This window comes from Lentzea sp. NPDC036949, assembly GCF_055608075.1.
This window is the reverse complement of sequence record NZ_JBVJRA010000017.1, coordinates 56123-110678: the sequence shown is the minus strand read 5'-3', so window position 1 is coordinate 110678 and position 54556 is coordinate 56123. Positions and strand designations below refer to the sequence as shown.

The window sequence follows — 54556 nt, the reverse complement described above, 5'->3', positions numbered from 1 at the left end:
ACCCGTTCGACCACGACCGCGCCGCGCACCCGCAGCACGACGTTGTGCCCCGTGAGCGGGACGTGCTCGGCCACCGGCCCGGTGACCGGTCCCGGAGCGATGACCGCGCTCATGTGGGTGCGGGTGCTGACCTCGACCACGCCGGCGAACGCGGGGTCCTCGACCACCACCGGCACGACCCGGACGGGGTGGGTCAGCACGTACACGCGACCTCCCGTCACCGCACCGCCCCGGGGTAGCGGGCGGCGGTGCGGAACGGCCAGTGCCCGAGCCCGACGCGCAGGGACCCGCTGCGCCGCCCGCACACCCAGTCCAGGTGCAGCACCCACTCGACGTCGCCCTGCTCGGTGACGACCTTGAGGTCGAACGCCTCCGACTCGTGCAGGCCGACCTCGTAGGGGAAGTCGGTGTCCCCCAGCGCACGCAGCCGTGGAGGCGTGGCGTCGAGCAGCACCTCGAACCGGCGGCGGGGCACCGCGGCGGCGTGCCGGTTCAGCGGCCCTGACCGGTCGGTCCTGGTGAGCACCTCGACCCGCAGCTCGGCGAGCACCACCGGGGTCCTGGACACGCCGGTGATGATCAGCTGCACGGAGTGGCCGCTGGCCGGCACGTCCACGACCCGGTCGCCGTCGGTGAGGGAGACGTAGTCGAGGTTGCGCAGCCGCACGTCGACCACGAGCGGGTCGGCGCCGGGATCGTCCTCGGGCACCTCGGGTGGCACGTGCACGGTGACCGGGCCGTTGATCGTGCCCACCTGGAGGGCGACGCCGTTGACGGTTCCGATCTCGTTGCGCACCGGCGGATCGCTCATGGCGACGACGTTATCGGGATGCCGGCGGGCCCAGTGGTGGATTCCACCTGACCGCGGGACTGGAAAGGCCGGTGTGGCGGCCCGGGAGCCCACCGGGCCGCCACACCGCTGTGGACGCGAGAGGGCGAGGCCGGCCCCACCGGCGCGGTACGAGCGCACGCCGCGGGCGTCTGGTCCGCCACCTGGCCGCGCGGCGCGTCGGAGTCGCTCGTCTCCGCTTGCCCTGTACCGGTGGGGCCGGCCTCGGATCTAGGGCCTCGCGCGTCCTCCGCCCGAGCGCACCATCTCCGGCCTCGACCGCGAGTGCCTCCGCCGCTGCAAAGGCGGGGACGTCGACGACGAGACCGACGGGGGAACCGACGATGCGCGGGCGGCGACTGGTTCGGGAACGGGGATCTGGGTGGTGGGCAGCGGCTGCGGGGTCTCCTCGGCCGGCTGGGTCCACACCGGACGGCTGAGGTCCACGGTGTTCTGCCGGAACAGCTCCGGCGTCTCGGTGATGATCTTGCCGGGTTGTTCGAGGCCGACGATGCCGACGAGCTTGCCGTCGGCGATGAAACCGGTCAGGCCGTTGACGTCGGTGGTGTCGGTGCCCAGCACGGGCAGGCCCGCGCCCTGCACGCGCATGCCGTACTGCTCGGTCCAGAACCGCGGGACCGGCGTGTAGGGCTTGGCGGAGTTGCGGCCCACCAACAGGTTCTCGGCTGCCGCGCGGCCGCCCTCGACCGCGTTCAGCCAGTGCTCGACGCGGCGGACGACGCCGTTGAAGCGCAGGTTCGGCCACCGGGCCACGTCACCGCAGGCCACGATGTTCTCTGCGCCGACGACGTGGTTGGTCGCGTCGCAGAGCACGCCGTCCTCGATGACGAGGCCGGAGCCGCGCAGCCAGTCGACAGCGGGCGAGGCGCCGACGGCGAGCACGACGCAGGAGGCGAAGAACACCTGGCCGTCGCTCAGGTGGATGCCGATGCCGCCGGGCTGGCGCACCCAGTGCTTGATGCCGACGCCGGTGGCCAGCCGCACGCCGTGCTCGACGTGCGCCTCGGTGATCTTCTTGCCGATGTCGTCGCCGACGACACCGCCCAGCAACGCGGGCGACCGGACGATGAGGGCCACGTCGCGGCCCATGTGCCGCACGGAGCAGGCGAGCTCGCAGCCGATGAAGCCACCGCCGATGACGGCGACGAGCCCCTGCGACTGGCGGATGTTCCTGCGGATCGCGACCGCGTCGTCCAGCGTGCGCAGCACGTGCACCCGCGGGTCGTGGCGCGGCGCCCCGCCCATGGCCCTGGCGTCCACGCCGGTGGCGATGATCATGCCGTCGTACTTGATCTCCTCACCGCCGGGCACCCAGACGGACTGCGTCTTCGGGTCCAGGTGCAGCGCGGGGGAGTTGAGGCGCCACTCGGCGTCGAGGTCGCCCGAGTACGACAGCAGCGAGTCGTCGGGGTGCCACTCCCCCGTGATGATCTGCTTGGACAGGCATGGGCGGTGGTACGGGAGGTGGCGTTCGGCCGACAGGATCGTGATCCTGCCGTCGAAGCCCATCTCGCGCAGCCGTTCCGCGGAGCGGACTCCACCGAGTCCGCCGCCGACGACCACAATCCGCTCGCTCACTTCACTCGCTCCCTGATCTCGATCGCGCGCATGGGGCACGCGCGGGCGGCCGACCGCGCCTGGGCGAAGTGCTCCTCCGGCGGGCGGCGGTTGTAGGTCAGGCGGTTGTCCTCGATCAGCTGGAAGACATCGGGGGCCTCCGCCTGGCAGGTGCCGTAGCGGTGGCACTTCTCGTTGTTGACGCTGACGTCCATCGCGTCGCCCTCGCCGATGCCGGGCTCCTTGCCCCGCTCGGGCTCCAGCATGCCGATGCGCATCAGCACCTCCGGGGGCAGGAACCGCGCCAGGGCGAGGGTCGCGGTGGGGACGAGGATCGTGAGGCCGGCGAGCCACAGCACGGACAGGTTGCCGTTCGCGATGGCGCCGAACCAGGAGTGCACAACGGTGATCGCCACGGCGATGTACGCCGTCTGGTGGAACCGCAGCCACTTGCGGTAGAAGACCTTGTGCCGCATGGACGCCAGGATGGCGATAGCGGCCATGACCTCCAGTCCGAGGATGCCGAGGGCGTGCCGGAAGAGGCCGCCGTCGACGAAGGGCAGGATGAGCTTGACGTAGCTGAACGCCCCGTTCTGCAGCAACGTGAACGCAAAGGCGTGCACCGCACCGAACGCGATCGCGAGCGACGCGAGCACCATGTGCCCGTTCTTCAGTCCTTCCCGGCCGGTGAGCTTCTCGGCCCACCCGGTCGCGATGAGCACGCCCCAGGACAAGGTCGCGCACATGAAGACGTAAGCCAGCCTGGCGGAGAGTTGGGCCATCTTCTTCAGGCCCGAGTCGAACTCGGACGCCTGGGCCACCAGGAGCGGAATCTGGCTGGACAACAACACTTCCTCCGAACGAACTCCGAACGGGTGAAACTCTCGCGGGAACCCGCCCGGTCCTGCGGTGCAGGAGTGGGCACAGCAGGGCCGGGCGGGTGGGAACAGGTCCGCGTTGGAGTGCCTCTTACCTGGGGACACCACCTCCGTTTCCCGTTCTCAGACGGGGTCTTGCAGGCTCACCGCACCGGCCGTCGCGGGCGGAGGACTCGGAGCAGGAGGATCGTCAGGACCACTCCCGCGGCGGTGACCGTGAGGATCACCCACATGTTCGGCCCCTCACCGGAGGCCAGGGTCGCGTTGATGATGCCGCCGGCGGGCACGGGCTCGGCGAACGCGGCGTCACCCGCGAGGCCGGTGCTCTCCAGCAACGTCATGTGCTTCATCACCACGTCGATGCCGACCTGCGCGAACGGCCGGATGAGGTCGTTGCGGGTCTGGATGCGCACCTTCGCGACGAACGCGAACACCGATCCGTGCGCCGCGCGCAGCCGGTCGGCGAACGCCTGGTCGAACGCGGCGCCCTCCAGGCCGTTCAGCTCGTCCATCCAGGACTGCTGCGCCGCGCTGGGCAGGTCGGGGATCGGGACGTTCAGCTGGGCCGAGAGCTTCTTCACCGCCTCGTCCAGCTTCATGTGGTCGAGCATCAGCTGCTTCCCGACCACCTTCACGCGCGGGTTCTGCGCCTTGGTCTGGGCGAGCTCGCCCATCGGCATCTCCCACAGACCGGCCTGGCGCACCTTCACCAGGAGGTCCCGGTCGTTCGCGGTCAACGGGCCGCCTTCGGCCTGCACCGTTCCCCCGGTGTCCGCGGGCTGGGCGGACGCGGTGACCGCACCGCCGGAGAACAGGAACAACATCGCCAAGACGGTGGCGAGGGCTCTGGTCATCGTCTTGAAGTCCTCGTTGTCCAGGAAGTTGGTTCTGGGAGTTGGTTCTGGGAGTTGGTTCGGGGAGTCGGTTCCGGGGATCGGCACGAGGTCAATAACCGGGTGCGGCCGCGGACGACGAGGGCGGTGGCGCCGTCGGCGTGGCACCGGTCGTACCGGTTTTCGCGTTGTTCTGGGCCTTGCCGCCGGTGATCTTGGCGCCGTTGGGGGCGGTGGCGAACCACACGCCGCCCTTGGCCTGGCCCTTGAGGTCACCGGCCGTCTCGTCCTCGGCGAACGTGTACTGCGGCCACCCGGCGATTGTGAGCTGCTTCGTGCCGTCGGACCTGGTCACGGTCCCGATGAGACCGGGGTCCACGCCGGCGGCCATCGGGTCGTTGTCGGCCTTCACCGGCTTCCACGCCTTCGCGCACTCACCCTCGCAGTTGGACTTCGCGGGTTTGGGCGTGTCCTTGTCGTACCGGTAGAGCGGCAGGCCGTCGCCGTCGGTGACGTGCCAGCCGACCTGCGCGGACTCCGCCACCGCGAGCAGCGTGACCTTGCTCAGGTCCGCCGGTGCGGCCTTGAGACCGCCATCGGGCGTGGTGGCGGGCGTTTGCGAGCTGCCGCACGCGGTGAGGCTGAGAGCCAGTGCCGCCAGGGCGGTGACGGCCTGTCCACGTCGCATCGGCAGGGTCCTTTCTCGGCTTGGGTACCGAGGAGTACGGACACGATCCGGCAACGGTTCACGAACTTCGTGAGGAATATTTGCCTCTCGACTTGAGACGGTTGATGGGGCAAGGATGTCCCCCGTGGCGCGGCATAGACGTCAACGTGAGTTAGACGAACAATCACCAAGACCGGGATCTCTCGAAGAAGAGTTGATCCGTCGGCTGTACGAGGAATTCGGCAGCGCCCTGCTGGGACACTGCATGCGGTTGACCGGCCATGATCGTCAATGGGCCGAGGACATCGTGCAGGAGACACTGGTCAGGGCTTGGCGCAACGCCGAGAAGCTCGAACGTGACCCCGTGCTCCTGCGGTCGTGGTTGTTCACGGTGGCAAGGCGGTTGGTCATCGACGACAGGCGAAAGCGGAGCGTCCGTCCGCAGGAGTTCGAACTGACCCCTTCGGACGAGTCGCCCTCGGGCGGTGAGGAGGACCGCACCCTCGCGGCGATCGTCGTCGCCGAGGCGATGAACGGTCTCTCCGAGGAGCACCGGGAGGCTATTCTCGAAACGTACCTGCGGGACCGCACCGTCGGTGAGGCCGCGGCGGCACTGGGCGTGCCACCGGGGACGGTCAAGTCGAGGGTGTACTACGCGCTGCGTGCGTTGCGGCGTGCGTTGCACGATCGGGGAGAGACGCGGTGACAACGGCACCAGACCACCTCGACGTCGCCGCCTACGTGCTCGGCATCCTCGATGCCGATGAGGTGGAGGCGTTCGAGAACCACCTGACCGAATGTCGGCGGTGTGCTCTTGACCTGCGCGACTTCGCGGTGGTGCCGGACCTCATCGACGAGGCCGACGCGGGCGGGATGCTGAGGGGGACGGCTCCGGAACGCCCGGACGGCAAGTCGGTGCGGGTCATGCTCGACGCGGTGGCGGCCCGGCGCAAGCGCAGGCGGTGGTTCATCGCGCAGGGCGTGGCCGCCGCGGCAGCCGGTGTCATCGCGGTGACCGCCGTGGTCACCACGCTGGTCGTCGGTGGCGACGACGGGTCGAACCAGGCGGGGGGCGGGCAGAACCCCAGCACGTCGACCTCGCAGACGCGGGTGGCCAACAACCAGGCCGACTCGTCGATGCAGGTGCAGCAGCAGGACCCGAACAGCGGTGTGTTCACGAAGATCACCGCGTCCGACGAGCCGTGGGGCACGTCGATGGACATCGAGGTCAGCGGGATGTCCGGCCCGTCCAAGGGCTCGCTCGTCGCGGTCGGCCGCGCGGGCCGCGTCGCCCAGGTCACGTCCTGGTTCGCACCGGAACCCGTGGCCGGCGACAAGAAGACGATCCGGTTGCAGGCGAACGTGGCCATGCGGTGGCACGAGATCGCCACCTTCCGCATCCACGACGAGAACGGCAAGGTGTTGCTCGAGGTCGTCGCTTCCTGACCCGAGCGGCGAAAAGCGCCCGGACCACCTGCCCCCGCTCGATCCGTGAGATCCTGTGGGGGCGGTTGTCGTTCTCGGGGAGGCTGTGCACGTGGCGATTGGCCCGTCAGCGGTCGAGCGTTGGCTCGATCTGTCCACATCGGAGCTGCGCGCTCAGGTGACGAAGCTCGTCTCGGCCCGGTTGCCGGGTGATCACGCGGTGTGGCAGGCGGTCCGGCGGCATCCCGCGCTGGTCGCGCGCATCCGCGGTGTCCTCTCCGGACTCGCGGCGTCCGCGGCCGGCAGCAAGGACGAGGCGATGCAGAAGGTCTGGATCTCCAAGGCGCGGCAGGCGCTCGACGTGTCCGCGCCACCACCGGTGAAGGCGGCGCGCAAGCCGGTGGTCAAGGAGGTTCCCGCGGAGGAGGCACCGGAGCAGGTGTTCGACTTCGCGCAGCCGGAACCGCAGCGGCAGCCGCCGAAGTCCATCCCGACGATGCTGTTCCAGGAGCCGAGTTAGCGATGGTCGTCTTCGGAGCGTTCATCTCCCTGTCCGGCCTGCTGATCCTGCTGCTGCGCGACGCGCCGCTCGGTGGCCTGAGCCCGACGCCGGTCGGCTGGGTGATGACGGCACTGGGCCTGGTGTTCCTGGCGCTGGGCGTCGTGCGCTACCGCCGCAGGCGTGCGCAGGGCCTGCCGGGGCCGGTCGGCAACCCGATCACCCGCGCCAAGGCCCTCCCGCGGTTGTGGAAGGCCTGGCGCAGCGGCGCGTACCGGGGGCTGCCCCGCAACCAGCTCGCCCTGTGGGCGGTGGCGCTGGTGTACCTGGTCTCGCCGATCGACCTGGTGCCGGAGCTGCTGCCGGTGATCGGCGTGACCGACGACGCGGGGGTGCTGGTGTGGCTGCTCAGCAGCCTGTCGGTGGCGTCAGGGACGTTCGTGCGCTGGGAGAAGGACCATCGCGACCCTGGTCGCGGGATCGAGGCCCCGTGAGGCCTCCTCGCGCATGAGCTCCGCGAGCCCCGGTGACGGCTCGGTGACCGTCCGGAACCCGAGCCGCTCGTAGTAGGGCGCGTTCCACGGCACGTCGCGGAACGTCGTGAGCGTCACAGCGCGGTCGGCCGGCGTGACGTGCTCGATCAACGCCGCGCCGATGCCCTGCCGTGCGCACGACGGGTGGACGCTCACCTGGTGGATGTGGGTGGCGTCGTCCACGGGGCCGACCGCGATGAACGCCACGGGCACCCCGCTGCCGCCCACCGCGACCCAGACCTCGTGCTCTGCCAGGGCTTCCAGCGACATCGGGGCGTCGGCGGCGATCTCGGGCATGCCGACGTCGGTGAACGGTTCGCCGGAGGCGACTTCGATCTCCTGGAGGTACGGCAGTTCGGCTGGTTGGGCGAGGCGGATCAACACGCCCGCCATCCTGGTAGGCCGGACACCGACCGCGCAGCCGAATCGCGTTAAAGTCCGACGTGATGCGAACCAAGACCGTGCGCGTCCTCTTGGTCGAGGACGACGATGGTGACGCGGTCCTCGTCGAGGCGCTCCTCGAAGAGGCGAACGCGCCATTCCAGCTGACGCGTGCCCGCACGCTGGCCGAAGCGGAGACCCTGCTGGCCGACGCGGAGTGCGTGCTGCTCGACCTCGGCCTGCCCGACTCCCACGGCCTGAACGGCCTGCACCGGCTGCTGGGCATACCCCGCGCGCCCGCGATCATCGTGCTCACCGGCCTGGACGACGAGGGCGAGGGCATCGACGCGGTCGCGGCCGGTGCCGAGGACTACCTGGTCAAGGGTCAGGTCGACGGCGAGCTGCTGCTGCGCGGCGTGCGGTACGCGGTCGAACGGCGCCGGGCCGACGACGCCCAGCAGAAGCTGCGCGAGGCCACCCTGGTCGCCCAGGAACGCGCCCGCCTGGAACGCGGCCTGCTCCCTCCCCCGCTGCTCAAGGGCTCCGACCTGGACCTGGAGGTCCGCTACCAGCCCGGTGGCCAGCGGATGCTGCTCGGCGGTGACTTCTACGACGCGGTCGGCCTGCCCGACGGCACGGTGCACGCGATCATCGGCGACGTCTGCGGCCACGGCCCCGACGAGGCCGCGCTGGGCGTCTGCCTGCGGATCGCGTGGCGTGCGCTGGTGCTCGCGGGCGAATCGCCGGAGAAGGTGCTGCGGACGCTCGACCAGGTGCTGGTCGCGGAGCGGCACGGTGAGGGCATCTTCACCACGGCCTGCACCGTCACCGTGGCACCGGACCGGCGCTCGGCCCGCTACTTCCTCGCCGGTCACCCCGAACCGCTGCTGGTGGCCGGTCAGCAGATCGTGGACCTGCCCCAGTCGAAGATCGGCGTGCCGCTGGGCGTGCTGCCCGACTACGCGTGGACCGGCGTGGACGTGCCGCTGCCGCCCGGCTGGTCGCTCATGTGCTTCACCGACGGCCTGATCGAGGGCCGGGTGCCCGACGACACCGACCGGCTCGGTGTCGAGCGCCTGTGCGAGATCATGCAGGACGAGCTGCGCCGCGGCACCGCGTCGTGGCTCGATCCGGTGATCGCGGAGGTTACCCGGCTCAACGGCGGGGAACTAGACGACGACATGGCCGTCCTGCTGCTGAAAGACCCCAGGTGAAGCTCACGTGAAACTGTCCGACCGGATGCCGGCCAGCCGGATGCTGGTCGTCATCGTCACGGTGCTGCTCGTGATGACGGCGGTGGCGATCTCCTCGACCGTGGTGGCGCTCGACTCGCTTTCTACGGCCCGCCAGCGCGCGGTCGACGCGGTCGAGCCGGCCGCGCGGGAGGCGAAGGACCTCAACCGGGCGTTCCTCGACCAGGAGACCGGCCTGCGCGGGTTCGTCCTCACCGGTGAGGACGACTTCCTGCGGCCCTACCTCGACGGGCAGAACGCCGAGCGGGAGGCCGCGCAGCGGGTGCGCGACCACGTCGGTGACCCCGGCGGCCGGCTCGACCGCATCGGCCGGCTGGCGGGCCAGTGGCGTGCCGAGTACGCGGAGCTGACGATCACCGCGGTCCAGCTGTCCGGTCCCGGCAGCCCGAGCGACATCGAGCGCGGCAAGGTGCTGTTCGACCAGATCCGCGCCGAGCTGGCCGGGCTGCAGACCGACATCGGCGAGCTGGGCCGGCAGGCCAGGCAGGACCTGAGCGCCGCGGCGAACGTGGTGTTGTGGCTGGTCATCGGCATGGGCGTGCTGCTGGTCGCGGTGATCGGCGGCCTGTCGGCGCTGCTGCACCGCATGCTGATCGGTCCGCTCGCGAGCCTCGCCGAACAGGTCAGGGAGGTTGCGAACGGCGACTTCCAGCGCCGCATCGACGTGCATGGCCCGCGCGAGACGGTGATGCTCGGCGACGACGTCAACGCGATGCGCCACCGCATCGTGCAGGAGCTGGCGACGCTGGAGGCGGCGAAGACGGAGCTGCAGCGCTCGAACGCCGAGCTGGAGCAGTTCGCCTACGTGGCCTCGCACGACCTGCAGGAACCGCTGCGCAAGGTGGCGTCGTTCTGCCAGCTGCTGCAACGCCGTTACGGCGGGCAGCTCGACGAGCGCGCCGACCAGTACATCGACTTCGCCGTCGACGGCGCCAAGCGGATGCAGGGCCTGATCAACGACCTGCTGGCGTTCTCCCGCGTGGGCCGCATCACCCGCGAACGCACGATGGTGGACCTCAACCAGGTGGTGCGCCAGCTGGAGGACAGCTTCTCCGAGCGGATCGAGGAGACCGGCGCGACCCTCGTGGTCGCCGACCTGCCCCCGGTGCGCGGCGAGGCGACGCTGCTCAGCGCGGTGTTCCAGAACCTGATCAGCAACGCGCTGAAGTTCAGGGGCGAGGACCCGCCGGTCGTCACCATCGCGGCGGAACGCGACGGCGACATGTGGAGGTTCTCGGTGCACGACAACGGCATCGGGATCGAGCCGGAGTACGCTGACCGGATCTTCGTCATCTTCCAGCGCCTGCACCCGAAGGACGCCTACCCCGGCACGGGCATCGGACTGGCGATGTGCCGGAAGATCGTCGAGTACCACGGCGGCACCATCTGGCTGAACACCGGTGTGGACTCCGGTACGCGCTTCGAGTTCACGCTGCCCGCCACCGACGCACTGCCTGAGGAAACCGCATGAACGAGGCACCGCTGACCGTGATCGACGTCCTGCTCGTGGAGGACGACCCCGGCGACGCGCTGATGACGCAGGAGGCGTTCGAGCACCACAAGATCCGCAACCAGCTGCACGTGGTGAAGGACGGTGTGGAGGCGCTGGAGTTCCTGCGCCGCGAGGGCCAGTACGCGAACGCGCCGCGGCCGGGCCTGATCCTGCTGGACCTGAACCTGCCCCGCAAGGACGGCCGCGAGGTGCTGGCCGAGGTCAAGGCGGACGCCGAGCTGCGGTCGATCCCGGTGGTCGTGCTGACGACGTCGGAGGCGGAGGAGGACATCCTGCGCAGCTACAGCCTGTACGCGAACGCCTACGTGACCAAGCCGGTGGACTTCGACCGGTTCATCGACGTGGTGCGCCAGATCGACGATTTTTTCGTCACCGTGGTGAAGCTGCCGCGCTGATCACGGGCGGTTTCCCGGACAGCGCGGGCAGCCCCGCCGTTCTGGCGGGACTGGTCCACGGGGCTGCCTGCTCCGCCGAGCCCACCAGAGCTGGGCGGTAGCGGGTCCGTCGCCGGCGGTCAGTCGACGCTCAGCACGATCAACGGGTCGTCGTCCGCCTGCACGACCCACTGCTGCTCCTCGCGCGGTTCCGGGATCACGGAAGCCCACAAGCCGTCGCCGCCGGGCCTGATGCTTTCCTTGGGCAGAGTCATGTCCTTCGGCTACCCGGTTCCCCGGAACGTATGCCGGACAACGTGACCGCAATCGCATCCATCACCCGCGCGGTCGCCTCGTCCAGCACCTCGGCGGTCAGTTCGCGGTCGTAGAGGTCGCTCAGGTCGACCGGCGCACCCGCGACCACCTCGACCCGCTTGCGCGGCAGCAACCGCGGCAGCACGGTGCCCCTGGGCAGCAGGTCCTGGGTGCCCCACTCGGCGACCGGGACGACCGGGGCGCGGCTCTCCAGGGCCATCCGCGCGACGCCGGACTTGCCCTTCATCGGCCAGTTGCCGGGGTCGTCGGTGAACCTGCCCTCGGGGAACACCATCACGCACTCCCCCGCCTTCAGCGCCTCCACGGCCGGGCGCAGCGCCCTGGCGGCCTTGACGGTGCCCCGTTCGACCGGGATGTGGCCGCCTGAGCGCATGACCCGGCCGAAGAGCGGCGTGCGCCAGAGCGAGGCCTTCGCGAGGATGCGCGGGACGCGGTCCGACATCAGCGCGAAGACGACGGCGGCGACCGTGTCCGAGTTCGACAGGTGGTTGAACGCGAGGATCACGCCACCGGTGCCGGGCACGTGCTGACGGCCCCGCACGCGCAGGCGGACGAACAGCACGACGATCGGCCACAGGACGTCGATGGCCAGGGAGAACCAGAAACCTCTGCCTCGTCGTGGCATCTTCCACGTCCAGGCGGCGAGCTCGAGCGGGGTCACGCCCGCCATTCCAGCACGCGAGCCCGGGACGGATCAGGGATTGACGGAAAGATCGACGATCGTGACCGCGGGGCGGGTGCACCGGTCGAGTGCGGCCTGCGCCTGGCTCAGCTCGGCTTCTCCCGCTCTCCCGACGACGTCGTCGAGAACGGGTTCGAGCCTGCGCTCGGTCAGTCGTTTGACGACGCTTTCGGTCATGCCCGTGATGCCGGCGTCGTTGGCCACCGCGGTCACCTCCAGGCCGGGGCGCTCGCCGGCCGGTGCCGAACGACGCCGGGGGACGAAGAGGAACCTCCTCGCCAGGCCCAGGTGCGCGGCGGCGCACAGGCCTGCCGCACGGTGGACAGCCCGTACCGCGAGCACGCCGGACAGCACCTGAGCCCGCCGGCTGCCGCCGCTGTCGTGGTCGGAGGAGAGGTGGCGCAGGCAGGCCCGCCGCACGACCTGTTCCAGGGAGGGGGACCGGAGGGCGTCCTCGACGCCTCGCACATCCCCTTCCAGCAGCTGTGGATACCTTCGGCGCACTTGGTCCACGTACTCGGGCGAGCGCTGACCGAGCATCATGTCGCGCTTGAGCCACTCCGCCTCGTGCGGACCGCTGGGGGCCTCCGCCCCGGGGTCCCAGGGAACGCCGTACTGGCGGATCTCACCCATGAAGACCTCGACCGACATGGAACCGCCGCCGGTCGGCCTCCTGACGGTGAACGAGCGCATTTCTTCGCGCATCCTGTCGATCAGCTCCGCGGCGAGGAGAGCCCGCCGGACGAACTCCGGGGACTCCACCTCCACCTCACCGGAGATCAGCGGCGACAGCAACTCGTTGGCGGCGGCACCGAGGGCGACGCTCTTCTTGAACAGCCTCCAAAGATTCGATTCGTCGCTCGTGCCCGTCCAGGTCCTCGTTCTTCCGTCGCCGTACGCGGATGCGATTCGGACGTCCGGCATGCCGTCGGCGCTCACGACGACCGTGGGCGCGTTCCACGTGACGACGGACGCGAAAGCCTGGCGTGGCGGATGCCCGGCTCCGGACGCTTCCGCCAGGTCGGCGTAGTAGCGCCGGAACGCGCACGCGGACCGCCCGACGCGGAGGTGCCCGAACGCCTGCTCGACCTCCTGCCCGGTCTCCACGGCGAACCGCGCCACCGCGCTGCCGCAGAACCCCAGGCCGACGAGCAAGCGCCGCGCCTCGTCCCGGCTGACCTCCGCCACCTCGGGCAGGCCGGCGAGCACTTCCGAGCTCAGCTCCCTCACGAGGTCCTCGGCCGCCGCCGCGCTCTTCCCGGCACCCCAGGCCGCCGTGGGCAGGCGCCGCAACACCCACTCGTCTGCCCGTGCGACGGCTCCCGATGCCGCTAGACCAATCATCGCAAACTCCACCGTGGGCCTGGAACACGACGAGTCGAAAAACAAAAGATGTGCGCCACACACCGGCGGAATTCACGACAAAGCCCGAGGACCATTGACGCGATTCCGTCGAGGAAAGCCGGTGAGTCACCTCACCTCGTGGTATCGACTGTAGTTTCCCCGTCGAGAAGAATGAAGCGAAAATGGAGGAATGCCCGTTTGGTCATCGCTCTTGCCCGAAACTCCCTCAGGCCCTCCGCCGTCAGGGCAAGTATTCGAACACGCCCCCGGACTCCGTCCGGGTCAGTTCGCCGCGTTCGACGAGGACGTCGAGGTGCGCGGCGGTCTCGCCGATCGCGAGCACCTGGTTGAACATGTCGAGGTCGTCGAACCGGCGTTGCCGGCGGGTCCAGCCGATCTTGCGGGCGGTCTCGAACGCGGTGCCCGCGACGGCCTTGCCGATCTCCTCCAGCCGCTGCTCGTGGAAGCTCAGCAGCTCGTCCACGCGGGCGTGGACGCTGTCGGTCACGGGACCGTGTGCGGGCAGGAGCTTGAGGTCGGGCAATCCGCGCGTGAGCCGCAGCGAGGTCATGTAGTCGCCCAGGGGCAGTTCGGGGCGCAACGGCTCGAAGCCGATCGACGGGGTGATGTGCGGCAGGACGTGGTCGCCGGAGAACAGGACCTTCGCGGTGTGGTCGACGAACACGACGTGGCCGCGGGTGTGTCCCGGCGTCGGGATGACCTCCAGGCTGCGGTGCTCCAGGTCGAGGGTCGACGCGGTGAGCCACTCGTCGGGTTCCTCGTAGTCGCGCAGCGCCTCGCCGCGGTCGACGCTGTGCATGATCTTGACCCACGTCTCCGCGAGCTCGCCGGCACCCCACTTGCGCAGGTCGGAGACGTGCTGGTCCTCCTGGCCGTGCAGCATGTGCCGCAGCGACGGCTGCTCGCCGAGGCCCAGGCCGATCTTGCTGCCGAACGTCCGGCGCAGCGACACCGCCATCGTGAAGTGGTCGCGGTGCACGTGCGTGACGAGGAACCGGCGGATGTCCTCGAAGCCCTTGCCCAGGGTGCCGAGCGCGGCCTCCAACTGGTCGCGGGCCTCGTCGAGGGCCCAGCCGGAGTCGATCATCACCAGGCCGTCGCCGTCCTCGACCGCGTACACGTTGACCGCCCGCAGGCCGTCGTTGGGCAGCGGCAGCGGAATGCGGTGCACACCTGGTGCCACCTCGAACGCGCCCGGCTCACTCCACACGCCCGCTCACCCCGATCGTTAGCGCTCGCAACTATCTACCGGACGGTAACACGGTATTCGGGGTGCTTGTCGATGTACTTCGCCACGAACGGGCACAGGGGCGAAATCTTCACCCCGCGGGCCTGGACGTCGTCCAGTGCGAACTTCGCGAGCTGCCCGCCGAGGCCCTGCCCGGCGTAGGCGTCGTCGACCTCGGTGTGCACGAGCGCGAGGACGCCGCCCACGTCCCGGTACTCCAGGAAGCCCGCGAGCTTCCCGTCGACGTGGACCTCGTAGCGGCTCTCCGCGCGGTTGTCGGTGACCATGTCGACCATCTAACCCCGCGCGCTGGAAAAATGTCCGTCATGGACGTCTACCTGCTGATCCTCGGCGACCACCTGCCCAACCCGTGCACGGGCCGGGAGGTGCCGCAGGCCGAACGGCTGCGGGCGATGGTCGAGCAGGCGGTGGTGGCCGAGGAGGCGGGGTTCGCCGGCGTCGCGATCGGCGAGCACCACTTCACCCGCTACATCGTGTCCGCCCCCGAGCTGCTGCTGTCGGCCGTGGCGGCGCGGACGACCACGCTGCGGCTGTCCACGGGCGTCACGCTGCTCGCCCACCGCGACCCGGTCCTGGTGGCCGAGGCGCTGGCGACGCTCGACGTGCTGTCGAGCGGGCGCGCGGAGCTGATCGTGGCGCGCGGGGTGGACCAGCAGACCGACGCGGCGTTCGGGGTGCAGCCCGGTGAGCTGCGGGCCCGGTTCGAGGAGCACCTGCGGCTGCTGCTCAAGCTGCTGGAGGAGCCGGAGGTGAGCTGGGACGGGCGGTTCCGCGGCCAGCTGACCGAGGTGACGACGACGCCGCGGCCGGTGCAGACGCCGCGCCCCACGGTGTGGATCGGGTCGGGGTCGGCGGTGTCGGCCGATCTCGGGGCCGAGCTGGAGATGCCGCTGATGCTGCCCTCGACGCTGCGCGACCCGTCGATCTACCAAGACGTCGTGCAGCGCTACCGCGAACGCTTCCCCACCGGCCGCGTCGGGGTGCCCAGCCACGTGTTCGTGGCGGAGTCCGACGCGCGCGAGCGGTGGCGGCCGCACCTGGCCGAGTACGCGCGGTTCGCCGACCCGTGGCGCGGTGACGGTGACATCGATGTCGACGAGATCATGGAGGGTGCCGCGGTCTGCGGGACGCCCGACGAGGTGGCGGCGCGGCTGAACGCGTTGGCGCGGACGCTGTCCATCGACACGCACCTGGTGATGGTGGACATCGGGGGCATGCCCCACGAGTCGGTCATCGAGACGATCCGGCTCTTCGGTGCCGAGGTGCTGCCGAAACTTGTTTAACACCAACGGCGCCAAGGCTTAACACGGGCCGGTCAGGATCTGTCCCGTGGGCATCACCGTCATCGGCATCACGCACCCGGACCAGGTCGGGGCACTCCCCGGCGGCACGAACGTGCTGGTGCTGGCCGATGACGGCACGTGCGCCGACGAGTTCCTCGACACCGACTTCGGCGCGCACCAGCTGGTGGTGCGGGCCTCCGGGCGCGGGTCGGCGTTCTTCGCGGTGGCGGACAAGGCCCGTGAGGTGGGCGCGGACCGGGTCCTCTTCGGTGGCGTGCACGAGACCGCCACCGGGTTCGTCACCGGGGAGGACCCCGTGCTCGTGCTGGGCGTGCGCCCGCCGGGCGGACCGATCGCGCTCAACGCCGCGTTCGGGCGGTGGCTGGACCGCTGGCCGCGGCCCGCGAGCGCCTACCTCGGCGACGTGGACCACTGGCTCGCCGCGAACGCGCTGCGCGAAGGCCTGCGGGTGGAACTGGTTTCGTGGCGGATGGAACCCACCGTCCCCATGCGACGGAAGTTGACCGCCTAGTCATCCGAAGGCGGAAGACACTGTGCCGCCTGTGGAATACCGTTCCCCTCGCGACCACGCGATGACGCGCACCCGCCGGGGCTGAGAGCTCTCTCAGCATGCCGGTGCTGAGGTGTGGGGGCACACTGGTTCAGGGTTGATCTCAGGGGAAGACCTGACCCTCCGGTACGCCGCGTCGTCGAAGATGGTGCGCAAGAAATCCCACAGGAGGGGACAGACAGTGAGCACGTCCGATGGAGTCGCGGCGAGAGCCGTCGACGTGTGGAAGGAATACGGGTCCGGCGACGCCGCCGTGACCGCGCTCGCGGGGGTGAGCGTCGAGCTGGAGCGGTCGCGGTTCACCGCGATCATGGGACCGTCGGGGTCGGGCAAGTCGACCCTGATGCACTGCCTGGCGGGGCTGGACGACGTGACCCGCGGCGAGGTGTGGATCGGTGACACCAAGGTCACCGGCCTGAAGGACCGGGGGCTCACCGAGCTGCGGCGCGACCAGGTCGGGTTCATCTTCCAGCAGTTCAACCTGCTGCCGACGCTGACCGCCGAGGAGAACATCACGCTGCCGCTCGCCATCGGCGGCAAGAAGGTCGACCGGGAGTGGTTCGACGTCGTCATCGACACCGTCGGCCTGCGCGACCGGCTCTCGCACCGCCCGACGCAGCTGTCGGGTGGCCAGCAGCAGCGCGTGGCCTGCGCGCGTGCCCTGGTGTCGCGGCCCGAGGTCGTGTTCGCGGACGAGCCGACCGGCAACCTGGACTCGCAGTCCGGTGCCGAGGTGCTCGCGTTCCTGCAGCGGTCCGCCCGCGAGTTCGGGCAGACGATCGTGATGGTCACGCACGACCCGAACGCCGCGTCGTACGCAGACCGCGTCATCTTCCTCAAGGACGGCCACATCGTCCGCGAGCTGCTGGCGCCCTCGGCCGACGAGGTCCTGGAGACGATGAAGCACCTCGACGGTGTCGTGGTGCCACATGCTTAAGGCCACTATCAAGAGCTTGCTGTCGCGCAAGCTCCGGCTGGTGCTGTCCGCGCTCGCGGTGGTGCTGGGCGTGATGTTCGTGTCCGGGTCGTTCGTGCTGACCGACACGCTGCAGCGGTCGTTCACCGACCTGTTCTCGTCGGCGTTCGCCAACGTGGACGTCTCGGTGTCGCCGAAGCAGGAGAAGGGCAAGGAGCCCCAGCCGCTCACGCCGCAGGCGATCGCCGACGTGAAGGCGGTGCCGGGCGTGGCGTCCGCGGTCGGCGAGGTGCAGGGGTCCGCGCGGCCGATCGGCAAGAACGGCAAGGTCATCACGACCTCCGGCGCACCGCGGTTCGGCACCAACTGGACCGGCACCGGTCAGGAGAAGATCCGCGACGGCAAGGCTCCCGCGGCCGACGACGAGGTCGTCGTCAACGCCTACCTCGCCTCGACCGGTGGCTTCAAGGTCGGCGACGAGATCGGGCTGCTCACGCTGGAGCCGAAGAAGACCTTCAAGATCGCCGGTGTCTACGAGTACGCCGGTGGCCGCGAGTCGCTGGGCGGCGAGCTGTCCGTGGCGTTCACCGAACCCGTGGCGCAGCGGCTGCTGCTGGGCAAGCAGGACGCGTACTCCTCGGTCACCGTGACCGCCGCGGCCGGCACGTCCGACGACGCGCTGCGCGACGCCGTGGCCGCGAAGCTCGGCTCCGGCTACGACGTGAAGACCGGTGCGACGCTCGCGAAGGAGCAGGCCGACCAGATCAACGAGGGCCTGAAGTTCTTCAACTACGTGCTGCTCGGGTTCGCCGGCATCGCGTTGTTCGTCGGCATCTTCATCATCCTCAACACGTTCTCCATCATCGTCGCCCAGCGCACGCGGGAGCTCGCGCTGCTGCGGTCGATGGGCGCCTCCCGCGGCCAGGTCATCGGCTCGGTGGTGCTGGAGGCGTTCGTGATCGGCCTCATCGCGTCGATCGCCGGCCTCGGGGCAGGGGTCGGCGTCGGGGCGCTGCTGGCGACGATCTTCAGCTCGGTGGGCGGCACGAACCTGCAGCTCGCGGGCATCGGGGTGCCGGCGTCCGCGGTGATCTCGTCGTTCGCGGTCGGCATCGTCGTCACCGTGGTCGCGGCGGTCCTGCCTGCGCTGCGGGCGTCGCGGATCGCACCGGTCGCGGCCATGCGCGAGGCGGCCACGCCGGACCGGCCGCTGACGAAGATCACCATCACCGGCGCGCTGGTCGCGGCCGCCGGTGGCACGGCACTGGCCTTCGGCTTCCGGCAGGCGTCGTTGTCGTTGATCTTCGGCGGCATCCTGGTGGCGTTCGTGGGCGTGGCGCTGCTGACGCCGATCCTGTCGCGGCCGATGGTGTCGCTGATCGGCCGGCTGCTGTCGTGGTCGATGCCGGGCCTGCTGGGCCGGCGCAACTCCGCCCGCAACCCGCGCCGCACCGCCATCACCGCCGCCGCGCTGATGGTGGGCATCTCGCTGATCACCGGCGTGAGCGTGGTGCTGACGTCGGCGACCAAGTCGATCGAGAAGCTGGCCTCCGGTCAGCTGCAGACCGACCTGATCATCTCCGGTGAGGGCCAGGCGGAGGGCCAGCCGGCGACGTTCCCGCGGGACGTGCTGTCGAAGGTCGAACGGACCGAGGGCGTGAAGTCGGCCGTCGGCTGGTCGCAGGACGGTGTGCTCCAGGGCGACAGCCAGCTGTTCGCGGTCGGCGTCAACGACGTGCCCGCGCTGGCGACGATGTTCGCGCTGAAGCCGAAGTCCGGTGAGATCGCGCCGCTGAAGGACGACCAGCTCGCGCTGCCCGAGGAGATGGCGGCCGAGAAGGGCTGGACGGTCGGCAGCACGGTGTCGCTGCAGCTGGCCAGGGCCGCGCAGCCGCAGACTTTCACGGTCGGTTTCATCTGGGCCAAGTCCCAGGTGCTGCAGGGTGCGCTGGTGCTGCCGGAGTCGGCGGGCAAGAACTTCCGCTCCGACCGGGTCGCCCAGGCGTTCGTGCAGGTGAACCCCGGCACCAGTGCGGCGGACGTGCAGAAGCGGGTCGAGCCGCTGTTCGCCGACAACCCCGAGATCACCGTGCAGGACCGCAGCGCGTTCGTGAAGCAGACGACCTCGCAGTTCGACACGGTCCTGCTGATGATCCAGATCCTGCTGGCGCTCGCGATCCTCATCGCGGTGCTGGGCGTCATCAACACCCTGGCGCTGTCGGTGATCGAACGGACCCGCGAGCTCGGTCTGCTGCGCGCCATCGGCATGCGGCGCTCGCAGGTGATGCGGATGATCACCGTCGAGTCGGTGGTGATCTCCGTCTTCGGCGCGGTCCTCGGTCTCGCGGTCGGCCTGGCGCTGGGCGTCGCGACCGTGCAGGCGCTGAAGGACCAGGGCATCTCCGAGCTCGGCTTCCCGTGGGCCACGATGGTCCAGTACCTGGTGGTGGCCGCGTTCGTCGGCGTGGTCGCGGCGATCCTGCCGGCCATCCGCGCCGCACGGCTCAACGTCCTGAACGCCATCGCCTACGAGTGATCCTTGTTCTGGCGTCTGCAAGTACTGCCGACCACCGTGTCGGTAGTACTTGCAGACGCCTTGCCCACCGGGGTCAGGAGTGCGGGCAGGTGTCGCGGTACGCGCTGATGGCGGTGTTCGGCGCGGGGGCCGGGCACAGGAACTGGTCGTAGCGCAGGTCGTCGTCGACGAACCGCTTGAGCCACGACAGCGTGAACTTGCGGACGGTCACGTTGTCGCTGCGCGGGTCGGAGTGGTCGCCGCCGCGCAGTTCGAGGAACGCCTTGTCCGGTGCGGCGGTCATCGAGGTGTAGAACGGCAGCGAGTGCTGCGAGTTGGGTGCGGTCGGGTCGCTCTGGCCGCCGAGCACGAGGGTCGGGACGCCGACGGCCGACCAGTTCTTCGTGGTGTGCCAAGCGGCCAGCGGGATGGAGGCCTGCAGGGCGGGCCGGGAGACCGAGGCGCGCAGTGCGCCGCCGCCGCCCATCGAGTGACCCATCACGGCCAGGCGCGAGGCGTCGACGCGGGGGTTGGTGCGGACGGCGTAGTCCAGTGCCGCGAGCAGCTGGCGGCCGCGGCTGTCGGGGTCGTCGAAGCCGGACAGGGTGTTGATGGTGACCACCACGAACCCGAAGGACGCGAGCCGGGGACCGAAGTGCGCGACCGACGTCTGGGTGGCGGTGAAGCCGGGTGAGACGGCGACAGCGCCGAACTTGAGGTCGCTGGTGGGGGTGTAGACGGTGCCGCCGCCGAAGTCCGGCTGGCGGGCGATGGTGGTCTGGGTGACGGCGAAGGTGCCGCGCGACGCCTCGACCGACGCGGCCGTGGGTGCCGGACCGCGTTCGTGGGGGTTGGCGACCGCGGTGGCGGTGGCGGTGGGGGCGAAGGCCAGGACGAGTGCCGCGACAACGACTTTGATGCGCACGACGAATACACCTCAATTGGTTGCAGGGGAACCAAAACGGCGTCCCCAACGCTACCGCTCGGTAGGCTCGTCCGATTCGTCCGGTCGGATGGTTACCGAGCGCAGCTGAGCAGGGAATTGTCGTCCGATCAGGTCACCGTAGAGGCGGTATGCGACGAATCAGATGCCGCACAAGGGTGAGCGCGTGCCCACCAGGAGACAGTTCCTCGTACTGAGCTCAACGGCAGCGCTAACAGGTCTGCTGCCCGACGCCCCCGCTTCCGCGCTGGCCGATGTCGCCCAGCCGTACGCGTCCTACTGGCACCCCGCCACGATCCTCGACTGGGATCCGGCGACGGACCGGGACGCGCGGTACAACCGCAGCTCGGTCCCCCTCGCCCGGCGCGTCGTGCCCGCCCGGCCGGCCAACCCGCACGCCCGCGCGAACGAGGCGCGGGTGCAGGCGCTGGTCGCGTACGCGCCGACGAGCGGCAACCCCGCCCAGGGCGCGCTCGACATGAACTACTACGCCACCAACTACTGGCAGTACGTCGACGAGCTGGTGTTCTGGGGCGGCAGCGCCTCCGAGGGCCTGATCCTCGCGCCGAACCCGACCGTCACCGACGCCGCGCACCGCAACGGCGTGAAGGTGATCGGCAACGTGTTCCTGCCGCCCACCGCGTACGGCGGTCAGCTGCAGTGGGTGCGCGACCTCGTCCGGCGCGAGGGCGACCGGTTCCCGGTGGCGGACAAGATGGTCCAGGTGGCCCGCCACCACGGTTTCGACGGCTGGTTCCTCAACCAGGAGACCGCCGGCGGCAACGCCCAGCTGGCCGCCGACATGCGCGACTTCATCGTCTACCTGAAGAGGAGCGGCCTGCGGATCATCTGGTACGACGCGATGACCGACACCGGCAGCGTCTCCTGGCAGAACGCGCTGACCGCGCGCAACCGGATGTTCTTCGCCCCCTCCGACGAAATGTTCCTGAACTTCTGGTGGAGCGCGCAGGGCTTGCAGAACTCGGCGAACCTCGCCCGGCAGATGGGTCGCAGCCCGTACGACCTGGCGTCCGGTGTGGACGTCGAGTCGAACGGCTACAACACCAGCGTCGCCTGGGCCTCGATCTTCCCCGAGGGCGGGCCGCACACCACCTCGCTCGGCTTCTACCGTCCGGAGTGGACGTTCAAGTCCGCGACCGGTCCCGCCGACTTCTACGCGCGGGACAACAGGTTCTGGGTCGGTCCGAACGGCGACCCGGCCAACACGACGACAAACGCGGCGTGGAAGGGCGTCGCCCACCACATCACCGAGCTGACGCCGATCACCTCCCTGCCGTTCGTCACGAACTTCAACACCGGGCACGGCCGCAAGTTCGCCGTCGGCGGCACGGTCCGTTCGACGCAGCAGTGGAACAACCTGGCGTTGCAGGACGTGCTGCCGACCTGGCGGTGGAGCGTCACCGGCAGCGGCACGAAGGTCGTGCCCTCGCTGGACTGGGACGACCCGTACGACGGCGGCACCGCGCTGAAGATCACCGGCACACCCGCGTCCGCCAACGACGTGCGGCTGTTCGCGACGGCGCTCCCCCTCACCGGCAGCAGCCAGTTCGAGGTCGTGCACCGCACCGGCACCGGTCCGTCGCGGTTGCAGGCCGTGCTGCGGATCGGGACCACCGAGCGGGTGCTCGACCTCGGCGGCGTCAGCGGCGGGTGGCGGCGCAGCGTGTTCCCGCTCGGTGAGCACGCCGGTGCGACGCTCACCGAGATCGCGCTGCGGGTGCTGCCCGGCGGCCCGGTGACCGCCCTCGTCGGCCGCATCGGCGTCACCGACCCGGCCATGACCGCACCCGCCGCACCGGCGAACCCGCGGGTGGAGCTGGTGAGCCGCACCGACGCCGCCACGGTGTCGGCACGGCTCACCTGGACCCGCTCCCCCGGCCGGGTCCGGCAGTACCGGGTCTACAAAGCCGGTCCCGAACGGCTCTTCCTCGGTGGCACGCCGAACGACGCGTACTTCGTGCCCGCGATCCCGCTCACGAACGGCGAGACGGCGCAGATCGAGGTCGAGGCGGTCGACGAGGCGTTCGACGTCTCGCCACCCGCTCGCACGACGATCACTGGTACACCCTGACGTAGTCGAGCACCATGTCCTGCGGCAGCTGCGTCCCGGCCCCCGGCGGGCCGGGCCAGTCGCCGCCCACGGCGTTGTTGATGATCAGGAAGAACGGGTGGTCGTACACCCACGGCCCGCGGGTGGTCTCCAGGACGTTGCGGTCGACGGTGAAGAACCGGTTGCCGTCCACGCTGAACGTCATGTGGCTGGAGTCCCACTCGACGGCGAACGTGCGGAACGCCGCCGCCGCGGGCTGGCCGAGGTCGAGCGGGGAGCCGTACCCGCCCGCGCCGAAGTACGCCGGGGCGTGCAGCGTCGAGTAGACCCGGTTCGGCTCCTTGCCGACGTGCTCCATGATGTCGATCTCGCCGGTGTAGGGCCACGGCCGGCGCTGGTCGAAGAAGTCAGCGCCCAGCATCCAGAACGCGGGCCACAACCCCTGCGTGGACGACACCTTGATCCGCGCCTCGACCCGGCCGTAGGTGAACGTGAACTTGCCGTAGGTGTTGAGGCGCGCGGAGGTGTACTGGCAGGTCGTGCTGCCGCTGACCGGGTCGACCGGGCAGGCGCTGCCCGGCGTGACCTCGCGGCGGGCCTGCAGCACCAGGTTGCCGTTGCCGTCGTGGCGGGCGTTGTTGTTGTTCGTGTAGTACTGCAGCTCGTTGTTCACCCCGGGACCGGTCTCCGGCTGCCACTTCGAGGCGTCCGGCGCGGTGCCCGCGGGGGCGTTGAACTCGTCGGACCAGACGAGCCGGCCGGGGAACGACGGGTTCGGGGGCAGCGGTGGCGCGGGCGTCGGGTTGCCGCCGGTGCCGTAGACCTGGAACTCCCACAGCGAGTAGCCGTAGCCGTTCGACCGGGCCGTGCCGTACATCCGCACGTACCGGCCGGTGCCGCTGACGGTCAGCGTCTCCTTGAACCCGCGGCCGGTCGTGGTCGAGTAGAGCTGCCGCCAGGTCGCGTTGTCGTCGGACACCTCGATCCGGTACGCGGTCGCGAACGCCGGGTCCCACTGCAGCACGACCTTGGAGATCCGGGCCGTGGCGCCGAGGTCGACGGAGATCCAGCCGGGGTCGACCCAGCCGGTGGTCGCGCTGGTCGCCCACCGGGTGGCGGGGTCGCGGTCGAACGCCTTGGCCGGGGTGCAGCCGCCGCAGTTCGGGTCGTCCTGGAACGTCGAGGCGGACCCGGTCTTCCCGTACGACAGCAGGGTTTCCGCGCTGCCGGAGTCGCGGGTGCCGAACACCTGGAACTCCCACAGCGAGTAGCCGTACTGCGTGGCGCGCTGGGTGAGGTCGAGCCGCACGTACCGGCCGGTGCCGGAGACCGCGAGCGTCTCCGTGCCGCCGGGCCCGGCGGTGGTGCGGCGCAGCTCCTGCCACGAGTTGCCGTCGGCGGAGATGCTGAGCGTGTACGCCCTGGCGCTCGCGGCCTCCCAGGCCAGCACGACCTGGTCGACCTTCGCCGGGGAGCCGAGGTCGACCTGGATCCACTGCGGGTCGCTGAACTGGCTGGACCAGCGGGTGCCGGGGTCGCCGTCGACGGCGGCCGTCGCGCTGAACGCGGCGTTCTCGCTGCTGGAGGCGGTGACGGGACGGTTCTGGGAGAGCAACGGGCCGGCGGCCTGCGCCGGCGTGATCGTGGCCGCGACCAGCGCCGCGGCGACGAACAGGGGCAGTCTCGTGCGGTGGGGCCTTCCTGACATGGGTGCTCCTGAAGCCGATGAACGGGCGACGAGGCGTGAGAGAGCGCTCTCTGCGACAGGAGTTCAGCACCGAGAGTCAGGGCACGGGTGCGTGGTGTCAAGAAAACCGGGACTTCTGAACGTTTCTTGCGGATTGACGCCCGTTTGCGACCTGCGCCATGCTCGAACGGCGTGAGAGCGCTCTCCCAATCCTGCTGCGGAGAGGAAAGCTTCAATGAGGAAGCCTTTGTTCCACCTGGCCACGATCCTCGCACTGGCCGCCGGGGTGCTGAGCGTCCCCGGCGCGGCGCAGGGAGCACCGGTGCGCGTCGCCGAGTTCCTCGCGGAGTGCCCGATCAGCCACCGGCTCCCGGACGACCCGATCGTCCTGCCGAACCTGCCCGGTGCCTCCCACTCGCACGACTTCTTCGGCAACCGCTCGACCAACGCCCGCACCACCCAGCAGTCGCTGGAGGGCTCGACGGGCAACTGCAACCCGGCGGCGGACATCTCCTCCTATTGGGTGCCGACGCTCTACCGCGACAACACCGCGATCGCACCGACCGGCGTCACCTTCTACTACCTCGGCGAGGGCGTGAACAACCCGGCGGCGATCCAGCCCATGCCCTACGGGCTGAAGGTCGTCGCGGGCAACGCGAAGGCCACCGGCGACGGCGACAGCAACGCGCGGTGGTCGTGCCTGCACGCCGGGCACGTGAACCCGTCCAAGAACTTCGTCGAATGCCCGTCCGGCACGATGCTGGAGACCTACCTGGACTTCCCGCAGTGCTGGAACGGCCGCGACCTCGACTCGTCCGACCACAAGTCGCACCTGTCGTACCCCGTCGCGGGCGGCTGCCCGTCCTCGCACCCGGTGCCGGTGCCGAAGCTGCGGATGGTGCTGCGCTACCCGGTGAACGGCACCACCTCGGGCCTGCGACTGGCCTCGGGCACCGGACAGACCATGCACGGCGACTTCTTCAACGTCTGGCCGCGTGCCGAGATGGAACGCCGTGTCCGCAACTGCATCAACGTGGTGATCAAATGCGACCACAACGGAAACCACGGGTGATCCTCTGCCTGCTGGCCGGCCTCCTCGCGGGCTGCCAGCAGGCACCTCCCCCCACCCCTGACACCCCGGTGAGCTCGGAAGCGCAGGGCGCGTTCGGCCAGACCGAACGCGCGTTCGTGGAGCTCTCGATCGGGACCAACGAACAGGTGCTGAAGCTGCTGGAGAACGGCGGCCCGGCCGAGATGGTGGCGCACCGCCGTGAGGAGCTGGAACGGTTGCGCGCGGTGCTGGACGTGCCGTACGTGAACAACCACGTCGGGCACGACATGCCGGGCATGCCGACCGACGCGGAGATCCAGCTGGCGGCGACCGACCCGCAGGCGCGTGACCAGTTCGTGCGCGCGCACCTGACGGAGTCGTTGAAGGTCCTGGAGAACGCGCGCGTGGACCTGAAGCACCCGCCGACGGTGGAGATCGTCGAGCTGATGGAACGCCACCGCACGGCGGAGCTGGCCGCCAGGTGAAACGCGTGACGCTGGAGGAGGTGGCGCGCGTCGCCGGGGTGTCGCGCGCCACCGCGTCGAGGGTCGTGAACGGCCTCGGCACGGTCGACGAGGCGCTGCGGCACGCGGTGCAGCGCGCCATCTCCAGCACCGGGTACCTGCCGAACATCGCGGCGCGCTCGCTGGTGACGCGGCGGGCCGACGCGATCGGGCTGGTGCTGCCCGACGAGCACCGGATGCTCGGCGACCCGCACCTGGCGAGCGTCGTGAGCGGCGTGACCCGCGTGGTGCGGCCGCTGGGCATCCACCTGGTGCTCATGATGACCGGGCCGGGGACGCGCGAGCAGGCGGTGAGCGACCTGCGCTGCGGCCGGTTGGACGGGGTGGTCCTCGTGCACACCGACCCGGCGGACCCGGTGCCCGGTCAGCTGATCGCGGCCGGGTTGCCGGTCGTGCTGGCCGGGCGGCCGTGGCAGCCGATGCCGATCACCTACGTCGACGTGGACCAGGCGGCGGGCGGTGCGCTGGCCGGCGAACGGCTGCTGGCGCTCGGCTGCCGGCGCATCGCCACGATCACCGGCCCGCAGGACATGCCCACGGGCCGGGACCGCGTGCGCGGCTTCCTCGACGTCGTGCCGGACGCGGTCGTGGTGCACGGTGACTTCACCAGGGAGTCCGGGATCGCCTCGACCGAGGAGCTGCTCGCCCGCTGCCCCGACGTCGACGGCGTGTTCGCCGGCTCCGACCTGATCGCGACCGGTGCGATCGCGGTCCTGCACCGCCACGGCCGCACGGTGCCCGGTGACGTGGCGGTGGTGGGGTTCGACGACAGCAGCGCGGCGCTGACGTGCGAGCCGGAGCTCACGACCGTCCGCCAGCCGATCGCCGACATGGCGCAGGAGATGGCCCGTCAGCTGCTGCGGCAGATCGCGAACCCCGCCACGCCCGTCACGTCGGTGGTGTTCGCACCCTCGCTCGTCGTGCGGGCGAGCGGCTGACCGCTCACGCGCTCTTGGACCTGACCGGCATGTTCTTGGCGATCAGCCACGTCGCCGCGACCGCCAGCAGCCACGCGACCGCGGACGCGACGTGCCAGCCGGCGCCGAGCAGGCTCATCTCGTTGCGCAGGAACGGGAGCTCGCCGGAGCCGGGTATCCGCACCTTGGCCATGACCGCGAAGGCGATGCCGAACGGCAGTGCGACGAGGCCCGCCGGTCCGGACGTGTCGAACGCCGCGGCGAGGAGCATGCCGACCGCGCACCACACGAGGTACATCAGGAAGTAGGCGTGCGGCAGCCCGCGGTCCCCCGCGGTCCAGTCCATCAGCGCGTAGACGCCGCCCTCGACGGCGAACCCGAGCCACGCGACCGCGGCCATCGCGGCCGCGAACACCACGCTGAACCCGGTCGCGGCGCCCAGCAGCTCCCGGCGGGTGCGGCCGTGCGCGACCGCGACGGGCAGCACGTTGTGGATCACGTGGACGCCGACGAAGAGCACGAACCAGGGCCCGACCTGACCGGCGGCCACCGACCACCCGCTGATCACGACGTCCTTGAAGAGCGACACGGCGAACGTGAGGGCGACGGTGAAGGCGAACACCCCGGCCGCGACGAGCGCGCTGAACCCGGCGAGCGACGTGGCCAGGTGGCGGAAGACCCTCACCGCAGCCCCCCGACCGGTTCGGTGAGGTGCACGAACAGGTCCTGCAACGCGATCGGCCCTAGCTCCAGCCCCAGCCGGCGGGCGTGGACGAGCTGCGCGTCGTCGAGCGTGCCGTAGACCATGACCGACTTGGTGCGCCCCAGCGACTTCTCGCTCAGCACGGTGAGCCCTGCGGTGAACGCGTCGACGTCGTCGGCGGTCCCGGTGACCTCGGTGCCGCGCGAGCGCAGGACGTCGGCCTCCTCCTGGAGCACGAGCCGGCCGTTGTCGATGATCAGGACCTCCTCCAGCAGGGAGGCCAGCTCCTCGATGAGGTGCGTGGAGATGACGATGGTGCGCGGGTGCCGCATGAAGTCCTGCAGCAGCGCGTCGTAGAAGGCGTACCGGGTCGGCGTGTCCATGCCGAGGTGCGACTCGTCGAGCATCGTCAGCGGTGAGCGGCTGGCGAGCCCGATCGTGACGCCGAGCGCGGACCGCTGCCCCAGCGACAGCTCGCCGACCTTGGTCTTGAGCGGCAGCCCGAAGAGCTCGACGAGCTCGCGGGCATAGGTGTCGTCCCACGTCTCGCGCCACGCCTTGCCGTACTCCAGCGCGTGGACGACCTTGTCGCCCTTGTCGGCGGCGTCGGTCGTGTGCCGGACCAGGCAGACGTTCCGCATCGCCCGCGCGTTCTCGAAGACCGGCGCACCGTCGAGCAGCACCGAGCCGACGGGCCTGCGGTAGCCGGCGAGAGCGGACATCAGGCTGGTCTTGCCGGAGCCGTTGCGCCCGAGCAGACCGTAGATCTTGTTGCCGGACAACGAGAAGCTCATGTCGTCCACAGCGGTGATGGTGCCGTAGCGGACCGTTAAACCCCGCACGTCGACCTGCATCACACTTCCCCCCTGTCGTGCTGCTCGATGCGCCGGATGACGTCGGCGAGCGGAATGCCGATGGCGCGCGCCTCGGCGACCATCGGGTCGACCACCTCGCCGAAGAAGGTCTCCCTGCCCTGTGCCCGCAGCATGTCGCGAGCCCGCGTGCTCACGAACATCCCGATCCCCCTCTTCTTGTAGAGCACCTTCTCGTCCACGAGCTGCTGGAACGCCTTGGCCGCGGTGGCCGGGTTGATCCGGTAGTAGGCGGCGTACTGGTTGGTCGACATGACCTGCTCGTCCGCCTTCAGCGCCCCGCTGACCACGTCCGCCTTGATCCGGTCGGCGATCTGCCGGTAGATCGGACTCCGGTCGTCGAACACGACTACTTCCCTGGTTCGTTACTCATGTAATGAACCATAGCACCGCCGAGGCACGCCGGTCACCCGGTCCGACTCATGACTGGGGTGGTGGCCTTCATGTCGATCACCGCGGGCGCGACAGCCGGGCGCCCCGCCTCCACAAGCATCTGCAAGTACCACCAGCTCAACATCAACAGGCACTTTTCTACTACCAACAGCGCTTCCAGCCGCCCGCGAACCCCAGTCCTGGTTCGGCGAGCGGCGAACATGTTGGTGGTGGTCAGCGGCGATTTGATCAAGTGTTGGTGGTACTTGCAGATGCCGGAAGAGCAGGAGGGGGAGAGGGGCTAGCGGATTGAGAGGGGGCGCATGTCGGTCCAGTTCTCCTCGACGTAGGCCAGGCACGCCTCGCGGCTCTCCTCGCCGAAGACCTTCGTCCACCCGGCGGGCACCTCCGCGAACACCGGCCACAGCGAGTGCTGCTGCTCCTCGTTCACCAGCACGAAGAATCGGCCCTGCGGGTCCTCGAACGGGTTGGTCATGGCGTTGGTCCTCTCCGGTTCCACTGACGAGTTAGGTCACCCTAACTCACGGGCGCGGCCACCTTCGCCACAGCGTCCTGCCCGACCGCGGGCACGGCCTGCGTCCGCCGCAGGATCGAGTCGAGGATCTCCCCCGCCCGCACCGCGGTGTTGGACAGCAGCGACGACGTGATGCCGTGCGTGTGCTCGGTGCCGCCCTGCAGGTAGATCCCGCCCGTGACGCCGGCGTCGGTGACCACCCGGTAGTCCCTGGTGACCTTCAGCCGCCCGAGCTCGTCCCGCTCGCACCGGTCACCGAGCTCCCCCAGCACCCGCACGGGGTCCGCCGGCCGGTACCCGGTCGCGTAGACGATCACGTCGGCGTCGACCGGCACGCGCACGCCGTCGGCCAGCGACTCGATCACGCACCGGCCGTCCGCGGTCACGTCCGTGAGCCGCGAGGTGTTGTGCAGCACCAGCCTCTGGCGGCCCAGCACCTTCTCCCGGTACACCCGCCGGTACAGCTCCTCGATGAGGTCTTGGTCCACGACGCCGTAGTTGGTGTTGGCGTGGTAGCCCATCAGCTTCTTCTTCACGCCCTCCGGCGCGCGGTAGAAGTCGTCCACCGCCGCGGGGTCGAAGATCCGGTTGGCGAACGGGCTGTCGTCCGCCGGGCTGTACCCGTACCGCGCGAACACCCCGTGCACCTCGGCACCGGGGAACCGGTCGTGGAAGAACGCCACGGTCTCCGCCGCGCTCTGCCCCGCCCCGACCACGACGACGCGCCGCGGGTCCTCCAGCTCACCGACGCGGTGCAGCAGGTCGCGGTTGTGCCAGATCCGCTCCCCCGCCTCGACCCCCTCCGGCAGGTTCACCTCCAGCCCGGTCGCGAGCACGAGGTTGCGCGTGCGCGTGACCTGGCCTTTCGCGACGAGCTCGAACCCCTCGGCGCACGGTCGGACGTCGGTGACCTCGCTGCCGTACGACACCTGGTGCGCGACCCGTTCCGCCGCCCACTCGAAGTAGTCGTGGAACTCCTTGCGCAGCGGGAAGAGGTTCTTGTGGTTGACGAAGTCGACCAGCCGCCCGCGTTCCCGGAGGTAGCACAGGAAGCTGAACCCGCTCGTCGGATTCCGCAGCGTCACCAGGTCCTTGAGGAACGACACCTGCATCGTCGCGTCGTCGAGCAGCATGCCCCGGTGCCACCCGAACGCCGCCTGCTTCTCGAAGAACCGCGCCAGCACCGGCCGCTCGTGCTCCTGCACCGCGATGGCGAGCGCGAGGTTGGACGGCCCGAAGCCGATCCCGGCCAGGTCTGTCACCGGTTCCATCGCGCGGTCCTCCCGTGGCCGGATCCCTGTGCGTCGCGGTTCTCGCACGCAAAGTGACCCTAACCTAACTAAGGCACGCCTTAGCTAGTGCTTTCGGACGTGATCTGCACCGCCCGGAGCTCCGCGATCAGGTCCCGGAACCACAGCGCGCTCTGCTTGAGCGTCCGCTCCTGGGTCTCGTAGTCGACCCGCACGATCCCGAACCGCTTTTCGTACCCGTAGGCCCACTCGAAGTTGTCCATCAGCGACCACGCGAAGTAGCCGCGCAAGTCCGCACCGCCCCTGACCGCCTCGGCGACGGCGGCGATGTGCGTGCGGAAGTACTCGACCCGGTCGGCGTCGTCGACGAACCCGGACGGGTCGGCGGAGTCCTCGAACGCCGCGCCGTTCTCGGTGATCGCCATCGGCACCCCGTAGTCGCGGTGCAGCCGCAGGAGCAGCTCGGTGAACCGCTCCGGCACGATCTCCCAGCCCATGTGCGTCACCGGCCGCCCGGTCGGCACCACCTCGGGTGCGGCGGGGTCGTCGGTCGCCTTCACGACATGCGACGAGTAGTAGTTCACGCCGACCACGTCCAGCGGCGTCGAGATGACCTCCAGGTCGCCCTCGTGCACGGGCAGCGCGGCGCCGCGGGCGGCGATGTCGGCCAGCACGTCCTCGGGATACCGCCCGTGCACCAGCGGGTCCAGGTAGATGCGGGTGCCCAGGCCGTCGGCGCGGCGGGCGGCGTCCACGTCGCGCGGGTCGGCGGAGGCCGGGGTGGAGACGCCCAGGTTCAGCGTGATGCCGAGGTCGGTCACGCCGCGCGAGCGCAACGACCGCGCCGCGAGGCCGTGGCCCAGCAGCAGGTGGTGCACGGCGCGCATCGCGTCGGCGAAGTCCGTGCGACCGGGTGCGTGCCGGCCCACGTCGTAGCCGAGCATCGCCGAGCACCACGGCTCGTTCAGGGTCGTCCACGTGGAGACGCGGTCGCCCAGTGCGTCGTGCACCAGCTCCGCGTACTGGGCGAAGCGGTGGGCGGTGTCGCGTTCCGGCCACCCGCCCGCGTCCTCCAGCTCCTGCGGCAGGTCCCAGTGGTAGAGCGTCAGCCACGGTGCGACGCCCGCCTCCAGCAACGTGTCCACCAGGCGCGAGTAGAAGTCCATCCCCGCGGGGTTCACCGGGCCGCGACCGCCCGGCTGCACGCGCGGCCACGACACCGAGAAGCGGTACCGGTCGACGCCGAGCGAGGCGATCATCGCCACGTCGGCGGGCATGCGGTAGTAGTGGTCGCACGCCACGTCACCGTTCTCGCCGTTCACGACAGCGCCGGGCCGGCGGCAATATGTGTCCCAAATGGACGGTGTACGGCCGTCCTCGTCGTGTGCGCCCTCGATCTGGTACGCGGACGTCGCGACGCCCCAGTAGAAGTCGGCGGGCAGACCGGCGAGCTCAGACATGGACCTCCTCCAACCAGCACGCCACGCGGCGGCGCTCGTCCACGGCGGTCAGCCGCGGCATCTCGGCGCTGCACACGTCGAGCGCGGACGGGCAGCGCGGGTGGAACGGGCAGCCGGACGGCATCGACCTGAGGTCCGGCGGGGAGCCGGGGATGCCGCGCAGCTCGCGGCGCGGACCGCGCAGGGCCGGGAACGAGCCGAGCAGGCCCTGCGAGTACGGGTGGCGTGCGGCGCGGTAGATCTCCGCCGCCGGTGCCTCCTCGACCACGCGGCCGCCGTACATGATCGCGATGCGGTCGGAGAACTCGACGAGCAGCGAGATGTCGTGCGTGATGAAGATGATCGAGAAGCCCAGCGTCTCGCGCAGCCGCATCATCTGGCCGAGGATCTGCCGCTGCACCACCACGTCCAGCGCGGTCGTCGGCTCGTCCATGATGACGACCTCGGGTTCCAGCGCGAGCGCCATCGCGATCATCACGCGCTGGCGCATGCCACCGGAGAGCTGGTGCGGGTAGGCGGTCAGCCGGTCGGCGGGGATGCCCACGAGCGACAGGAGCTCACGGCCGCGAGCGGTCCGCGCGGACCGGTCCATCGAGGGCCGGTGCGTGCGCAGCACGTCGTCGAGCTGCGCGCCGACCGAGATGACCGGGTTCAGTGCGTTCATGGCGCCCTGGAACACGATCGCGATCTCGTTCCAGCGCAGCTCCCGCAGCTGCCGGTCGGTGAGCGCCAGCAGGTCGTGGCCCTTGAACCACACCTCGCCCGACGGCACCCGGCCGGGTGGTTGCAGCAGCCGGGTCGCGGCGTAGGCCAGGGTCGACTTGCCGGACCCCGACTCGCCGGCGAGGCCCAGCACCTCACCGGCGTTCAGGGTCAGCGAGACGTCGTGCACGGCCCGCAACGAGCCGTAGTCGACCGAGAGGTCGCGGATCTCCAGGACCGGGCTCATGCGCGCACCTTCCGCAGGCGGGGATTCGCGTACTCGTCGATCCCGAAGTTGATGAGTGCCAGCGCCGTGCCGAGCAGTGCGATGCACAGGCCGGCGGGGACGAACCACCACCACGCGCCCAGACCGAGCGCCTGGTTCGACTGCGCCCAGAACAGGACCGTGCCCCAGTTCCAGGTCGACAGCGAGACGACGCCGACGAACGACAGCGTGATCTGCAGCATCACGGCGAAGATCACGGTGCCGACGAAGCCGGAGGCGATGACGGCCGTGAGGTTCGGCAGGACCTCGAACACGATGATCCGCCAGGTCCGCTCACCGGACGCGCGGGCGGCTTCCACGAAGTCCCTGCGGCGCAACGACATCGTCTGCGCCCGCAGCACCCGCGCACCCCACGCCCACGCGGTCAGCGAGATCACCGCCGCGATCAGCACGGTGTCCGCCGACGGCAGCATCGACGCCACGATGATGATCAGCGGCAGCGCCGGGATCACCAGGAAGACGTTGGACAGCATGGACAACGCCTCGTCGGCGGCGCCACCGAGGAACCCGGCGGTCACACCGACCACGATGGACAGGATCGTCGCGAGCACACCGCAGACGAGCCCGACGACCATCACGCCGCGGGTGCCGACGAGCACCTGCGAGAAGATGTCCTGCCCGGTCATCGTCGTGCCGAACCAGTGCGCGGCCGACGGCGGCGACAGCAGGTCGTTGCCCATCTCCGACGGGTCGTACGGCGCGATCCACTCGCCGACCACGGCGATCACCGCGAAGAACGCGAGGATGCCCAGTCCCAGGCGGGTCTTGAAGTTCATCTCGGCTCAGCCCTCCCGCCGGGTGCGCGGGTCGAGCAGCAGGTAGCCGACGTCCGCCAGCAGGTTCGCCACCAGCACCGCCAGGGTGATCACCAGGAACACGCCCTGCATCAACGGGTAGTCCTTCGCACCGATGCCCTGGAACAGCACGTAGCCGAGTCCCGGGTAGGAGAACACCATCTCGACCAGCAGCGCGCCGCCGACGATGAACCCGAGCGACAGCGCGAAGCCCGAGATCGACGGCAGGACGGCGTTGCGCGCCGCGTAGGCGAACATGATCCGCCGCTGCGACAGCCCCTTGGCCCGCGCGACCAGGACGTAGTCCTCGGCCGACACGGTGACCATCATGTTGCGCATCCCCAGGACCCAGCCGGCGACCGACGACACGACGATCGTGATGCCGGGCAGCACGGCGTGCTCCAGCACGCTTCCGACGAACTCCCACGACCACTCCGGCACGAGCCCCGCCGCGTAGCCGCCGGAGGCGGGCAGCAGCGGGAACGTCACCGAGAACACCGAGATCGCGATCAGCCCGAGCCAGAAGTACGGGATGGACGACAGGAACGTCGTCACCGGGATCAGCGAGTCGAGCCACGACCCGCGCTTCCAGCCCGCGTACACCCCGGCCAGGGTGCCGAGCACGAACGCGATGACCGTGGTGACGCCGACCAGCCCGAGCGTCCACGGCAGCGACTGCGACAGCACGTCGGCCACCGGCGTGGGGAAGAACGTGAACGACAGCCCGAGGTCACCGCGCAGCAGCGCGCCCCAGTAGTCGACGTACTGCTCCCACAGCGACTTCTTCTCGTCCAGCCCGAACAGGACGTACAGCGAGGCCATCGCGTCGCTGTTCAGCCGGCCGCCGAGCTTGGTGATCATCGCCTGCACCGGGTCGCCGGGCAGCAGCCGGGGCAGCAGGAAGTTCGCCGTGATCGCCGCCCACAGCGTGACCAGGTAGAACACGGCACGGCGCAGCAGGAACGTCATGCCGCCGCCTCCACGTACAGCCAGCAGGCCGCCCAGTGCCCGCGGGAGTCGACGTCCACCCGCGGTGGCGCGTCGGTCCAGCACCGGGCCTGCACCTTCGGGCAGCGCGCGGCGAACTGGCACCCCGCGGAGACCTCGGCGACGTCCTCGGCGGGCGCGTCGAGTGCGACGACGGCCCGGTCGGGGTCGGGCGCCGACTCGATCAGCAGCTGCGTGTACGGGTGCGCGGGCCGCTGCGTGACCGTCTCGCTGTCGCCGCCCTCGACGAGCTGCCCGCCGTACATCACGAACGTCTCGTCGGCGAAGTACCGCGCCGACGCGATGTCGTGCGTGATGTAGAGGATGGCCAGCTTGAGCCGTTCCTTGAGGTCCAGCAACAGGTTCAGCACCCCGAGCCGGATGGAGACGTCCAGCATGGACACCGGTTCGTCCGCGAGCAGCACCTCGGGGCTGGCGGCCAGCGCCCGCGCGATGGCGACGCGCTGGCGCTGGCCCCCCGACAGCTCGTGCGGGTACCGCGAGAGGAAGTCAGCGGGCAGGTGCACCCGCTCCATCAGCTCCTCCGGCGTCTCGGTCCGCTTGTGGATCTTCAGCGGCCGGACGAGGTGGTAGCGGATGGTGTGGACCGGGTTGAGCGAGGCGAACGGGTCCTGGAACACCATCTGCACCGAACGCCGGTACTCCCGGACCCGCCGCACCTGCCTGCCGTCCAGCAGGATCTCGCCGGACGTGGGTTCCACCAGCCGCGCCAGCAGCTTCGCCACCGTCGACTTGCCCGACCCCGACTCACCGACGAGGGCGGTCACGCGCCCACGGCGCAGGACGAGGGAAACGTCCTGCACCGCGCGCACGCGCTTGTAGGTCTTGACCAGACCCCGTGCTTCCAGCGCGACTTCCTGAGTCATGACGCCGGCTGCAACTTCATGACGATCTGCAGGGCGTTGGGCAGCGTGGCCTGCGGCGGACCGTACGGGTCCTCCTCGGACGGCCAGCCGACCCAGCTCTTCGTGCTGTACTCCGCACCGATCGGACCGGCCGAGGTCGGGATCATCGGCACCTGCTCCACCATGATCTTCTGCAGCGTCGCCAGGCTCTTGGCACGGGCCGCGTCGTCCGTGGCGTTCGCGTACTCGGCCAGCGCGGCCGTGGCGTCGGGGTTGTTGTACCGCCCGAAGTTCACCGCGGCGGTCTGGCCCAGCGCCTTGAGCTCCGCGCCGTCCATGATGTTCTGGTACATCTCGTACGGCGTCGCGCCGGTGTTCGTCCACCGCAGCGAGCCCTGGAACTGGCCGTTCGCGAAGTCGGTGGTCCAGGCGTCCGCGGTCTGCGTGCGGACGGTCGCCTCGATGCCGATCTTCTTCAGGTCGCTCTTGATGATGTCGAGCACGGTCAGGTAGTCCGACCAGCCGGACGGGTTGGTGAGCTCGATCGTGACCGGCTTGCCACCGGGCGCCTTGAGCACGCCGCCGTCCAGCGTGAACCCGGCGGACGTGAGCTTCTGCTTGGCCTTGTCCACGTTGATCTCGAACCGGGCGTCCTTGTACTCCGGCGCGAGGAACGAGTCACCGGCGGGCAGCGGCATGCCGGTGGGCGACTCCAGCTTCGGGAACAGCCGCGCCTCACCGCGGACGAAGATCGCCTCGCGGTCGATCACGTCGCTCATCGCCGAGCGCAGCGCGGCGTTGTCGAACGGCGCCACGGTGTGGTTCAGCCACAGGCCGTGGATGCCGAGACCGGCAGGGAACCACAGCTTGTGGTTCTTCGGGTCCTTGTCGACGTAGAGCTTCTGGTAGTCCGGGATGAAGACGTACGACCACTGGCTCGCGCCCGAGGCCAGCGCCGTGGTCTGCGCGGTGTTGTCGTTGTAGGAGGTGTACTGGATCTGCGGGACCTTGGGCAGTTCCTGCCAGTACTCGGCGCGCCGCTCGATCGTGACGGTCTGCGAGGTGAACGACTTCAGCTTGTACGGGCCGGTGCCGACGGGGTCGGGGTTGGTGTAGGTCGTCGGGTCGGCGATCGTGCTCCAGATGTGCTGGGGCACGACCATCGCGCTGATGACCTTGTTGCGGGTCACGAACTGCGGGGTCGCGAACGTGACCTCGACCTTGCCGTCCGGCGTCGCCGTCGCGGTCTCGACCTTGAGCGAGTCGCGGTTGTTGAGCGCAGGGAACTTCTTCAGGATCTCGAACGAGAAGGCGACGTCGGCGGCCGTGAACGGCTTGCCGTCGGACCACTTCACGTTCTCCCGGAGCGTGAAGGAGACCTTCTTGTAGTTGTCGGTCCAGTCCCACTTGGTCGCGAGCCACGGCACGGGCTCCTGGGCCGGGCGCGTGTTGTTCACGAACGCCAGCGGCTCGTAGATCTGGTAGCGGTAGCCGAGCGAACCCGCCGCCGACGTGGGCAGGAACGGGTTGTGGTTCTCGGTCAGCGGCCCGTTGGGCATGCCCACCGTCAGTACTCCGGACGCCTTGGTGGTGCTGCCACCGGAGGAACACCCGGCCGCCGCGAGCGCCAGTGCCAGCGCGACGATGACTGTTCTGCGCATGGGGACTCTCCCGATACGAATGATGTGAGAGCGCTCTCTCACAGGCAGGCCGAAGACACCGGTCGCGTGCGGTGACCGGTGGGTTCGGTATTCGGATTTGTGTTCGCGTGCTTTTCTAGGGCGCGGATTCGCGCACGATCAACGAAGTCGGCAGCACCAGCGGGTGGTCGGGCATCGGCTGTCCTTCGAGCGTGGAGAGCAGCATCCGCGCGGCGGCGGCGCCCATCTCCTGGCCGGGCTGGCGGATCGTCGTCAGCCGGGGTTCGGTGTGGCCGGCGACCGGGACGTCGTCGAAGCCGACCACGGCCACGTCGTCCGGCACGACCCGGCCCGCCTCGCGCAACGCCCGCAGCACGCCGACCGCCGAGAGGTCGTTGTGCGCGAAGATCGCGTCGAACGGGATGCCGCTCGCGAGGAGCTTGTCGACGGCGACCTCGCCGCCCTCGGTGGTGAAGTCGCCGTCGACGATGAGGTCCGGGTGCAGCGTCAGGCCCGCTTCCGCCAAAGCGAGCCGGAACCCGTCCAGCCTCGCCTGGGTGCACCCGAAGTGCGGGGGCCCGGTGACGACGGCGAACCTGCGGCGGCCCGCCGCGACGAGGTGCCGTGCGACATCCGCGCCTCCCTGCCGGTTCGTCGTCGTCACCGAGGGGAACTCCGGGTGCGAGCCGCGGTCGTCGATCATGACGACGGGCAGCCCGGCCCGGTAGAGCGTGGAGATGTAGTGCAGCGTGTCCGGCGGCTCGACCACGAGCAGGCCGTCGAAGGCGTTGGCGGACACGTGGTTCGCGAACTGGTTCAGCGACTCCGGCCCGCGGTTGATCGTGTAGAGCAGCAGCCCGTAGCCGTCGGCCTCCAGGGTGTCGACGATGCCCTGCAGCACCTCGCCCATCCACGGCCAGGTCAGCGACGGCGCGAGCATGCCGACCGTGCGGGTGCGGCCCCGCGCCAGCCCGACCGCACGGGCGCTGGGCACGTAGCCGATCTCGTCGATGACCTTGCGGACGCGCTGCGCGGTGGAGGCGTCCACGTCGGGCTTGCCGTTCAGCACACGTGACACGGTCGCCTTGGACACCTGGGCGCGTTGGGCGACCTCAGCGATCGTGACACGCATGCCGAACTTCCTTCCGCCGCCTCTGGAACCGGTTCCGTAACCGGTTCCGCCGAGGTGTGACGCAGTCAACAGCCTCACGTGAGGATTAGTCAATAGTTCAGACGGAAGTTCGTGAGAGCGTTTCCACGCTCTCCGTGATCACCGCAGGTGACACTCCCGTCGCGTGGACGGAACCGGGACGTCCCGGTCTGCGCAATGCGTGCGGCAGCAACATTTTCCGGACGAATTCCGTTACGTCGAACGGCCCAGCAGCACGCCTCCGGATCATCGTGCACAATCGACGTCATGGGGGTTGTGACGGCGGTCAGCCGCAGCGAGGAGTACACGTTCACCAAGCCCGTCCGCGAGAGCATCACGCTCCTCGCCGGCCTTGGTGTCGAGGGCGACGTGCACCAGGGCGTGACGGTCAAGCACCGCTCGCGCGTCGCGCAGGACCCGACGCAGCCGAACCTGCGCCAGGTGCACCTCATGCACGAGGAGCTGTTCGACGAGCTGCGCGCCAAGGGTTACGCCATCGAGCCGGGCGCGATCGGCGAGAACGTCACCACCCGCGGCATCGACCTGCTCGGCCTGCCCACCGGCACGCTGCTCCACCTCGGGTCGGAGGCGGTCGTCGAGGTGACCGGCCTGCGCAACCCGTGCGTGCAGATCGACCGGTTCTCCACGGGGATGCTCAAGGAGGTCGTCGGCAAGGGCCCCGGCGGGAAGCTGGTCCGGCGCGCGGGGATCATGTCCGTGGTGCTGACCGGTGGCGTCGTGCGGCCGGGCGACGAGATCCGGGTCGAGCTGCCGGCGGAGCCGCACCGGCCGCTGGAGAAGGTCTGACCTGGTCCGTTTTCACCCGAACGAGCCAGTACCTTGTTTTGAAATCAACGCTTAGCGTCCCTGGCCATGACCGCGATCTACTCCACCGCGTACAGCCGGGACCTGGGTGACGAGCTCCGCCTCATACGGGAGTCGTCGACGTCGATGCACGGCCGCGCCATGGCGGCACGGCTCGGCTGGGACCCGAGCAAGGTGTCCAACATCGAGCACGGCAAGGCGCACGCCAGCGAGATCGACATCGTCCAGTTCCTCAGCACGTGCGGCAAGGACATCGACTTCATCGAGGCATTCCGGCAGCGCTACCGGCACGCCTTCGACCCGTACCTCGCGCAGATGCCCGAGAACCTGCGCACGCTCGCGATGACCGAGTCGCTGGCGACGAAGATCACCAGCTACGAGCCGATGATGCCACCGGGTCTCTTCCAGACGCGGAGGTACGCGCAGGCGCTGCTCGAAGAGGGCGGGATCGAGGAGCCGGAGGACGTGCGGAGGTACCTCGAAGCGCGCATGGAGCGGCAGAGCCTGCTGAGGCGCCACGACCGGCCGGAGTGCGTGTTCTACGTGCACGAGCTCGCGCTGCAGGTCAGGCTGGGCGACGACCAGCTCATGGAGGACCAGTACCTCCACCTGATGTTCAACACCCACCTGGTTCGGCTGGTGCCCGCGCACGTCCGCGCCGCGGCCCCCCAGTCGAAGTGCACGCTGTACGAGTTCGACAAGGCGCCCCCGATCGTGTTCAGCGAGACCGACATGGCCCAGGTGTTCGCGCAGGAGGCAGGCGCGGTGCAGCGGGCGAGGCGGCTCTTCCGGCGTCTGGAGGCGGTTGCCTTGGATGCGGAACAATCGAAGACCAGGCTGGCGGAGTACGTCAGCGGACTTCGAGAGGATTCCGATGCCCCAGGAACGGAACTGGCGTAAGAGCAGCCGCAGCACCGCGAACGGTTCTGGCGACTGCGTCGAGGTCGCCCTGTCGCAGGACGCGCTGGTGCGGGACTCCAAGAACGCGGACGGCGAGGTGCTGGCGTTCTCCACGACCGCGTGGCGTTCGCTGGTCGGCTGGATCGCCTAGGCGTCACCGAGGTGGCCGTCGAGGATCACCGAGATCGTCCTCGGTGCCTCGACGACGGCCAAGTGCGCGGCGTCGCCGACGACGTAGAGGTCGGAGTTCGGCAGGTCCTCCGCGATCTGCCGCGCGCACTCCGGCGGCGTCTCCTGGTCGCGTGCCGCGGCGATCACCACGGTCGGAGCGTCGATCTTCGCGAGCTCCGGCCGCAGGTCCGCGTCCCGGACGGCCCGCGCGCACGCGAGGTAGGAGGCGGTGTCGACCGCCAGCAGGTCCGTGCGGAAGCGCGTGACGGCGGCCGGGGAGAACGCCGGCGTGAACCAGCGCGAGACGACCGCGTCGGCGACCGCTGCCAGGCCCGACGAGCGGACGGCGCTGATCCGCTCGTCCCAGCCGGACTTGTCGGGCTGCCACGCGGACGTGCACACGAGCGCTAATCGGTCGATCCGGTCGGTGTTGGCGGCGAGCCACATGCCGAGCATGCCGCCGAGCGACACGCCGCAGTAGTGCACCCGGCGCAGCCCGAGGTGGTCCAGCAGCTCGACCACCCCGGACGCGAGCGACTCGACCGTGGCGTGCTCGGCGGGTGCGCTGCCGCCGTGGCCGGGGAGGTCGAAGCGCAGCAGCCGGAACGGGAGCGGGAAGTCGTTCCACAGGGCGGTGGTGGTGCCGGGAGCGTTGCCGAGGACCAGCACCGGGGCGTCCTCCTGGCCGCTCAGCGTGAAGTGCGGAATCATGCCCTCGCCTCCTCTTCGCCGGGATGATGCGCCGGTCCGCCGGCCTGCCGCAACCCCGCTCCACTTCGGACGTTCCACCGGTCGGGCGCCGCCGTCCGCGTGACGGGAGGTACCCGTGGGCCGGTGGTCGAGAACAGGACGCGCAAGTCCGCGCCGCCCGTCCCGCACGGTGGGCCGCCGTCTGCCGAAACCACCGGGCTGGCCCCCGCCGAAACGGTGTTACGGGTAGCAGAATGAAGCGTTGCCCACGCCACCGAAGCCCTCAGGTTGCTGATGAACTCCATTGCTCCGTTCGCACACGAGGCCCTGTTCTACCGGGATGAGGACGAGTTCCTCGTCAGCACGGCCAGATTCGTGGCGGACGGGGTCGACAGCGGCGAGCCGGTGCTGGTGGCCGTGCCGGAGCGCAAGATCGCGCTGTTGCGGGCGCGGCTGGGTGAGCGGGCCGACCAGGTGCACTTCATCGACATGACCGAGGCGGGCCGCAACCCCGGCCGGATCATCCCCGGTGTGCTGATGGCGTTCAGCGCGTCGGCGCCGCAGCGCCGCGTCCGGATGGTCGGCGAGCCGATGTGGCCGGGTCGCAGCGACCTCGAATATCCGGCGTGCATCCAGCACGAGGCGCTCGTCAACACGGCGTTCGAAGGGCGCCAGGGCGTCATTTTGTGCCCGTACAACGCCGGTTCGCTGCCGGAGCACGTGCTGGCGGACGCGCGCAGGACGCATCCGGTGGTGATCGACGGGTCGCGGCGGGTCGCGTCCGAGTCGTACACGGACCCGGCGGGGCTGTCGGAGGTCTACAACGTGCCACTGCCGCCGCCGCCCGCGACGGCCGAGGAGCACGCGTTCTCCGTCGGGACGCTGGCGCACGTGCGCAAGCTCGTGTCCACGTACGCGCAGTGGTTGCGCCGCGAACAGGTTGACGACCTGGTGCTCGCGGTGAACGAGCTGGCCACGAACAGCATCCTGCACGCGTCCGGGCGGGGCGTGCTGCGGTTCTGGCGCGAGGGCGACACGGCGGTGTGCGAGGTGAGCGACTCCGGAACCGGCTTCCCACCGTCGTTCACGGGCCTGTCGGGCTTCGGGATCGTGATGGTGAACCTGCTGTGTGACCTGGTTCGCACTCACACGAGTCACAGCGGCACCACCGTTCGGGTGTACTTGGGGCGGTAGGGAGTCGCCGCCATCTCATCGCAATGCGCAGGACACGCGGACCTGTTTTCCTTGCACACCTATGACCGACCACCTCTCCCCCCTCGACGTCGCCTTCCTCGCCATGGAGGGCAACAGCAATCCGCTGCACCTCGGCGCGGTGGCCACGTTCACGCCCACTAACCTCGTGCACCCGGCGCGCATCGCCGCCGTGCTCTGCGAACGCGCCGCGGAAGTCCCCCGCCTGCGCGCTCGCGCCCGCACCGGCCTGCTCGGCGGCGCGCGCTGGGTGGAGGATCCCGGTTTCGCGGCTGAAGATCACGTGTTCACGCACCACGTTCGTGGCCGCGACCGCTTCGCCACGCTGATCTCGCACCTGATGGCCCAGCCGCTCGACCTGGCGCGCCCGCCGTGGGAGCTGCACGTGGTCACGGGCCTGGCCGGCGGCCGGTTCGCGGTGTTCGCGAAGCTGCACCACTCGTTGTGCGACGGCATGAAGGCGGTCGGCCTGGGCCTGCGCCTGTTCGACGCGTCCCGACTGTCCATTCCGGATGCCGCGGAGCCGGCGCCGCGCCCGCTGCTCCCGTCGCTGCCGTCGTTGCGGGGCATCAGGGACACCCTGGACATCGCGTCCGCCGTGCTGCAGAACACCCGCCCGCCGACGCTGAACTCGCCGGTGCTCACCTCGTCCACGCGCCCGCGCCGGGTGGTCATGTCGCGTGTGGACCTCGCCGACGTGCACCGCATCCGCCGCGCGCACGGCGGCACGGTGAACGACGTGCTGCTGGCCCTGGTGACCGGTGCGCTGCGCCACTGGCTGACCGCGCACGACGCGGCCGGCCCGACCGCCGCGGTGCGCGCGCTGATCCCGGTGAACCAGCGCACGCGCTCCGGCGACGGCGCGGCCGGCAACTCGATCTCCGGTTTCCTGGTGTCCCTGCCGGTCGGCGAACCGGACCCGCTGGAACGCCTGCGCTCGGTGCGCACCCAGATGGAGTCCGCCAAGGCCGCCGGCCCCGACCGCGGCGCAGGCGCCCTCCCGTTGCTCGCCGACAAGGTCCCGGCCCTGCTCCACCGCCTGGCCGCCCCGGTAGCCGCGCGCTGCGCACCCCTGCTGTTCGACACGCTGGTCACCTCGGTCCCCCTGCCGTCCGTGCCGCTGTCGCTGGACGGCGCCGCACTGGCCGAGATGTACCCGGTCGCACCCGTCGCCCCAGGTCACGCGGTCGGGGTGGCGCTGTCGGTGTACCGGTCGTCGGTGCACGTCTGCCTGCACACGAACCAGTCGTGGATGTCGGACCCGCAGTGGCTCGACGGGGTGCTGCGGCGCGAGCTGGCGGCGTTGAGCGGAACCCGTTCGCTGGTGGGCTCGGTGCGCTGAGGTCTCACCCGACCGGGTGAAGCTCGTCCGGATTCACGCTTGGGTCCGTCTGGTAGATGTCCGAAACAGACCACCTCGCGCGCCCCGCAAAACGGAAACGCGGGAAGGAGGGCCCACGGGAGTTTGCTCCGACGAGGACACGGGCAGCCCACGCCCATGAGCAACACCCTGGTCCTCGACGTGGACGGAACCCTGGTCGACACCAACTACCACCACACCGTGGCGTGGCTGCGCGCGTTCCGCAGCCTCGACCTGACTGTGCCGGCCTGGCGCGTGCACCGCGCGATCGGCATGGGCGGCGACCGCATGGTGGCCGCGGTGGCCGGCGACCACGTGGAAGAACAGCACGGCGACACCCTCCGCACGACCTGGGAACGCTACTTCGACGAGCTGATCGACGAGATCCAGCCCTTCGAAGGCGCCCACCGCCTGATCCACGCCGCCACCGACATGGGCCTGTCCGTCGTGCTGGCGAGCTCCGGCAAGAGCAAGCACATCGAGCACTACCTGAAACTCCTCGACCCCGGCGACGTCGCCTGGACCACCTCCGACGACGCCGACGCCAGCAAGCCGGCCCCCGACCTCATCCAGATCGCCCTCCGCAAGGTGAAGGGCGACCGCGCGGTGATGATCGGCGACTCGGTCTGGGACTGCGAAGCCGCCCGCCGCGCGGGCCTGCCGTCCATCGGCATGCTGACGGGTGGGGTGAGCGAGGACGAGCTGATCGACAGCGGGGCGTCGGCGGTGTACCCGGACCTGGACACGGTTCGCGGGGAGCTGGCGGATCTGCCGTTCGGGGAGGTGGGCGAGTCGGCCAGCTGATGGGCTGGGTGGCGAGTGGCGGCTGAGCCGGGGCGGCTGGGGTGGAGCTGCGGCGACCGTTGGGGTGCGCCGAATGCCGCGGCGGCTGTTGAAGCGAACAGAGCCGAGCCACTCCGAGCCAGAACCGTGCCAAGCGCGACCAGCTGACGCCCTAAGGCTTCTGCCCCTGCGTGGGCCGGGGCTTCGAAGTGGTCGCCGCCCGCTCCTTGCTCCGCCGAGTCGTGTCCGTCTCCTCCGCCACGACGACCTCACTGGTGGGCACGACGTCCGTGGTGGTCACCTCAGGCGGCACCACCCCGGGCGCCGAAGACCCGCTCGGCCCCGCACTCCCCGACTGCCCGGTGGGACGGACCACCCCGGGTTGGCCGGATTCCGCCGTGTGCACCACGGTCACCGTCGACGCTGAAACGGTCACGACCTGCGTGGACGGGTCCGATGCCACCTGCGGTGCCGCCGGGGCGTTGTCGCCGCCACCGGCCAGCGCGAACACCACGGCCGCGACACCGACGGCCCCGACGGCGAACGCGGCGGCGGTCAGGGCCCAGCGGCGGGAGCGGGTGGGTGGGGTGGGGGTGTCGTGGGCGGCCACCGGTGCGGTGGGCAGGAGGGCGGGTACGCCGCGGCTGGCCTTGTGGGCGGCTTCCAGTGCGGTGCGGCACTCGGCCGCGGTGGGGCGGCGGGACGGGTCGGAGGCGGTCATCGCCGTCAGCAGCGAGATCCAGGACACCGGCAGGTCGACGGGGACGCGGGGTGGGCGGGCGAGGCGGGCGAGGGCGGCCTCCGCGTCGCCGCCGGGGTACTCGGCGCGGCCGGTCAGGCATTCGAGCAGGACCAGGCCGAGGGAGTAGATGTCGGCCTTCGGGCCCACCTCGGCGCCGCGGACCTGTTCGGGGGCCAGGTAGCCGGCGGTGCCGACGAGGATGCCGGAGGAGGTGACCCTGGTGAGCTCCGGCAGGAGAGCCAGGCCGAAGTCGGCGAGGTAGGCCTGCTTCTCGGCATCGTCGAGGAGGATGTTCGACGGCTTCACGTCGCGGTGCACGACGCCGAGGCCGTGGACGTGGTCGAGGACCGCCGCGACCTGGCCGCCGATGCGGGCGATGAGGCGCGGGGGCAGGGGTTCGCGCATGCGCTGACGCAGGGTGCCGCCGGAGATCTCGCGCATCACGAAGTACGGGCGGCGGGCGACCTTGCCGGAGCTGTACACGGGGATGATGCCGGGGCACTCGACGGAGGCGAGCATCGTCGCCTCGCGCTGCAGGCGGATCTCGTCGTCGGGCAGGCCGGGGCCGGAGAACACCTTGATGGCGACCGAGCTCGTGGTCGAGCGGTCGTAGGCGCGGTAGACCTCGGCCATGCCGCCGGAACCGAGCAGCGAACCGACGACGAAGCGGTCGTCGATCACCGACCCGGTCAGGTCGCCGTCCCACGGCTCGTTCATGCGCCTCCGCTCATCGCGCAGCAACCTAACCGGTCGCGTGGAATCCCGGCTACCCGGTCACCGTGAAGATCAACCGGGTGGCGGACGGCCCGTGTGCCGTCCCACCAGCTCCTCATCGGTTCAGGCGGGGCCGGCGTAACTGAGCGGGACCTGAAGAAAATTCCACGTGCACCGGATGCCGCAACGCCTTGATGGGCCGATCGGGTGACGTCACTCGAAGCGCAGCTGGTGGCCGACGTCCGCCGTCACCAGGCAGCCGGACATCGACCGCCACAGCCGCACGAGCCGGGACCGCAGGTCGCTGCCGCCGCTCAGCGCCTGGGCGACGAGCTGCGCGCCGAGCAGCTCCGCGACCATCTGCTCGGCGGCGTGCCGGATGTTCACGTCGGCCCTGAGCTCGCCGCGTTCCTGGGCCAGCGACAGCACCTCGCGCACCACCGCGACCCAGCCGACGACCTGGGCGGCGGCTGCGATGTCGAAGAACACGGCCTCCCGCAACAGCTTCGCGCTCACCCGCACGCCGAGGTCGGTCTCCAGCCTGCGGACGAACTCGAACGACATCAGCACCAGCGCCTGCACCGGTGACTTCTCCGCGTCCAGGTACTCGTCGCGCAGCCGGTGCCACAGCAGGGACTGCTCCTCGACCAGGGCGACGCCGAGCGCCTCCTTCGAGCGGAAGTGGCAGTACAGCGCGCCTTTCGACACATCCGCCCTGGAGCACACGTCGGTCAGGCTGGAGCCGGCGAAACCGTCGCGGTCGAACACCTCGGCCGCGGCGGCCAGGAGCTTGGCGCGGGTACGTGCGGACTGCTCACGCCTGCTGTTCATGCCCCGGTCCGCGCGGCGGCACCGGTCGCGGTCGCGACGGCGAGGGTGTCGGGCATGTGCCAGTACTGCTCGATCTCCCCCAGGTGCACGGAGAGGACCGCGGCGAACTGCGCCAGCACCCGCTCGCCCGTCGCGAGCACCCGCCAGCGCGCCCTGCCGAACACGGCCGCGTCGCCTCCGTCGACGACGACCTGCCGCACCGCGAGCTGTTCCAGGTCGAACGTGGCGAACAGCGTCAGGAAGTGGGACTCGACCTCTCGCCGGGTGCGCGCGCCGAGGGCCCACCGGACGCCGTTCGGGTCGGCCGCCTCCCATTCCACGGTCGGTGCGCACAACCGCGCGATGCCGGAGGCGTCCTGTGCCGCGAGGCGCGCGAGGAACACCTGCACCACTTCGACCGTCGAGAGCATTTTTCCTACCTTGTCATCCAGGTCATTGCCTCGGCAACGATGCCCATGGCGGTCACACTACTGAGGGGTGCGGAATCCGAGTGCGCACACCCCATTGGCCCAGCTCAGTTCGGCCGAACATCCGATCGGTTGATTCCTGCGGTACGCGAACGTTCAACGACCGGCGGTATCACCGCAATGCACGGACCGAACTCCCGCGCTTTGCGGCAGTCTGGACGCACACCGGCATCTCACCGAAACGGAGCAGAACCGTGCTCAAGGCAGTCCGTGCAGCCCACGAGCACCAGGAGACCCCGCCGATTACCGCCTTGATTCCGCGGGCGCGGCGAGAGCAGGGCCTGACCCAGCGCGAACTGGCGGACCTGTTGTGCGAGATCTCACAGAACGACAGCGTGACCCGCGAAGAAGTGTCGAGGTGGGAACGCGGGAAGCGCATTCCCGGGCCCTACTGGCGCGCGTGGATCAGCGCCGCCCTCGACGTGCCGCACGACGAGGTCGACCGGGCAGCGCTGCTCGAACGGGAGTCGCGCAGGGCCAGGGCAGAGGACCACCCCGGTTAGCGGGAGCGGGTGGACGGCAGGGGTCCACCCGCCCGCGGGAGGGGCGGCGCCCGGTGGCCGTCACGGGCGCCGCCCCTCCGCAGGCCCTCGAAAGAAAGTCTTCGGCCCTTCTCCGGGATTTGTACTACTCGCGAGTAGCACGATTGGCGGTATGCCGGGGCCTTTCCCGGTGAAGGTGAACAGGATCGCACTCGGGTGAATACTTCGCCGTTGTCGGCAGCGCGTTCAGCGGTACGGTGCCGAGCGCACACCGGCAGCGACTCGCGTGACACCGGCTACAACGCCACGAGCTTCGGCTTCCACATTCTCTCTCTGGGCGAGAACGAGCTCTGAGCTGTCTTCACAGACTCCTTTCGAGTCCGAACGAGTGAGCCGGAGCCGATCCAGCGGCAAGACCGGTGGGAATTGTCCCGGCCCACTCTTCGAAAGGACAGCACGCGGCGCCCGTTATTCGGCGGCGAAGTGCACTTGGACGTCCTCCACGAACCGACCGAGCAGCCGGCCGAAGGTCTCCTGGTCCTCGGTGGACCAGTCGGCGATCGCGTCGGCGAACGACCCGAGCACCGCCTCCAGGTACCGCCCGGCCGCCGCGTCACCCGGCTCGGTCAGCTCGACGAGCCGCGCCCTCTGGTCGCCGGGGTCGGTGACGCGGCGGACCAGACCCGCGCGTTCCAGGTCGTGCAGGTGCCTCGTGACGTGCGGACCGGCGACCTGCATCCGCGTGGCGATCTCCCCGACCCGCAGCGGCTGACCGGCCATGCGCAGGGTGATCAGCACGGTCAGGCCCGGCCGGTCGAGCGGTATGCCGACGCGTTCCACGGCCCTCTCGACCAGGCGGCTCCGGTTGAGCACGGTGCCCAGGCGCAGGAGGTGCGGCAGCATCGCCGCGGGGTTCAGGCCCTCACCCACAACTTACCTACCTAACTTAGGTATATGCTTGCGTCGGTCGTGAAACGATACCTAAGTTAGTTAACGGAGGCTTTCGTGAGCTCAGTCCTGATCTCCGGCGCCAGCATCGCCGGTCCGTCCCTCGCGTTCTGGCTGCGGCGGCACGGCTTCGACGTCACCGTCGTGGAGCGGTCCCACGCCCTGCGCGGCGGCGGCTACCCCATCGACATCCGCGGCACGGCGCTCGGCGTGGTCGAGCGGATGGGCCTGCTCCCCCGGCTGCGCGAGGCGCACGTCGACACCCAGCGGATCACGTTCCTCGACGCCGGTGGTGAGCGCGTCGCGTCGATCCGGCCGGAGACGATCACCGGCGGCGACGACCACCGCGACCTGGAGGTGCGGCGCGGTGACCTCGCCGAGATCCTCCACGAGGTCGTGCGCGACGACGTGGAGTTCCTGTTCGACAACTCCGTCGTGGCCATGGACGACCACGACGGCGGTGTGGACGTGACGTTCCGCAGCGGCCTTCAGCGCACCTACGACCACGTCGTCGGCGCCGACGGGCTGCACTCCGCGGTGCGCGCGCTGACGTTCGGCCCGGAGGAGCAGTTCCACCGCTACCTCGGGTACTGCTTCGCGGGCTTCACCCTGCCCAACCACCTCGGTCTCGCGCACGAGGCGCTGCTGTGGAACGAACCCGGCCGCGCCGCCGCGCTCTACGCCGTGGGCGAGGAGCCGACCGTGCACGGGTTCCTGAGCTTCACCCGCGCCGAGGCCCCGTTCGGCGCCTTCCACGACCCGCTGGCCCAGCGCGACCTGGTCGCGGAGGTCTTCGCGGGCGACGGCTGGGAGGTGCCGCGGCTGGTCGCGGCGATGCGGTCGGCCGAGGACCTGTTCTTCGACACGGTCAGCCAGATCCGCATGCCGCACTGGTCGTCCGGTCGCGTCGCGCTCGTCGGTGACGCCGCGTACGCCCCGTCGTTCCTCACCGGGCAGGGGTCGAGCCTCGCGCTGGTCGGCGCGTACGTGCTGGCCGGCCACCTCGGCACGGCACCGGACCACGCGGCGGCGTTCGCGGCGTACGAACGCGGCACCCGGCCGTTCGTCGAGGCGAACCAGAACCTCGTGCGGGAAGGCGACGCGGAGCTGTTCCCCGGCACGGCGGAGGCCCTCGCCGCCCGCAACGCCGCGTTGCGGGAGCGGGAGACCATGGCGACGGGCGGCAGCCGTCCCGAGCACTCCGCGCTCGTGCTCCCCGAGTTCGGCTAACGCCGCTCGTAGCGGGTCATGACCACCCCGCCGGGGAACGTCCGCGTCTCCACGAGGGCGAGGTCCACCCGGCCGTCGAAGACGGGGAAGAACGGCGTGCCGCCGCCGGCCAGGACCGGGTGGGTGACGACCTGGTACTCGTCGACCAGCCCGGCCCGCACGGCCGCCGCGGCCAGCGCCGCGCCGCCGACCCGCATCGGCCCGCCGTCGCCGTCCCTGAGCCGGGTGATCTCGGTGACCGCGTCGCCGGGCACCACGCGGGTGTTCCAGCCGGCCTCCCCGACCGTGGAGGAGAACAGCACCTTCGGCGTGTCCCGCCAGTTCCGCGCGAACTCGACCTCGGCCGGGGTGGCGCCCGGCCGCTGGTCGCCCGTCGGCCAGTGGGAGCTCATCGCCTCCCACAACCCGCGCCCGTACAGGAACAGCTCGATCGCCTGCTCCTGTTCGAGCCACCACTCGAACAGCTCGTCGCTCGACACGCCCCAGCCGATGTCACCACCGGTCGCGGCGACGTGGCCGTCGAGGCTCACGTTCATGCCGTAGGTCAGCTTCCGCATGACGCCATCTTGCCGTCGAGGTACCGCACAACCGAGGAACAGGTTCCCCACAGGTGCCTCACAGGAACCGGCCGCAGTCTGGGTGCCATGACGGACAACCACGACCGCGGCCTCCAGTACGACCTCGCCACGCTCCTCGGGCGCCGGCGGGCGCTGACGCTGTTCGGCGGCGCGGGCCTCACCCTCGTGGCCTGCGCCCCGTCGACCACCACGACCACGTCGTCCCCCACGACCTCCACCTCGGCCGGCGCCCGGGGCGTCGCGCTGGAGGCGATCCCCGAGGAGACCGCCGGGCCGTACCCCGGTGACGGCTCCAACGGCCCGAACGCGTTGACGCAGAGCGGCATCGTGCGGTCCGACATCCGCTCCAGCTTCGGCTCGTCGACCCGCACGGCCGAGGGCGTGCCGCTGACGATCGAGCTGACCGTGCGGCACGAGGACGGCACGCCGTACCCCGGTGCGGCCGTCTACCTGTGGCACTGCGACATCAACGGCGACTACTCGATGTACTCCGACCGCGTGAAGGACGAGAACTTCCTGCGCGGAGTGCAGGAGACCGACGCGAGCGGGAGGCTCAAGTTCGTGAGCGTGTTCCCCGGCGCGTACTCGGGGCGCTGGCCGCACGTCCACTTCGAGGTCTACCCGAGCCTTTCCGAGGCCACCGGGGCGGGCAACAAGATCACGACCTCGCAGCTCGCACTGCCGGAGTCGACGTGCAAGGAGGTCTACGGCACCACCGGCTACACGCAGTCGGTGCGCACCATGTCGCGATCCTCGCTGCAGCAGGACATGGTGTTCCGCGACGGCGTCGACCAGCAGATGGCGACCATGTCCGGCAACGTGTCCGCCGGCTACACGGCCTCACTCACCTTCGCGGTGCAGGGCTAGCCACAGCTCGGCGCGCAGGCCGGGCGAGTCCAGGGAGCGGCCCAGCGCCTGCTCGGCCCTGCGCACGCGGCTCTTCAACGTGTGCCGGTGCACGCCGAGCCGGGCCGCCGCCGGGTCCCACGCGCCGTGGTGGCCCAGCCAGACCCGCAAGGCCTCCCTCGCCCCGGCGTCGAGCGGCCGCAGCAGCGCGGCGGCGAACCCGTCCGGCAACGGGATCCGGCCGGCCAGGTCCTCGAACGCGCGCACACCCGCTTCCCGCGCCCGCACGGCCTCCCGGTAGCCGCGCGCGACCTGCGTTCCGTCCACTTCGGACGACGAGAAGCCGTCGGACTCGGCCGCCAGCACCACGACGTCACCGTCGTGCTCGGCCCAGAACACGTCGTCGTCGTCCGGTGGCGAGGTGACGAGGTGGACGCGGAACCGCTCGGGCAGGCCGTCGACCGGCAGTCCCGCGAGGAGCAGCCGGAACTGCGCGGCGCGCAGCTCCCCGCGGGCCGCGTCGACGGCGTCGTTCCGCGCCAGGGCGAGGGTGAGCAGGGACGCCGCGGTGTTGACGATGCCGGGTTCGGGCCGGGTGGTGCCCACGGCGAGCACACCGCGTGCCCGGCTGCCGAGCACTTGGAGGAACACGTGGGTCCCCGCGAGCTCGAACGCGGCGCTCGCGAGCCCGCCGGCGGTCCGCAACCGGGCCAGCTCGGCGGTCAGGTCGGGCACCAGGCGCGGGTTGTGCGCGTGCACGGGGTGACCGGCGGCGTCGAGCAGCACGACCCAGCCGTCGACCCACTGGCCGAGCCGGCGCACCACACCCCCGACCCCGGCCCTGACCGCGGCACGGGTGAGCGCGCGCTGGGCCTCGCTGGTGCGGGTGAGGGCGGCGTACTCGTCGGCGGCCACGGCCCTCGACACGGCCTTGCTGATCGCGATGAACGGCACCTCGCGCGGCACCTCCACCAGCCCGAGCCCGGTGCGGCGGGCGGCGTCGACGAGCGCGGGCGGCACGGCGGCGTGGCTGAGCCCGGTGCCGAAACCGAGGCCGACGACCCCCGCGCGCACCAGCCGGTCGACGTAGTCCTCCCCCGGCTCGCCCAGTCCGGTGGTCAGCAGCAGCTCACCGCCCTCCAGGAACGGCGCCGGGTCGGCGAGCTCCGTGCCGTGCACCCAGCCGACCGGTCGTGACACGTCACCGGCGAGCACCGGCAACCGCAGCGCGGACGCGAGCTCCCGCAACGTGATCGGCATGTGCCAGTTTGTACAGCGAGGCCGCTGCTGATCGCCATTTCCGCCACTGCGCACCGCGCTGACCAGGACCATGCTGACCCCATGACCCGACTGCGCACCTCGCTGCCCGGCCCGAAGTCGCTGGAGCTCCAGGCACGGCGCACGAACGCCGTCGCCGCCGGGGTCGGCTCCGCGCTGCCCCTCCACATCGACTCCGCCGACGACGGCCTGCTCGTCGACGTCGACGGCAACCGGCTGATCGACCTCGGCTCCGGCATCGCCGTCACGAGCGTCGGCAACCCCGCGCCCGCGGTGGCCGAGGCCGTGCACGCGCAGATCGACCGGTTCAGCCACACCTGCTTCATGATCACCCCCTACGAGGGGTACGTGGCGGTGTGCGAGGAGCTCAACGCCCTTACCCCCGGCACGCACGAGAAGCGGTCGGTGCTGGTCAACTCGGGCGCGGAGGCCGTGGAGAACGCGGTCAAGATCGCCCGGCACGTCACCGGCCGGGCGGCGGTCGTCGTGTTCGACCACGGCTACCACGGGCGAACGAACCTCACGATGGCGCTGACGGCCAAGAACATGCCGTACAAGCACCGCTTCGGGCCGTTCGCGCCGGAGGTGTACCGGGTGCCCACGTCTTACCCGCTGCACGACGGCCTCACCGGTGCCGAGGCGGCTGAACGGGCGATCACCGCGATCGAGAAGCAGGTCGGCGGCGACAACACCGCGGCCGTCGTGGTCGAACCGGTCCAGGGCGAGGGCGGGTTCATCACACCCGCGCCCGGTTTCCTGCCCGCCGTCGCGCGGTGGTGCCGCGAACGCGGGGTGCTGTTCGTGGCCGACGAGATCCAGACCGGGTTCTGCCGCACCGGGGAGTGGTTCGCCTGCGACCACGAGGGCGTGGTGCCGGACCTGGTCACCACGGCCAAGGGCATCGCGGGCGGTCTCCCGCTGGCCGCCGTCACGGGACGCGCCGAGATCATGGACGCCGTGCACGTGGGCGGACTCGGCGGTACCTACGGCGGCAACCCGGTGGCGTGCGCTGCCGCGCTGGGCGCCATCCGCACGATGCGCGAGCGGGACCTCAACGCCGCCGCACGCCGCATCGAGGACACGGTGCTCCCCCGGCTCAAGGCGGTCGCGGAGAAGACCGGCACCATCGCCGAGGTCCGCGGCCGTGGCGCGATGCTCGCCATCGAGCTCACCGAACGCACGCCCGAAGTCGCCGCCCGCGTGGCGAAGGCGTGCCACGAACAGGGTGTCGTCGTGCTGACGTGCGGCACTTACGGCAACGTGATCCGTCTGCTGCCCCCACTCGTCATCCCGGACGACCTGCTCGCCGAAGGCCTCGACGTTCTCGAAGGAGCTTTGCTCGCATGACCGACTTCCACACCCCAGAAGACGTCGAGAACGCGGTCGCGCAGGCGCACGCGGTCGCTCCCGAGCTGGCCGCCCTGCCGGCCCACCGCAGGGCCGCCGCGCTCGACCACGTGTCGACGCGGCTGGCCGAGCGCGCGGAGGAGTTCGCGCAGGCCATCACCGACGACTCCGGCAAGCCGCTCAGGTGGTCGCGGGTCGAGGTGACCCGCGCGGTCTCCACGTTCCGCTGGGCCGCCGAGGAGGCCCGCCGGTTCTCCGGCGAGCTGCAGCGCCTCGACACCGACCCGGCCGCAGAGGGACGGCTCGCGCTGGTGCGGCGGGTGCCGCGCGGGCCGGTGCTGGGCATCGCGCCGTTCAACTTCCCGCTGAACCTGGTGGCGCACAAGGTCGCGCCCGCGCTGGCCGTCGGCGCGCCGATCGTGCTGAAGCCGGCGCCCGCCACGCCGAAGGCCGCGTTCCTGCTCGGGGAGCTGCTGGCCGAGACGGACCTGCCCGGGGGCGCGTGGGCGGTGCTGCACCTGGCCAACGAGGACACCGCGCGGCTCGTCGAGGACCCGCGGCTGCCGGTCGTGTCGTTCACCGGCTCCGGCCCGGTCGGGTGGGGCATCAGGGACCGGGTGCCGCGCAAGCACGTCACGTTGGAGCTCGGCGGCAACGCGGCC

60 protein-coding genes (2 of these 60 cut by a window edge) are annotated in these 54556 nt (G+C 70.4%); 26 read left to right on the top strand and 34 right to left on the bottom strand.

Features of this window, described 5'->3' with window-relative positions; genetic code table 11:
- The 6 genes from ACZ7CD_RS34975 to ACZ7CD_RS34950 all read right to left on the bottom strand — a co-directional run.
- Positions 1-206, bottom strand: partial view of a type VII secretion system-associated protein gene (locus ACZ7CD_RS34975; protein ID WP_470380578.1) — the beginning only. The gene continues 2032 nt to the left of window position 1, outside the view; only the first 206 of its 2238 coding nucleotides appear in the window; it begins with the start codon at positions 204-206; its stop codon lies beyond the left edge, outside the window.
- An 11-nt stretch (positions 207-217) separates the two neighbouring features.
- Positions 218-811 (bottom strand): hypothetical protein, encoded by a 594-nt coding sequence (locus ACZ7CD_RS34970; protein ID WP_458431303.1) that lies wholly within the window; start codon positions 809-811, stop codon positions 218-220.
- A 249-nt stretch (positions 812-1060) separates the two neighbouring features.
- Positions 1061-2428, bottom strand: coding sequence for an NAD(P)/FAD-dependent oxidoreductase (locus ACZ7CD_RS34965; RefSeq protein ID WP_360396255.1), 1368 nt, complete (start codon positions 2426-2428; stop codon positions 1061-1063).
- Positions 2425-3252: a 4Fe-4S domain-containing protein gene (locus tag ACZ7CD_RS34960; RefSeq protein ID WP_470371235.1), complete on the bottom strand. Its 828-nt coding sequence runs from the start codon at positions 3250-3252 to the stop codon at positions 2425-2427. The genes ACZ7CD_RS34965 and ACZ7CD_RS34960 overlap by 4 nt, the downstream gene beginning before the upstream one ends.
- A gap of 176 nt (positions 3253-3428) precedes the next feature.
- Entirely contained in the window at positions 3429-4139 is a 711-nt protein-coding gene (locus tag ACZ7CD_RS34955) for a DUF4142 domain-containing protein (protein ID WP_360396252.1), read from the bottom strand.
- 91 nt (positions 4140-4230) lie between these two features.
- On the bottom strand, positions 4231-4806 hold the full coding sequence (locus ACZ7CD_RS34950; RefSeq protein WP_458431301.1) for a hypothetical protein: 576 nt from the start codon (positions 4804-4806) through the stop codon (positions 4231-4233).
- Positions 4807-4921: 115 nt separating this feature from the next.
- On the opposite strand from ACZ7CD_RS34950, the gene ACZ7CD_RS34945 reads away from it, so the two are divergent.
- From ACZ7CD_RS34945 to ACZ7CD_RS34930, 4 genes are all read left to right on the top strand, one after another.
- On the top strand, positions 4922-5491 hold the full coding sequence (locus ACZ7CD_RS34945) for a sigma-70 family RNA polymerase sigma factor (protein ID WP_030468711.1): 570 nt from the start codon (positions 4922-4924) through the stop codon (positions 5489-5491).
- Positions 5488-6231, top strand: a complete 744-nt coding sequence (locus ACZ7CD_RS34940) for an anti-sigma factor family protein (RefSeq protein ID WP_360396248.1) — start codon at positions 5488-5490, stop codon at positions 6229-6231. The genes ACZ7CD_RS34945 and ACZ7CD_RS34940 overlap by 4 nt, the downstream gene beginning before the upstream one ends.
- Before the next feature lie 157 nt (positions 6232-6388).
- Positions 6389-6730, top strand: coding sequence for a hypothetical protein (locus ACZ7CD_RS34935; protein WP_360396246.1), 342 nt, complete (start codon positions 6389-6391; stop codon positions 6728-6730).
- A gap of 2 nt (positions 6731-6732) precedes the next feature.
- Complete coding sequence (locus ACZ7CD_RS34930; protein WP_360396244.1) at positions 6733-7203, top strand: YkvA family protein; 471 nt, start codon at positions 6733-6735, stop codon at positions 7201-7203.
- On the opposite strand, the gene ACZ7CD_RS34925 is transcribed toward ACZ7CD_RS34930, so the two are convergent.
- Complete coding sequence (locus ACZ7CD_RS34925) at positions 7138-7623, bottom strand: GNAT family N-acetyltransferase (RefSeq protein ID WP_458434360.1); 486 nt, start codon at positions 7621-7623, stop codon at positions 7138-7140. The two genes, ACZ7CD_RS34930 and ACZ7CD_RS34925, sit on opposite strands and share 66 nt — an antisense overlap.
- A 65-nt stretch (positions 7624-7688) precedes the next feature.
- Between ACZ7CD_RS34925 and ACZ7CD_RS34920 the strand changes: the two genes are divergently transcribed.
- The 3 genes from ACZ7CD_RS34920 to ACZ7CD_RS34910 are packed head-to-tail and all read left to right on the top strand — an operon-like array spanning position 7689 to position 10784.
- A complete protein-coding gene (locus ACZ7CD_RS34920) occupies positions 7689-8837 on the top strand; it encodes a PP2C family protein-serine/threonine phosphatase (protein WP_470380577.1) in 1149 nt (382 codons plus the stop codon).
- A 7-nt stretch (positions 8838-8844) separates the two neighbouring features.
- Positions 8845-10347 (top strand): sensor histidine kinase, encoded by a 1503-nt coding sequence (locus ACZ7CD_RS34915; protein WP_360396238.1) that lies wholly within the window; start codon positions 8845-8847, stop codon positions 10345-10347.
- Positions 10344-10784: a response regulator gene (locus ACZ7CD_RS34910; RefSeq protein ID WP_360396236.1), complete on the top strand. Its 441-nt coding sequence runs from the start codon at positions 10344-10346 to the stop codon at positions 10782-10784. The genes ACZ7CD_RS34915 and ACZ7CD_RS34910 overlap by 4 nt, the downstream gene beginning before the upstream one ends.
- A 119-nt stretch (positions 10785-10903) precedes the next feature.
- On the opposite strand, the gene ACZ7CD_RS34905 is transcribed toward ACZ7CD_RS34910, so the two are convergent.
- The 5 genes from ACZ7CD_RS34905 to ACZ7CD_RS34885 all read right to left on the bottom strand — a co-directional run bounded on the left by ACZ7CD_RS34905 (position 10904) and on the right by ACZ7CD_RS34885 (position 14661).
- Positions 10904-11038, bottom strand: a complete 135-nt coding sequence (locus tag ACZ7CD_RS34905) for a hypothetical protein (RefSeq protein WP_360396235.1) — start codon at positions 11036-11038, stop codon at positions 10904-10906.
- On the bottom strand, positions 11035-11769 hold the full coding sequence (locus tag ACZ7CD_RS34900; protein ID WP_458431299.1) for a lysophospholipid acyltransferase family protein: 735 nt from the start codon (positions 11767-11769) through the stop codon (positions 11035-11037). Before ACZ7CD_RS34900 ends, ACZ7CD_RS34905 begins: the two co-directional genes overlap by 4 nt.
- A gap of 24 nt (positions 11770-11793) precedes the next feature.
- Positions 11794-13125 (bottom strand): hypothetical protein, encoded by a 1332-nt coding sequence (locus tag ACZ7CD_RS34895; protein WP_360396232.1) that lies wholly within the window; start codon positions 13123-13125, stop codon positions 11794-11796.
- Between the two features lie 241 nt (positions 13126-13366).
- Positions 13367-14356, bottom strand: coding sequence for an MBL fold metallo-hydrolase (locus ACZ7CD_RS34890; RefSeq protein WP_360396230.1), 990 nt, complete (start codon positions 14354-14356; stop codon positions 13367-13369).
- A gap of 35 nt (positions 14357-14391) precedes the next feature.
- On the bottom strand, positions 14392-14661 hold the full coding sequence (locus ACZ7CD_RS34885; RefSeq protein WP_360396228.1) for a GNAT family N-acetyltransferase: 270 nt from the start codon (positions 14659-14661) through the stop codon (positions 14392-14394).
- Between the two features lie 39 nt (positions 14662-14700).
- Between ACZ7CD_RS34885 and ACZ7CD_RS34880 the strand changes: the two genes are divergently transcribed.
- The 4 genes from ACZ7CD_RS34880 to ACZ7CD_RS34865 all read left to right on the top strand — a co-directional run bounded on the left by ACZ7CD_RS34880 (position 14701) and on the right by ACZ7CD_RS34865 (position 19701).
- On the top strand, positions 14701-15678 hold the full coding sequence (locus ACZ7CD_RS34880) for an LLM class flavin-dependent oxidoreductase (RefSeq protein WP_458431296.1): 978 nt from the start codon (positions 14701-14703) through the stop codon (positions 15676-15678).
- Positions 15679-15724: 46 nt separating this feature from the next.
- Positions 15725-16210, top strand: coding sequence for a hypothetical protein (locus ACZ7CD_RS34875; RefSeq protein WP_360396224.1), 486 nt, complete (start codon positions 15725-15727; stop codon positions 16208-16210).
- A gap of 184 nt (positions 16211-16394) precedes the next feature.
- On the top strand, positions 16395-17186 hold the full coding sequence (locus ACZ7CD_RS34870; protein ID WP_360396486.1) for an ABC transporter ATP-binding protein: 792 nt from the start codon (positions 16395-16397) through the stop codon (positions 17184-17186).
- Positions 17179-19701, top strand: a complete 2523-nt coding sequence (locus ACZ7CD_RS34865) for an ABC transporter permease (protein ID WP_470380576.1) — start codon at positions 17179-17181, stop codon at positions 19699-19701. The genes ACZ7CD_RS34870 and ACZ7CD_RS34865 overlap by 8 nt, the downstream gene beginning before the upstream one ends.
- Positions 19702-19774: 73 nt before the next feature.
- Here the strand turns inward: ACZ7CD_RS34865 and ACZ7CD_RS34860 are convergent, their stop codons facing one another.
- Positions 19775-20605, bottom strand: coding sequence for a dienelactone hydrolase family protein (locus tag ACZ7CD_RS34860; RefSeq protein ID WP_360396221.1), 831 nt, complete (start codon positions 20603-20605; stop codon positions 19775-19777).
- A gap of 184 nt (positions 20606-20789) precedes the next feature.
- On the opposite strand from ACZ7CD_RS34860, the gene ACZ7CD_RS34855 reads away from it, so the two are divergent.
- A complete protein-coding gene (locus ACZ7CD_RS34855) occupies positions 20790-22715 on the top strand; it encodes an endo-beta-N-acetylglucosaminidase (RefSeq protein ID WP_470380575.1) in 1926 nt (641 codons plus the stop codon).
- Here the strand turns inward: ACZ7CD_RS34855 and ACZ7CD_RS34850 are convergent.
- Positions 22699-24402 (bottom strand): discoidin domain-containing protein, encoded by a 1704-nt coding sequence (locus ACZ7CD_RS34850; protein ID WP_470380574.1) that lies wholly within the window; start codon positions 24400-24402, stop codon positions 22699-22701. The two genes, ACZ7CD_RS34855 and ACZ7CD_RS34850, sit on opposite strands and share 17 nt — an antisense overlap.
- A gap of 214 nt (positions 24403-24616) precedes the next feature.
- Between ACZ7CD_RS34850 and ACZ7CD_RS34845 the strand changes: the two genes are divergently transcribed.
- From ACZ7CD_RS34845 to ACZ7CD_RS34835, 3 genes are read left to right on the top strand one after another with little or no spacing between them, the layout of a single operon-like run.
- The gene (locus ACZ7CD_RS34845; RefSeq protein ID WP_360396215.1) at positions 24617-25453 is read left to right on the top strand and encodes a DUF1996 domain-containing protein; all 837 of its coding nucleotides are present in this window, start codon (positions 24617-24619) and stop codon (positions 25451-25453) included.
- On the top strand, positions 25450-25917 hold the full coding sequence (locus ACZ7CD_RS34840) for a hypothetical protein (RefSeq protein ID WP_458431287.1): 468 nt from the start codon (positions 25450-25452) through the stop codon (positions 25915-25917). Before ACZ7CD_RS34845 ends, ACZ7CD_RS34840 begins: the two co-directional genes overlap by 4 nt.
- 5 nt (positions 25918-25922) lie before the next feature.
- Positions 25923-26894, top strand: a complete 972-nt coding sequence (locus tag ACZ7CD_RS34835; RefSeq protein WP_360396212.1) for a LacI family DNA-binding transcriptional regulator — start codon at positions 25923-25925, stop codon at positions 26892-26894.
- A 4-nt stretch (positions 26895-26898) separates the two neighbouring features.
- Here ACZ7CD_RS34835 and ACZ7CD_RS34830 read toward each other — a convergent pair whose 3' ends face one another.
- The 13 genes from ACZ7CD_RS34830 to ACZ7CD_RS34770 form a co-directional block, all read right to left on the bottom strand.
- The gene (locus ACZ7CD_RS34830; RefSeq protein WP_470371244.1) at positions 26899-27558 is read right to left on the bottom strand and encodes a hypothetical protein; all 660 of its coding nucleotides are present in this window, start codon (positions 27556-27558) and stop codon (positions 26899-26901) included.
- Complete coding sequence (locus tag ACZ7CD_RS34825) at positions 27555-28430, bottom strand: ATP-binding cassette domain-containing protein (RefSeq protein ID WP_470374771.1); 876 nt, start codon at positions 28428-28430, stop codon at positions 27555-27557. The genes ACZ7CD_RS34830 and ACZ7CD_RS34825 overlap by 4 nt, the downstream gene beginning before the upstream one ends.
- On the bottom strand, positions 28430-28795 hold the full coding sequence (locus ACZ7CD_RS34820; RefSeq protein ID WP_458431283.1) for a GntR family transcriptional regulator: 366 nt from the start codon (positions 28793-28795) through the stop codon (positions 28430-28432). The genes ACZ7CD_RS34825 and ACZ7CD_RS34820 overlap by 1 nt, the downstream gene beginning before the upstream one ends.
- A 59-nt stretch (positions 28796-28854) precedes the next feature.
- Complete coding sequence (locus tag ACZ7CD_RS34815; RefSeq protein ID WP_470380573.1) at positions 28855-29073, bottom strand: hypothetical protein; 219 nt, start codon at positions 29071-29073, stop codon at positions 28855-28857.
- A 48-nt stretch (positions 29074-29121) separates the two neighbouring features.
- Positions 29122-29316 carry an MbtH family protein gene (locus ACZ7CD_RS34810; RefSeq protein ID WP_458431281.1) on the bottom strand — a complete coding sequence of 65 codons (195 nt, stop codon included), beginning with the start codon at positions 29314-29316 and terminating at the stop codon, positions 29122-29124.
- 41 nt (positions 29317-29357) lie between these two features.
- Positions 29358-30626, bottom strand: a complete 1269-nt coding sequence (locus ACZ7CD_RS34805) for a lysine N(6)-hydroxylase/L-ornithine N(5)-oxygenase family protein (RefSeq protein WP_470371247.1) — start codon at positions 30624-30626, stop codon at positions 29358-29360.
- Between the two features lie 80 nt (positions 30627-30706).
- Entirely contained in the window at positions 30707-32065 is a 1359-nt protein-coding gene (locus tag ACZ7CD_RS34800) for a GH1 family beta-glucosidase (protein WP_470380572.1), read from the bottom strand.
- Positions 32058-33014 (bottom strand): ABC transporter ATP-binding protein, encoded by a 957-nt coding sequence (locus ACZ7CD_RS34795; protein ID WP_360396200.1) that lies wholly within the window; start codon positions 33012-33014, stop codon positions 32058-32060. Before ACZ7CD_RS34795 ends, ACZ7CD_RS34800 begins: the two co-directional genes overlap by 8 nt.
- Complete coding sequence (locus tag ACZ7CD_RS34790) at positions 33011-33829, bottom strand: ABC transporter permease (RefSeq protein ID WP_360396198.1); 819 nt, start codon at positions 33827-33829, stop codon at positions 33011-33013. The genes ACZ7CD_RS34795 and ACZ7CD_RS34790 overlap by 4 nt, the downstream gene beginning before the upstream one ends.
- A gap of 6 nt (positions 33830-33835) precedes the next feature.
- Positions 33836-34816 carry an ABC transporter permease gene (locus ACZ7CD_RS34785; protein WP_360396197.1) on the bottom strand — a complete coding sequence of 327 codons (981 nt, stop codon included), beginning with the start codon at positions 34814-34816 and terminating at the stop codon, positions 33836-33838.
- Complete coding sequence (locus tag ACZ7CD_RS34780; protein WP_458431274.1) at positions 34813-35721, bottom strand: ABC transporter ATP-binding protein; 909 nt, start codon at positions 35719-35721, stop codon at positions 34813-34815. Before ACZ7CD_RS34780 ends, ACZ7CD_RS34785 begins: the two co-directional genes overlap by 4 nt.
- Complete coding sequence (locus ACZ7CD_RS34775) at positions 35718-37361, bottom strand: ABC transporter substrate-binding protein (RefSeq protein ID WP_470374767.1); 1644 nt, start codon at positions 37359-37361, stop codon at positions 35718-35720. Before ACZ7CD_RS34775 ends, ACZ7CD_RS34780 begins: the two co-directional genes overlap by 4 nt.
- Positions 37362-37476: 115 nt before the next feature.
- The gene (locus ACZ7CD_RS34770; protein ID WP_360396193.1) at positions 37477-38472 is read right to left on the bottom strand and encodes a LacI family DNA-binding transcriptional regulator; all 996 of its coding nucleotides are present in this window, start codon (positions 38470-38472) and stop codon (positions 37477-37479) included.
- A gap of 285 nt (positions 38473-38757) precedes the next feature.
- Here ACZ7CD_RS34770 and ACZ7CD_RS34765 point away from each other — a divergent pair, with 285 nt between their 5' ends.
- From ACZ7CD_RS34765 to ACZ7CD_RS34755, 3 genes are all read left to right on the top strand, one after another.
- The gene (locus ACZ7CD_RS34765) at positions 38758-39297 is read left to right on the top strand and encodes an MOSC domain-containing protein (protein WP_470380571.1); all 540 of its coding nucleotides are present in this window, start codon (positions 38758-38760) and stop codon (positions 39295-39297) included.
- A gap of 66 nt (positions 39298-39363) precedes the next feature.
- Complete coding sequence (locus ACZ7CD_RS34760; protein ID WP_360396190.1) at positions 39364-40215, top strand: helix-turn-helix domain-containing protein; 852 nt, start codon at positions 39364-39366, stop codon at positions 40213-40215.
- On the top strand, positions 40190-40366 hold the full coding sequence (locus ACZ7CD_RS34755; protein WP_470380570.1) for a DUF397 domain-containing protein: 177 nt from the start codon (positions 40190-40192) through the stop codon (positions 40364-40366). The genes ACZ7CD_RS34760 and ACZ7CD_RS34755 overlap by 26 nt, the downstream gene beginning before the upstream one ends.
- Here the strand turns inward: ACZ7CD_RS34755 and ACZ7CD_RS34750 are convergent.
- Positions 40363-41097, bottom strand: a complete 735-nt coding sequence (locus ACZ7CD_RS34750) for an alpha/beta fold hydrolase (RefSeq protein ID WP_470380569.1) — start codon at positions 41095-41097, stop codon at positions 40363-40365. The genes ACZ7CD_RS34755 and ACZ7CD_RS34750 overlap by 4 nt on opposite strands.
- A gap of 273 nt (positions 41098-41370) precedes the next feature.
- On the opposite strand from ACZ7CD_RS34750, the gene ACZ7CD_RS34745 reads away from it, so the two are divergent.
- The 3 genes from ACZ7CD_RS34745 to ACZ7CD_RS34735 all read left to right on the top strand — a co-directional run bounded on the left by ACZ7CD_RS34745 (position 41371) and on the right by ACZ7CD_RS34735 (position 44452).
- Positions 41371-42270, top strand: coding sequence for an anti-sigma factor RsbA family regulatory protein (locus tag ACZ7CD_RS34745; protein WP_470380568.1), 900 nt, complete (start codon positions 41371-41373; stop codon positions 42268-42270).
- 61 nt (positions 42271-42331) lie between these two features.
- Positions 42332-43630: a wax ester/triacylglycerol synthase family O-acyltransferase gene (locus ACZ7CD_RS34740; protein ID WP_458431268.1), complete on the top strand. Its 1299-nt coding sequence runs from the start codon at positions 42332-42334 to the stop codon at positions 43628-43630.
- A gap of 156 nt (positions 43631-43786) precedes the next feature.
- Positions 43787-44452, top strand: coding sequence for an HAD family hydrolase (locus ACZ7CD_RS34735; RefSeq protein WP_360396181.1), 666 nt, complete (start codon positions 43787-43789; stop codon positions 44450-44452).
- Positions 44453-44603: 151 nt separating this feature from the next.
- Here the strand turns inward: ACZ7CD_RS34735 and ACZ7CD_RS34730 are convergent, their stop codons facing one another.
- From ACZ7CD_RS34730 to ACZ7CD_RS34720, 3 genes are all read right to left on the bottom strand, one after another.
- Positions 44604-45890, bottom strand: coding sequence for a serine/threonine-protein kinase (locus ACZ7CD_RS34730; RefSeq protein WP_470380567.1), 1287 nt, complete (start codon positions 45888-45890; stop codon positions 44604-44606).
- A gap of 210 nt (positions 45891-46100) precedes the next feature.
- Entirely contained in the window at positions 46101-46718 is a 618-nt protein-coding gene (locus tag ACZ7CD_RS34725) for a ScbR family autoregulator-binding transcription factor (protein WP_360396178.1), read from the bottom strand.
- Positions 46715-47128 carry a nuclear transport factor 2 family protein gene (locus tag ACZ7CD_RS34720; RefSeq protein WP_360396176.1) on the bottom strand — a complete coding sequence of 138 codons (414 nt, stop codon included), beginning with the start codon at positions 47126-47128 and terminating at the stop codon, positions 46715-46717. Before ACZ7CD_RS34720 ends, ACZ7CD_RS34725 begins: the two co-directional genes overlap by 4 nt.
- A gap of 251 nt (positions 47129-47379) precedes the next feature.
- Here ACZ7CD_RS34720 and ACZ7CD_RS34715 point away from each other — a divergent pair, with 251 nt between their 5' ends.
- Positions 47380-47688, top strand: coding sequence for a helix-turn-helix transcriptional regulator (locus ACZ7CD_RS34715; RefSeq protein WP_360396174.1), 309 nt, complete (start codon positions 47380-47382; stop codon positions 47686-47688).
- A gap of 447 nt (positions 47689-48135) precedes the next feature.
- On the opposite strand, the gene ACZ7CD_RS34710 is transcribed toward ACZ7CD_RS34715, so the two are convergent.
- Positions 48136-48597, bottom strand: a complete 462-nt coding sequence (locus ACZ7CD_RS34710; RefSeq protein ID WP_470380566.1) for a MarR family winged helix-turn-helix transcriptional regulator — start codon at positions 48595-48597, stop codon at positions 48136-48138.
- A 75-nt stretch (positions 48598-48672) separates the two neighbouring features.
- Between ACZ7CD_RS34710 and ACZ7CD_RS34705 the strand changes: the two genes are divergently transcribed.
- The gene (locus ACZ7CD_RS34705) at positions 48673-49845 is read left to right on the top strand and encodes an FAD-dependent monooxygenase (protein ID WP_470380565.1); all 1173 of its coding nucleotides are present in this window, start codon (positions 48673-48675) and stop codon (positions 49843-49845) included.
- Here ACZ7CD_RS34705 and ACZ7CD_RS34700 read toward each other — a convergent pair.
- Entirely contained in the window at positions 49842-50402 is a 561-nt protein-coding gene (locus ACZ7CD_RS34700; protein WP_470380564.1) for a dihydrofolate reductase family protein, read from the bottom strand. The two genes, ACZ7CD_RS34705 and ACZ7CD_RS34700, sit on opposite strands and share 4 nt — an antisense overlap.
- 87 nt (positions 50403-50489) lie before the next feature.
- Between ACZ7CD_RS34700 and ACZ7CD_RS34695 the strand changes: the two genes are divergently transcribed.
- On the top strand, positions 50490-51290 hold the full coding sequence (locus ACZ7CD_RS34695; RefSeq protein ID WP_470371257.1) for a dioxygenase family protein: 801 nt from the start codon (positions 50490-50492) through the stop codon (positions 51288-51290).
- Here ACZ7CD_RS34695 and ACZ7CD_RS34690 read toward each other — a convergent pair.
- Complete coding sequence (locus tag ACZ7CD_RS34690; RefSeq protein WP_360396165.1) at positions 51264-52529, bottom strand: PucR family transcriptional regulator; 1266 nt, start codon at positions 52527-52529, stop codon at positions 51264-51266. The two genes, ACZ7CD_RS34695 and ACZ7CD_RS34690, sit on opposite strands and share 27 nt — an antisense overlap.
- Before the next feature lie 81 nt (positions 52530-52610).
- On the opposite strand from ACZ7CD_RS34690, the gene gabT reads away from it, so the two are divergent.
- Entirely contained in the window at positions 52611-53894 is a 1284-nt protein-coding gene (gabT, locus tag ACZ7CD_RS34685) for a 4-aminobutyrate--2-oxoglutarate transaminase (RefSeq protein WP_360396163.1), read from the top strand.
- Positions 53891-54556, top strand: the 5' portion of a protein-coding gene (locus ACZ7CD_RS34680) for an aldehyde dehydrogenase family protein (protein ID WP_458431261.1). It continues 645 nt past the right edge of the window; 666 of the gene's 1311 nt are visible here — the first part of the coding sequence; it begins with the start codon at positions 53891-53893; its stop codon lies beyond the right edge, outside the window. The genes gabT and ACZ7CD_RS34680 overlap by 4 nt, the downstream gene beginning before the upstream one ends.

Excerpts from the sequence above, each read along its gene's own strand:
- ACZ7CD_RS34970 (WP_458431303.1), bottom strand. The coding sequence starts at position 811 with ATGAGCGATCCGCCGGTGCGCAACGAGATCGGAACCGTCAACGGCGTC.
- ACZ7CD_RS34955 (WP_360396252.1), bottom strand. The coding sequence starts at position 4,139 with ATGACCAGAGCCCTCGCCACCGTCTTGGCGATGTTGTTCCTGTTCTCC.
- ACZ7CD_RS34950 (WP_458431301.1), bottom strand. The coding sequence starts at position 4,806 with ATGCGACGTGGACAGGCCGTCACCGCCCTGGCGGCACTGGCTCTCAGC.
- ACZ7CD_RS34945 (WP_030468711.1), top strand. The coding sequence starts at position 4,922 with ATGTCCCCCGTGGCGCGGCATAGACGTCAACGTGAGTTAGACGAACAA.
- ACZ7CD_RS34930 (WP_360396244.1), top strand. The coding sequence starts at position 6,733 with ATGGTCGTCTTCGGAGCGTTCATCTCCCTGTCCGGCCTGCTGATCCTG.
- ACZ7CD_RS34920 (WP_470380577.1), top strand. The coding sequence starts at position 7,689 with ATGCGAACCAAGACCGTGCGCGTCCTCTTGGTCGAGGACGACGATGGT.
- ACZ7CD_RS34910 (WP_360396236.1), top strand. The coding sequence starts at position 10,344 with ATGAACGAGGCACCGCTGACCGTGATCGACGTCCTGCTCGTGGAGGAC.
- ACZ7CD_RS34905 (WP_360396235.1), bottom strand. The coding sequence starts at position 11,038 with ATGACTCTGCCCAAGGAAAGCATCAGGCCCGGCGGCGACGGCTTGTGG.
- ACZ7CD_RS34900 (WP_458431299.1), bottom strand. The coding sequence starts at position 11,769 with ATGGCGGGCGTGACCCCGCTCGAGCTCGCCGCCTGGACGTGGAAGATG.
- ACZ7CD_RS34895 (WP_360396232.1), bottom strand. The coding sequence starts at position 13,125 with ATGATTGGTCTAGCGGCATCGGGAGCCGTCGCACGGGCAGACGAGTGG.
- ACZ7CD_RS34885 (WP_360396228.1), bottom strand. The coding sequence starts at position 14,661 with ATGGTCACCGACAACCGCGCGGAGAGCCGCTACGAGGTCCACGTCGAC.
- ACZ7CD_RS34880 (WP_458431296.1), top strand. The coding sequence starts at position 14,701 with ATGGACGTCTACCTGCTGATCCTCGGCGACCACCTGCCCAACCCGTGC.
- ACZ7CD_RS34870 (WP_360396486.1), top strand. The coding sequence starts at position 16,395 with ATGGTGCGCAAGAAATCCCACAGGAGGGGACAGACAGTGAGCACGTCC.
- ACZ7CD_RS34865 (WP_470380576.1), top strand. The coding sequence starts at position 17,179 with ATGCTTAAGGCCACTATCAAGAGCTTGCTGTCGCGCAAGCTCCGGCTG.
- ACZ7CD_RS34850 (WP_470380574.1), bottom strand. The coding sequence starts at position 24,402 with ATGTCAGGAAGGCCCCACCGCACGAGACTGCCCCTGTTCGTCGCCGCG.
- ACZ7CD_RS34845 (WP_360396215.1), top strand. The coding sequence starts at position 24,617 with ATGAGGAAGCCTTTGTTCCACCTGGCCACGATCCTCGCACTGGCCGCC.
- ACZ7CD_RS34825 (WP_470374771.1), bottom strand. The coding sequence starts at position 28,430 with ATGCAGGTCGACGTGCGGGGTTTAACGGTCCGCTACGGCACCATCACC.
- ACZ7CD_RS34810 (WP_458431281.1), bottom strand. The coding sequence starts at position 29,316 with ATGACCAACCCGTTCGAGGACCCGCAGGGCCGATTCTTCGTGCTGGTG.
- ACZ7CD_RS34805 (WP_470371247.1), bottom strand. The coding sequence starts at position 30,626 with ATGGAACCGGTGACAGACCTGGCCGGGATCGGCTTCGGGCCGTCCAAC.
- ACZ7CD_RS34800 (WP_470380572.1), bottom strand. The coding sequence starts at position 32,065 with ATGTCTGAGCTCGCCGGTCTGCCCGCCGACTTCTACTGGGGCGTCGCG.
- ACZ7CD_RS34795 (WP_360396200.1), bottom strand. The coding sequence starts at position 33,014 with ATGAGCCCGGTCCTGGAGATCCGCGACCTCTCGGTCGACTACGGCTCG.
- ACZ7CD_RS34790 (WP_360396198.1), bottom strand. The coding sequence starts at position 33,829 with ATGAACTTCAAGACCCGCCTGGGACTGGGCATCCTCGCGTTCTTCGCG.
- ACZ7CD_RS34785 (WP_360396197.1), bottom strand. The coding sequence starts at position 34,816 with ATGACGTTCCTGCTGCGCCGTGCCGTGTTCTACCTGGTCACGCTGTGG.
- ACZ7CD_RS34780 (WP_458431274.1), bottom strand. The coding sequence starts at position 35,721 with ATGACTCAGGAAGTCGCGCTGGAAGCACGGGGTCTGGTCAAGACCTAC.
- ACZ7CD_RS34775 (WP_470374767.1), bottom strand. The coding sequence starts at position 37,361 with ATGCGCAGAACAGTCATCGTCGCGCTGGCACTGGCGCTCGCGGCGGCC.
- ACZ7CD_RS34770 (WP_360396193.1), bottom strand. The coding sequence starts at position 38,472 with ATGCGTGTCACGATCGCTGAGGTCGCCCAACGCGCCCAGGTGTCCAAG.
- ACZ7CD_RS34765 (WP_470380571.1), top strand. The coding sequence starts at position 38,758 with ATGGGGGTTGTGACGGCGGTCAGCCGCAGCGAGGAGTACACGTTCACC.
- ACZ7CD_RS34760 (WP_360396190.1), top strand. The coding sequence starts at position 39,364 with ATGACCGCGATCTACTCCACCGCGTACAGCCGGGACCTGGGTGACGAG.
- ACZ7CD_RS34755 (WP_470380570.1), top strand. The coding sequence starts at position 40,190 with ATGCCCCAGGAACGGAACTGGCGTAAGAGCAGCCGCAGCACCGCGAAC.
- ACZ7CD_RS34750 (WP_470380569.1), bottom strand. The coding sequence starts at position 41,097 with ATGATTCCGCACTTCACGCTGAGCGGCCAGGAGGACGCCCCGGTGCTG.
- ACZ7CD_RS34745 (WP_470380568.1), top strand. The coding sequence starts at position 41,371 with ATGAACTCCATTGCTCCGTTCGCACACGAGGCCCTGTTCTACCGGGAT.
- ACZ7CD_RS34740 (WP_458431268.1), top strand. The coding sequence starts at position 42,332 with ATGACCGACCACCTCTCCCCCCTCGACGTCGCCTTCCTCGCCATGGAG.
- ACZ7CD_RS34735 (WP_360396181.1), top strand. The coding sequence starts at position 43,787 with ATGAGCAACACCCTGGTCCTCGACGTGGACGGAACCCTGGTCGACACC.
- ACZ7CD_RS34730 (WP_470380567.1), bottom strand. The coding sequence starts at position 45,890 with ATGAACGAGCCGTGGGACGGCGACCTGACCGGGTCGGTGATCGACGAC.
- ACZ7CD_RS34725 (WP_360396178.1), bottom strand. The coding sequence starts at position 46,718 with ATGAACAGCAGGCGTGAGCAGTCCGCACGTACCCGCGCCAAGCTCCTG.
- ACZ7CD_RS34720 (WP_360396176.1), bottom strand. The coding sequence starts at position 47,128 with ATGCTCTCGACGGTCGAAGTGGTGCAGGTGTTCCTCGCGCGCCTCGCG.
- ACZ7CD_RS34700 (WP_470380564.1), bottom strand. The coding sequence starts at position 50,402 with ATGCGGAAGCTGACCTACGGCATGAACGTGAGCCTCGACGGCCACGTC.
- ACZ7CD_RS34695 (WP_470371257.1), top strand. The coding sequence starts at position 50,490 with ATGACGGACAACCACGACCGCGGCCTCCAGTACGACCTCGCCACGCTC.
- ACZ7CD_RS34690 (WP_360396165.1), bottom strand. The coding sequence starts at position 52,529 with ATGCCGATCACGTTGCGGGAGCTCGCGTCCGCGCTGCGGTTGCCGGTG.
- gabT (WP_360396163.1), top strand. The coding sequence starts at position 52,611 with ATGACCCGACTGCGCACCTCGCTGCCCGGCCCGAAGTCGCTGGAGCTC.